General features: G+C 63.5%; 59 protein-coding genes (2 of these 59 cut by a window edge). 37 read left to right on the top strand and 22 right to left on the bottom strand.

The features are described from left to right. Both ACSQ3E_RS21935 and scpA read left to right on the top strand, forming a co-directional pair. Positions 1-159, top strand: partial view of an acetyl-CoA carboxylase biotin carboxylase subunit gene (locus ACSQ3E_RS21935; protein WP_436124312.1) — the 3' portion only. The gene continues 1,845 nt to the left of window position 1, outside the view; the window shows 159 of its 2,004 coding nt (coding positions 1,846-2,004); the start codon falls outside the window, past its left edge; it ends in the stop codon at positions 157-159. 187 nt (positions 160-346) lie between these two features. After that, positions 347-2,488, top strand: coding sequence for a methylmalonyl-CoA mutase (gene scpA, locus ACSQ3E_RS21930; RefSeq protein ID WP_436124311.1), 2,142 nt, complete (start codon positions 347-349; stop codon positions 2,486-2,488). A 49-nt stretch (positions 2,489-2,537) separates the two neighbouring features. On the opposite strand, the gene ACSQ3E_RS21925 is transcribed toward scpA, so the two are convergent. Both ACSQ3E_RS21925 and hemN read right to left on the bottom strand, forming a co-directional pair. Beyond that, positions 2,538-3,869, bottom strand: coding sequence for a UDP-glucose dehydrogenase family protein (locus tag ACSQ3E_RS21925; protein ID WP_436124310.1), 1,332 nt, complete (start codon positions 3,867-3,869; stop codon positions 2,538-2,540). 70 nt (positions 3,870-3,939) lie between these two features. Beyond that, positions 3,940-5,289 (bottom strand): oxygen-independent coproporphyrinogen III oxidase, encoded by a 1,350-nt coding sequence (hemN, locus tag ACSQ3E_RS21920; RefSeq protein WP_436124309.1) that lies wholly within the window; start codon positions 5,287-5,289, stop codon positions 3,940-3,942. Positions 5,290-5,440: 151 nt separating this feature from the next. Here hemN and ACSQ3E_RS21915 point away from each other — a divergent pair, with 151 nt between their 5' ends. Then, positions 5,441-6,166, top strand: coding sequence for a Crp/Fnr family transcriptional regulator (locus ACSQ3E_RS21915; protein WP_310325695.1), 726 nt, complete (start codon positions 5,441-5,443; stop codon positions 6,164-6,166). Between the two features lie 9 nt (positions 6,167-6,175). On the opposite strand, the gene ACSQ3E_RS21910 is transcribed toward ACSQ3E_RS21915, so the two are convergent. Beyond that, complete coding sequence (locus ACSQ3E_RS21910) at positions 6,176-6,646, bottom strand: hemerythrin domain-containing protein (RefSeq protein WP_436124308.1); 471 nt, start codon at positions 6,644-6,646, stop codon at positions 6,176-6,178. Between the two features lie 152 nt (positions 6,647-6,798). On the opposite strand from ACSQ3E_RS21910, the gene ccoN reads away from it, so the two are divergent. From ccoN to holA, 9 genes are all read left to right on the top strand, one after another. After that, the gene (ccoN, locus tag ACSQ3E_RS21905; protein ID WP_436124307.1) at positions 6,799-8,415 is read left to right on the top strand and encodes a cytochrome-c oxidase, cbb3-type subunit I; all 1,617 of its coding nucleotides are present in this window, start codon (positions 6,799-6,801) and stop codon (positions 8,413-8,415) included. 10 nt (positions 8,416-8,425) lie between these two features. Beyond that, the gene (ccoO, locus tag ACSQ3E_RS21900; protein WP_436124306.1) at positions 8,426-9,157 is read left to right on the top strand and encodes a cytochrome-c oxidase, cbb3-type subunit II; all 732 of its coding nucleotides are present in this window, start codon (positions 8,426-8,428) and stop codon (positions 9,155-9,157) included. A gap of 10 nt (positions 9,158-9,167) precedes the next feature. Beyond that, positions 9,168-9,317 carry a CcoQ/FixQ family Cbb3-type cytochrome c oxidase assembly chaperone gene (locus ACSQ3E_RS21895; protein ID WP_067955824.1) on the top strand — a complete coding sequence of 50 codons (150 nt, stop codon included), beginning with the start codon at positions 9,168-9,170 and terminating at the stop codon, positions 9,315-9,317. 3 nt (positions 9,318-9,320) lie between these two features. Beyond that, complete coding sequence (ccoP, locus tag ACSQ3E_RS21890; protein WP_436124305.1) at positions 9,321-10,184, top strand: cytochrome-c oxidase, cbb3-type subunit III; 864 nt, start codon at positions 9,321-9,323, stop codon at positions 10,182-10,184. Positions 10,185-10,354: 170 nt separating this feature from the next. Further along, positions 10,355-11,911, top strand: coding sequence for a cytochrome c oxidase accessory protein CcoG (gene ccoG / locus ACSQ3E_RS21885; RefSeq protein ID WP_436124304.1), 1,557 nt, complete (start codon positions 10,355-10,357; stop codon positions 11,909-11,911). Then, positions 11,908-12,405, top strand: coding sequence for a FixH family protein (locus ACSQ3E_RS21880; RefSeq protein ID WP_436124303.1), 498 nt, complete (start codon positions 11,908-11,910; stop codon positions 12,403-12,405). Before ccoG ends, ACSQ3E_RS21880 begins: the two co-directional genes overlap by 4 nt. Beyond that, positions 12,402-14,672, top strand: a complete 2,271-nt coding sequence (locus ACSQ3E_RS21875) for a cation-translocating P-type ATPase (protein ID WP_436124302.1) — start codon at positions 12,402-12,404, stop codon at positions 14,670-14,672. Before ACSQ3E_RS21880 ends, ACSQ3E_RS21875 begins: the two co-directional genes overlap by 4 nt. Further along, positions 14,669-14,809 (top strand): cbb3-type cytochrome oxidase assembly protein CcoS, encoded by a 141-nt coding sequence (ccoS, locus tag ACSQ3E_RS21870; RefSeq protein WP_436124301.1) that lies wholly within the window; start codon positions 14,669-14,671, stop codon positions 14,807-14,809. Before ACSQ3E_RS21875 ends, ccoS begins: the two co-directional genes overlap by 4 nt. Positions 14,810-14,862: 53 nt before the next feature. Then, complete coding sequence (holA, locus tag ACSQ3E_RS21865) at positions 14,863-15,912, top strand: DNA polymerase III subunit delta (protein ID WP_310325672.1); 1,050 nt, start codon at positions 14,863-14,865, stop codon at positions 15,910-15,912. Between the two features lie 108 nt (positions 15,913-16,020). On the opposite strand, the gene ACSQ3E_RS21860 is transcribed toward holA, so the two are convergent. From ACSQ3E_RS21860 to mnmE, 5 genes are all read right to left on the bottom strand, one after another. Beyond that, on the bottom strand, positions 16,021-16,902 hold the full coding sequence (locus tag ACSQ3E_RS21860; protein ID WP_436124300.1) for a ParB/RepB/Spo0J family partition protein: 882 nt from the start codon (positions 16,900-16,902) through the stop codon (positions 16,021-16,023). Positions 16,903-16,935: 33 nt separating this feature from the next. Further along, the gene (locus tag ACSQ3E_RS21855) at positions 16,936-17,733 is read right to left on the bottom strand and encodes a ParA family protein (protein ID WP_067955810.1); all 798 of its coding nucleotides are present in this window, start codon (positions 17,731-17,733) and stop codon (positions 16,936-16,938) included. Between the two features lie 39 nt (positions 17,734-17,772). Then, a complete protein-coding gene (gene rsmG / locus ACSQ3E_RS21850; protein ID WP_436124299.1) occupies positions 17,773-18,405 on the bottom strand; it encodes a 16S rRNA (guanine(527)-N(7))-methyltransferase RsmG in 633 nt (210 codons plus the stop codon). Next, positions 18,402-20,276, bottom strand: coding sequence for a tRNA uridine-5-carboxymethylaminomethyl(34) synthesis enzyme MnmG (gene mnmG / locus ACSQ3E_RS21845; RefSeq protein WP_436124298.1), 1,875 nt, complete (start codon positions 20,274-20,276; stop codon positions 18,402-18,404). Before mnmG ends, rsmG begins: the two co-directional genes overlap by 4 nt. Positions 20,277-20,445: 169 nt before the next feature. Further along, positions 20,446-21,765: a tRNA uridine-5-carboxymethylaminomethyl(34) synthesis GTPase MnmE gene (gene mnmE / locus ACSQ3E_RS21840; protein WP_436124297.1), complete on the bottom strand. Its 1,320-nt coding sequence runs from the start codon at positions 21,763-21,765 to the stop codon at positions 20,446-20,448. Positions 21,766-21,827: 62 nt separating this feature from the next. On the opposite strand from mnmE, the gene ACSQ3E_RS21835 reads away from it, so the two are divergent. After that, a complete protein-coding gene (locus tag ACSQ3E_RS21835; RefSeq protein ID WP_436124296.1) occupies positions 21,828-23,846 on the top strand; it encodes a thioredoxin domain-containing protein in 2,019 nt (672 codons plus the stop codon). A 10-nt stretch (positions 23,847-23,856) separates the two neighbouring features. Here the strand turns inward: ACSQ3E_RS21835 and rho are convergent, their stop codons facing one another. The 3 genes from rho to hemE all read right to left on the bottom strand — a co-directional run bounded on the left by rho (position 23,857) and on the right by hemE (position 26,856). Then, positions 23,857-25,122 (bottom strand): transcription termination factor Rho, encoded by a 1,266-nt coding sequence (rho, locus tag ACSQ3E_RS21830; protein WP_115730026.1) that lies wholly within the window; start codon positions 25,120-25,122, stop codon positions 23,857-23,859. Positions 25,123-25,285: 163 nt separating this feature from the next. After that, positions 25,286-25,825, bottom strand: coding sequence for a protoporphyrinogen oxidase HemJ (gene hemJ / locus ACSQ3E_RS21825; RefSeq protein WP_436124295.1), 540 nt, complete (start codon positions 25,823-25,825; stop codon positions 25,286-25,288). Then, positions 25,822-26,856 carry a uroporphyrinogen decarboxylase gene (gene hemE, locus ACSQ3E_RS21820; RefSeq protein ID WP_436124294.1) on the bottom strand — a complete coding sequence of 345 codons (1,035 nt, stop codon included), beginning with the start codon at positions 26,854-26,856 and terminating at the stop codon, positions 25,822-25,824. The genes hemJ and hemE overlap by 4 nt, the downstream gene beginning before the upstream one ends. A 400-nt stretch (positions 26,857-27,256) precedes the next feature. Here hemE and ACSQ3E_RS21815 point away from each other — a divergent pair, with 400 nt between their 5' ends. The 5 genes from ACSQ3E_RS21815 to dnaQ all read left to right on the top strand — a co-directional run bounded on the left by ACSQ3E_RS21815 (position 27,257) and on the right by dnaQ (position 30,934). Next, a complete protein-coding gene (locus tag ACSQ3E_RS21815) occupies positions 27,257-28,078 on the top strand; it encodes a pyruvate, water dikinase regulatory protein (RefSeq protein WP_067955797.1) in 822 nt (273 codons plus the stop codon). 53 nt (positions 28,079-28,131) lie between these two features. Then, complete coding sequence (locus ACSQ3E_RS21810; protein WP_310325645.1) at positions 28,132-28,731, top strand: Maf-like protein; 600 nt, start codon at positions 28,132-28,134, stop codon at positions 28,729-28,731. Next, positions 28,724-29,563, top strand: a complete 840-nt coding sequence (locus tag ACSQ3E_RS21805) for a shikimate dehydrogenase (RefSeq protein ID WP_436124293.1) — start codon at positions 28,724-28,726, stop codon at positions 29,561-29,563. Before ACSQ3E_RS21810 ends, ACSQ3E_RS21805 begins: the two co-directional genes overlap by 8 nt. Further along, complete coding sequence (gene coaE / locus ACSQ3E_RS21800) at positions 29,560-30,150, top strand: dephospho-CoA kinase (protein WP_436124292.1); 591 nt, start codon at positions 29,560-29,562, stop codon at positions 30,148-30,150. The genes ACSQ3E_RS21805 and coaE overlap by 4 nt, the downstream gene beginning before the upstream one ends. Before the next feature lie 70 nt (positions 30,151-30,220). Beyond that, positions 30,221-30,934: a DNA polymerase III subunit epsilon gene (dnaQ, locus tag ACSQ3E_RS21795; RefSeq protein WP_436124369.1), complete on the top strand. Its 714-nt coding sequence runs from the start codon at positions 30,221-30,223 to the stop codon at positions 30,932-30,934. Positions 30,935-31,002: 68 nt separating this feature from the next. Here dnaQ and secB read toward each other — a convergent pair whose 3' ends face one another. Next, positions 31,003-31,497 (bottom strand): protein-export chaperone SecB, encoded by a 495-nt coding sequence (gene secB, locus ACSQ3E_RS21790; RefSeq protein ID WP_067955790.1) that lies wholly within the window; start codon positions 31,495-31,497, stop codon positions 31,003-31,005. A 111-nt stretch (positions 31,498-31,608) separates the two neighbouring features. Beyond that, positions 31,609-32,082, bottom strand: coding sequence for an FxsA family protein (locus ACSQ3E_RS21785; RefSeq protein ID WP_310325636.1), 474 nt, complete (start codon positions 32,080-32,082; stop codon positions 31,609-31,611). Positions 32,083-32,299: 217 nt separating this feature from the next. On the opposite strand from ACSQ3E_RS21785, the gene ACSQ3E_RS21780 reads away from it, so the two are divergent. From ACSQ3E_RS21780 to ACSQ3E_RS21765, 4 genes are read left to right on the top strand one after another with little or no spacing between them, the layout of a single operon-like run. Beyond that, complete coding sequence (locus tag ACSQ3E_RS21780) at positions 32,300-33,010, top strand: Tim44/TimA family putative adaptor protein (RefSeq protein ID WP_310325633.1); 711 nt, start codon at positions 32,300-32,302, stop codon at positions 33,008-33,010. A gap of 22 nt (positions 33,011-33,032) precedes the next feature. After that, a complete protein-coding gene (mltA, locus tag ACSQ3E_RS21775; RefSeq protein ID WP_436124291.1) occupies positions 33,033-34,139 on the top strand; it encodes a murein transglycosylase A in 1,107 nt (368 codons plus the stop codon). Continuing rightward, positions 34,136-34,684: a Smr/MutS family protein gene (locus tag ACSQ3E_RS21770; RefSeq protein WP_436124290.1), complete on the top strand. Its 549-nt coding sequence runs from the start codon at positions 34,136-34,138 to the stop codon at positions 34,682-34,684. The genes mltA and ACSQ3E_RS21770 overlap by 4 nt, the downstream gene beginning before the upstream one ends. Further along, positions 34,681-35,055: a helix-turn-helix domain-containing protein gene (locus ACSQ3E_RS21765; protein WP_310325624.1), complete on the top strand. Its 375-nt coding sequence runs from the start codon at positions 34,681-34,683 to the stop codon at positions 35,053-35,055. Before ACSQ3E_RS21770 ends, ACSQ3E_RS21765 begins: the two co-directional genes overlap by 4 nt. 6 nt (positions 35,056-35,061) lie before the next feature. On the opposite strand, the gene ACSQ3E_RS21760 is transcribed toward ACSQ3E_RS21765, so the two are convergent. The 5 genes from ACSQ3E_RS21760 to hslV form a co-directional block, all read right to left on the bottom strand. Continuing rightward, a complete protein-coding gene (locus tag ACSQ3E_RS21760) occupies positions 35,062-36,021 on the bottom strand; it encodes a DUF1402 family protein (RefSeq protein WP_436124289.1) in 960 nt (319 codons plus the stop codon). 175 nt (positions 36,022-36,196) lie between these two features. Continuing rightward, the gene (gene hslU, locus ACSQ3E_RS21755; RefSeq protein WP_310325619.1) at positions 36,197-37,504 is read right to left on the bottom strand and encodes an ATP-dependent protease ATPase subunit HslU; all 1,308 of its coding nucleotides are present in this window, start codon (positions 37,502-37,504) and stop codon (positions 36,197-36,199) included. 29 nt (positions 37,505-37,533) lie between these two features. Next, entirely contained in the window at positions 37,534-38,604 is a 1,071-nt protein-coding gene (locus tag ACSQ3E_RS21750) for a hypothetical protein (RefSeq protein ID WP_436124288.1), read from the bottom strand. Then, entirely contained in the window at positions 38,601-39,122 is a 522-nt protein-coding gene (locus ACSQ3E_RS21745) for a GNAT family N-acetyltransferase (RefSeq protein WP_436124287.1), read from the bottom strand. Before ACSQ3E_RS21745 ends, ACSQ3E_RS21750 begins: the two co-directional genes overlap by 4 nt. Further along, the gene (gene hslV / locus ACSQ3E_RS21740; RefSeq protein WP_310325611.1) at positions 39,112-39,660 is read right to left on the bottom strand and encodes an ATP-dependent protease subunit HslV; all 549 of its coding nucleotides are present in this window, start codon (positions 39,658-39,660) and stop codon (positions 39,112-39,114) included. Before hslV ends, ACSQ3E_RS21745 begins: the two co-directional genes overlap by 11 nt. A gap of 192 nt (positions 39,661-39,852) precedes the next feature. Between hslV and hisB the strand changes: the two genes are divergently transcribed. From hisB to coaA, 8 genes are read left to right on the top strand one after another with little or no spacing between them, the layout of a single operon-like run. After that, entirely contained in the window at positions 39,853-40,452 is a 600-nt protein-coding gene (gene hisB / locus ACSQ3E_RS21735) for an imidazoleglycerol-phosphate dehydratase HisB (RefSeq protein WP_436124286.1), read from the top strand. Positions 40,453-40,454: 2 nt separating this feature from the next. Continuing rightward, on the top strand, positions 40,455-40,937 hold the full coding sequence (locus tag ACSQ3E_RS21730; protein WP_436124285.1) for a DUF2628 domain-containing protein: 483 nt from the start codon (positions 40,455-40,457) through the stop codon (positions 40,935-40,937). A gap of 1 nt (position 40,938) precedes the next feature. Then, positions 40,939-41,589: an imidazole glycerol phosphate synthase subunit HisH gene (gene hisH, locus ACSQ3E_RS21725; RefSeq protein WP_436124284.1), complete on the top strand. Its 651-nt coding sequence runs from the start codon at positions 40,939-40,941 to the stop codon at positions 41,587-41,589. After that, complete coding sequence (locus tag ACSQ3E_RS21720) at positions 41,586-41,879, top strand: DUF1330 domain-containing protein (protein WP_182576156.1); 294 nt, start codon at positions 41,586-41,588, stop codon at positions 41,877-41,879. Before hisH ends, ACSQ3E_RS21720 begins: the two co-directional genes overlap by 4 nt. A 2-nt stretch (positions 41,880-41,881) precedes the next feature. After that, positions 41,882-42,646, top strand: coding sequence for a 1-(5-phosphoribosyl)-5-[(5-phosphoribosylamino)methylideneamino]imidazole-4-carboxamide isomerase (gene hisA / locus ACSQ3E_RS21715; RefSeq protein ID WP_436124283.1), 765 nt, complete (start codon positions 41,882-41,884; stop codon positions 42,644-42,646). Beyond that, positions 42,643-43,428, top strand: a complete 786-nt coding sequence (hisF, locus tag ACSQ3E_RS21710; protein ID WP_436124282.1) for an imidazole glycerol phosphate synthase subunit HisF — start codon at positions 42,643-42,645, stop codon at positions 43,426-43,428. The genes hisA and hisF overlap by 4 nt, the downstream gene beginning before the upstream one ends. 19 nt (positions 43,429-43,447) lie before the next feature. After that, on the top strand, positions 43,448-43,774 hold the full coding sequence (locus tag ACSQ3E_RS21705; protein ID WP_310325594.1) for a phosphoribosyl-ATP diphosphatase: 327 nt from the start codon (positions 43,448-43,450) through the stop codon (positions 43,772-43,774). A 30-nt stretch (positions 43,775-43,804) separates the two neighbouring features. Next, positions 43,805-44,767 (top strand): type I pantothenate kinase, encoded by a 963-nt coding sequence (gene coaA, locus ACSQ3E_RS21700; protein ID WP_310325591.1) that lies wholly within the window; start codon positions 43,805-43,807, stop codon positions 44,765-44,767. Between the two features lie 13 nt (positions 44,768-44,780). Here the strand turns inward: coaA and ACSQ3E_RS21695 are convergent, their stop codons facing one another. The 4 genes from ACSQ3E_RS21695 to ACSQ3E_RS21680 form a co-directional block, all read right to left on the bottom strand. Further along, on the bottom strand, positions 44,781-45,404 hold the full coding sequence (locus ACSQ3E_RS21695; RefSeq protein ID WP_436124281.1) for an alpha-ketoglutarate-dependent dioxygenase AlkB family protein: 624 nt from the start codon (positions 45,402-45,404) through the stop codon (positions 44,781-44,783). 99 nt (positions 45,405-45,503) lie between these two features. Continuing rightward, positions 45,504-46,019: a peptidoglycan-binding protein LysM gene (lysM, locus tag ACSQ3E_RS21690; protein WP_310325585.1), complete on the bottom strand. Its 516-nt coding sequence runs from the start codon at positions 46,017-46,019 to the stop codon at positions 45,504-45,506. Between the two features lie 80 nt (positions 46,020-46,099). After that, entirely contained in the window at positions 46,100-46,537 is a 438-nt protein-coding gene (arfB, locus tag ACSQ3E_RS21685; protein ID WP_192312825.1) for an alternative ribosome rescue aminoacyl-tRNA hydrolase ArfB, read from the bottom strand. A gap of 87 nt (positions 46,538-46,624) precedes the next feature. Further along, a complete protein-coding gene (locus ACSQ3E_RS21680; RefSeq protein WP_436124280.1) occupies positions 46,625-48,235 on the bottom strand; it encodes a phosphoenolpyruvate carboxykinase in 1,611 nt (536 codons plus the stop codon). Positions 48,236-48,592: 357 nt separating this feature from the next. Here ACSQ3E_RS21680 and ACSQ3E_RS21675 point away from each other — a divergent pair, with 357 nt between their 5' ends. From ACSQ3E_RS21675 to ACSQ3E_RS21645, 7 genes are all read left to right on the top strand, one after another. Beyond that, a complete protein-coding gene (locus ACSQ3E_RS21675) occupies positions 48,593-49,294 on the top strand; it encodes a response regulator transcription factor (RefSeq protein WP_109578295.1) in 702 nt (233 codons plus the stop codon). A gap of 22 nt (positions 49,295-49,316) precedes the next feature. Next, positions 49,317-51,083 (top strand): stimulus-sensing domain-containing protein, encoded by a 1,767-nt coding sequence (locus tag ACSQ3E_RS21670; RefSeq protein WP_436124279.1) that lies wholly within the window; start codon positions 49,317-49,319, stop codon positions 51,081-51,083. A gap of 3 nt (positions 51,084-51,086) precedes the next feature. After that, the gene (locus ACSQ3E_RS21665) at positions 51,087-51,533 is read left to right on the top strand and encodes an HPr kinase/phosphorylase (protein ID WP_436124278.1); all 447 of its coding nucleotides are present in this window, start codon (positions 51,087-51,089) and stop codon (positions 51,531-51,533) included. Between the two features lie 163 nt (positions 51,534-51,696). Continuing rightward, positions 51,697-52,098 (top strand): PTS sugar transporter subunit IIA, encoded by a 402-nt coding sequence (locus ACSQ3E_RS21660; protein ID WP_310325571.1) that lies wholly within the window; start codon positions 51,697-51,699, stop codon positions 52,096-52,098. Next, positions 52,095-52,397: an HPr family phosphocarrier protein gene (locus ACSQ3E_RS21655; protein ID WP_115729997.1), complete on the top strand. Its 303-nt coding sequence runs from the start codon at positions 52,095-52,097 to the stop codon at positions 52,395-52,397. The genes ACSQ3E_RS21660 and ACSQ3E_RS21655 overlap by 4 nt, the downstream gene beginning before the upstream one ends. A 151-nt stretch (positions 52,398-52,548) precedes the next feature. Further along, positions 52,549-53,949 (top strand): adenosylhomocysteinase, encoded by a 1,401-nt coding sequence (gene ahcY, locus ACSQ3E_RS21650; RefSeq protein WP_115729996.1) that lies wholly within the window; start codon positions 52,549-52,551, stop codon positions 53,947-53,949. A 196-nt stretch (positions 53,950-54,145) separates the two neighbouring features. Beyond that, a protein-coding gene (locus ACSQ3E_RS21645; protein WP_436124277.1) for an ATP-binding protein crosses the window boundary here: on the top strand, positions 54,146-55,472 show its 5' portion. Its footprint extends 1,223 nt past the window's final position; the window shows 1,327 of its 2,550 coding nt (coding positions 1-1,327); its start codon is at positions 54,146-54,148; its stop codon lies off the right edge, out of view.

The raw sequence follows: 55,472 nt of genomic DNA, 5'->3' as shown, positions 1-55,472 counted from the left end.
GCGGGCGACACGGTCGAGGCAGGTCAGTCGCTGGCGACGGTCGAGGCGATGAAGATGGAAAACGTGCTGCGCGCAGAACGCAAGGGCACGGTCAAGCACGTGGCCGCGACCGCAGGCGAAAGCCTCGCCGTCGACGAGCTGATCATGGAGTTCGAGTGATGGCAAGCGCCTCTTCACCCTCCCCCTTGTGGGGAGGGTCGATCCGCGAAGCGGAGCGGGGTGGGGGTCAAAGAACCCCACCATCCGCTGCACTGGCTAGATTCGCACATCTTACCCCCACCCCGGACCTGCGGTCCGACCCTCCCCACAAGGGGGAGGGTGAGCGCCCGCACCTGAGGAGGCCCCAATGACCGACAAACCAACAATCGATTCCTGGAAAAAGCTCGCCGAGCGCGAGATCAAGGCATCGCCCGACACGCTGACCTGGAACACGCCCGAGGGCATCGACGTCAAGCCGCTCTACACGGCCGACGATCTCGAAGGCGTTGGCCATCTCGGCACGCTGCCGGGCTTTGAGCCGTTCCTGCGTGGTCCCCGGGCCACCATGTACACCGGCCGCCCCTGGACCATCCGGCAATATGCCGGCTTCTCGACGGCGGAGGCCTCCAACAACTTCTACCGCAAGGCGCTCGCCGCCGGACAGCAGGGCGTGTCGGTCGCCTTCGACCTCGCCACCCATCGCGGCTATGACTCGGACCATCCGCGCGTCGAAGGCGATGTCGGCAAGGCCGGCGTTGCGATCGATTCCGTCGAGGACATGAAGATCCTGTTCGACGGCATCCCGCTCGAGCTGATCTCGGTGTCGATGACCATGAACGGCGCGGTGATCCCGATCCTCGCCAATTTCATCGTCGCCGGTGAAGAACAGGGCGTGTCGCGCGACAAGCTGTCGGGGACCATCCAGAACGACATCCTCAAGGAGTTCATGGTCCGCAACACCTACATCTACCCGCCCGAGCCCTCGATGCGCATCGTTGCCGACATCATCGAGTACACGGCCAAGGAGATGCCGAAGTTCAACTCGATCTCGATCTCCGGCTACCACATGCAGGAGGCCGGCTCGACGCTGGTGCAGGAACTGGCCTTCACGCTTGCCGATGGGCGCGAATATGTCCGCGCGGCGCTGAAGAAGGGCCTCAACGTCGACGAATTCGCCGGCCGGCTGTCGTTCTTCTTCGCCATCGGCATGAACTTCTTCATGGAGGCGGCCAAGCTGCGAGCTGCGCGCCTGCTCTGGTCGCGCATCATGACCGAGTTCGAGCCCAAGAAGTCGTCGTCGCTGATGCTGCGCACCCACTGCCAGACCTCAGGCGTGTCGCTGCAGGAGCAGGATCCCTACAACAACATCGTCCGCACCGCCTTCGAGGCGATGTCGGCAGCTTTGGGCGGCACGCAGTCGCTGCACACCAACTCCTTCGACGAGGCGATAGCACTTCCGACCGAGTTTTCGGCGCGCATCGCCCGCAACACCCAGTTGATCCTGCAACATGAGACCGGCGTGACCAAGGTCGTCGACCCGCTCGCCGGCTCCTATTACGTCGAGGCCTTGACCAACGACCTCGCCGAGAAGGCCTGGGCGCTGATCGAGGAGGTCGAGGCGATGGGCGGCATGACCAAGGCTGTCGCGAGTGGCCTGCCCAAGCGCATGATCGAGGAGGCGGCGACCCGGCGTCAGGCCGCCGTCGACAAGGGCGACGAGGTCATCGTCGGCGTCAACAAGTACCGCCTCGAGCAGGAAGACCATCTCGACATCCTCGAGATCGACAACTCCGCTGTCCGCCTGTCACAGATCACCCGTATCGAGCGTACCCGCCGCCAGCGCGACCCGAAGCGCGTCGCCGAAACGCTTGCAGCGCTGGAACAGGTCGCTCGGTCAGGCGAGGGCAACATCCTAGCCGCGGCCGTCGACGCGTCCCGCGCCCGTGCCACCGTCGGCGAGATTTCGGATGCCATGCGCCGCGCCTTTGGCGACCATGCCGCGGTGCCGGAAGTGGTCGAAAACGTCTATGGCAAGGCCTATGACGACGAGCCGGAATTCCAGACGTTGGTCTCGCGGCTCGAACAGTTTGCCGGCTCACTAGGCGAGAAGCCGCGTGTCATGGTGGCCAAGCTCGGCCAGGACGGCCACGATCGTGGTGCCAAGATCATTGCCTCGGCCTTCGGCGATATCGGCTTCGAGGTCATTGCCGGACCGCTGTTCCAGACACCGGGCGAGGCCGCCGACACGGCGATCGCCTCCAGGGTCCACGTCGTTGGCATGTCGTCGCTGGCCGCCGGCCACAAGACGCTCGCCCCGCAGCTTGTCGCGGCACTGAAGGCCAAGGGCGCCGAGGACATCATCGTGGTGGTCGGCGGCGTCATCCCGCGACAGGATTATCAGTACCTGCTCGACCACGGCGTGTCAGCGGTCTTCGGACCGGGTACCAATGTGCTCGACGCCGCACGGGCGGTGCTCGACCTGATGGAAGGCAAGCGCCGCAACCAGTAAGCGCCGCGCCAGACAAAAAAAGGCCCGCTTAAGCGGGCCTTTTTCGTTTTCAGACCGCCATCCGGCCGATTGAGACGTATTGGATGCCATGTCGGGCGACGACCGCCGGGTCATAGAGATTGCGGCCGTCGAAGATAACCGGTTCGGACAGCTGCTGTTTGATCAGCTCGAAGGACGGCGCCCGGAAGTTCTTCCACTCGGTGGCGATCAGCAGTGCATCGGCGCCGCGCAGCGCCGCCTCCTTGGTGCCGCACAGTGTGAGGTCGTCGCGCTGGCCATAGATCTGCTGCGCCTCGTTCATCGCCTCGGGATCGTAGGCCTGCACCTTGGCGCCTGAAGCCCACAGCGCCTCCATCAGGACGCGAGCCGGCGCCTCGCGCATGTCGTCGGTGTTGGGCTTGAAGGCTAGCCCCCACAGCGTGAAGGTCTTGCCCGCGAGGTCACCGTTGAAATGCGCCTTCAGCTTGTCGAACAGCACAGCCTTCTGGGCGTTGTTTCGCGCCTCGACCGAATGCAGCAGCACCGGCTCGAAACCGACATCGCCGGCGGTGCGGATCAGCGCGCGGACGTCCTTGGGGAAACACGAGCCGCCATAACCCAGCCCCGGATAGATGAAGTGATAGCCGATGCGTGGGTCCGAGCCGATACCCTTGCGCACCTCCTCGATGTCGGCGCCGAGCAGCTCGGCCAGGTTCGCCATCTCGTTCATGAAGCTGATCTTGGTCGCCAGCATGCAGTTGGCGGCGTATTTGGTGAACTCCGCCGAGCGCACGTCCATCACGATCATCTTCTCGTGGTTGCGGTTGAACGGCGCATAGAGCTCGCGCATCACCTCCTCGGCGGCCTCGCTGTCGGTGCCTATGATGATGCGATCGGGCTTCATGCAGTCGGCGACCGCCGAACCTTCTTTCAAAAACTCCGGATTGGAGACGACGTCGAAGCCAAGCTCCTCGCGGCCTCGCAGCTTCAGCGCAGCCGCAATCGCCTCGCGCACCTTGTCGGCGGTACCGACCGGCACCGTCGACTTGGTCACCACGATCTTCGGCCCCGCCATCTCGCGGCCGATGGCATCGGCCACCGACAGCACGTATTTGAGGTCGGCCGAGCCATCCTCGCCTTGCGGCGTGCCCACCGCAATCATCTGGATCTCGCCATGGCGCACGGCGAGTGTCGCATCCGTCGTGAACACGATGCGGCCGGCAGCATGGTTCTCACGCACCAGGGCCTCCAGCCCCGGCTCGAAGATCGGAATGAACCCCTGGTTCAGCCGCTCGACCTTGGCTGCGTCGACATCGACGCAGACGACGTCATGCCCGACCTCGGCCAACACAGCCGCCTGAACAAGACCGACATAGCCAATCCCAAATACTGTGAGGTTCATGAAGCCAGATCCTGTTCGCGCCGTGCGCTTCGCACGCGCTTGATACAGGAATTTGACAGCGCGTAGAAGTTCAGACGGCTACGGAATGGCGGGCGGTGCCCTGGCCGAGATAGGTGTCGAAAGCAGCCGCAATCGAACGAACGAAAGGCTTGCCGCGTTCGGTGACGATAAAGCGATTGCCCGCACGCACGAAGACGCCGTCCCGATCATTGGCGGCAAGCAGCTCGGCCTCGGCGATGACGCCGCGGGCGCCGTCGCCGAAACGGCTGAGCAATTCGCAGCGCGAGAAGGAAAAATCGCACATCAGCCGCTCGATCACCCAGGCACGCATGCGGTCGGCATTGGACAGCGCGAAACCGCGCACGGTAGCGAGGCCGCCCGCCAGCACGCGGCGTTCATATTCTCCCGTCGCCGGCATGTTCTGGACGTAGCCATGCGGCAGAAGCCCGATCGACGAAGCGCCGAGGCCGATCAGCGCATCGGCCTGGTCGGTCGTGTAGCCCTGGAAGTTGCGCCGCAGCGTGCCCGCACGTGCTGCCACGGCCAAGCTATCCCTAGGCAGGGCGAAATGGTCCATGCCGACGGCCTCATAGCCGGCTGCGAGGATCAGCCGCGTTGCCGTCTCCGATTGCTCCAGCCGGGCCGCAGCGTCGGGCAGCAACGCATCGTCGATCATCGTCTGATGCTTCTTCAGCCACGGCACATGGGCGTAGCCGAACAGGGCGATGCGGTCAGGTCGCAGCGACAGCAGCTTTTCCGTCGTGGCAGTGATGCTGTCGAGCGTCTGGAGCGGCAGGCCGTAGAGCATGTCGAGATTGACCGAACGCACGCCGCGCGCGCGGACAGCATCGACCACCGCCTTTGTCTGTTCGAAGCTCTGCTCGCGATTGATGGTTTTTTGAACCCGCTCGTCGAAATCCTGCACGCCCAGGCTGGCGCGCGTCAGGCCGATAGCGGCCAGCGCATCGAAGCGCGCCTCATCCATGTCGTTGGGGTCGATCTCGACGCTGATCTCGGCATCATCGGCGAAGCTGAATTCTTCACGCAGCCGGCTCCCGAGCGCCATCATGTCCTTTGGCGTCAGCAATGTCGGCGAGCCGCCGCCGAGATGCAGCCCCCGGATGATTAGCCGGCTTCCGCACAGCTCCGCAACCGTGTCGATCTCGCACTCCAGCGCCTTGAGATAGCGCTCGACGGGATCGTAGCGACGCGTCTGCTTCGTATGGCAGGCGCAGAACCAGCACAGCCGGTCGCAATAGGGGATGTGGACATAGAGCGACGCATTCGCCCCCTTGGGCAACGCGCGCAACCAGCCGCCATACGTCGTCGAAGACACCGCCGCATTGAAATGTGGCGCGGTCGGATAGCTGGTGTAGCGCGGCACCGGTGCTGCGTATTTCTCGACGAGGGTCCTGTCCATGATTGTCTCCATCAACGACAGGAACATGCGGCGGAGGCGCCGGCATCGCCTTGACCTGGATCAACCAACGTCGGGCGATGGACACAATGACACGGTTCCTTTTGGCGGCTGCGGTGCCTAGATTGGGCAAATCAGGGTGCTGGACGAAGAAATGGCCGTTCGCCAGGACATTCACAATTCTGAAATACCGGCGTTGTGCCGCTCCTGCGAGGCGCGGCATCGCGGCGTTTGCGGGGCGCTGACGCCGGAACAGCTCGTCGAACTCAGCCGCCACACCACCAAACGCAAGGTCGAGCCGGGCACGGTGCTGGTGTCGGACTCGGACACGATCGACAGCTACGCCAACGTGCTGGCCGGCGTGGTCAAGCTGGTCAAGACATTGCCCGACGGCCGCCAGCAGATCGTCGGCCTGCAGTTCGCGCCCGATTTCATCGGCCGGCCGTTCAAGCGGGAGAGCTCGATCACCGCGGAAGCCGCCACCGCCGTTCGCGTCTGCGCCTTTCCCAAGACCTCGCTCGACCGCATGATCGACCAGGCGCCGGAACTCGGCCACAGGCTGCACCTCCAGGCGCTCGACGAGCTCGATGAGGCGCGCGACTGGATGCTGACGCTAGGGCGCAAGACCGCTGCCGAGCGTGTCGCCTCGTTCCTTCACCTCATCGCCAGGCACGGCGACCCGGAGGCGGAGAGCGAGGGTGAGATCAGTTTCGACCTTCCGCTGACCCGCGCCGACATCGCCGATTTCCTTGGCCTGACAATCGAAACCGTCAGCCGCCAGCTGACCAAGCTGCGCAAGGACGGGCTGATCGCGGTCGAAAACAACCGCCATGTCACCGTCTTCGGCATCGACAGGCTGGAGCGGCGCGCCAACATCTGAGCAGGCGCGTCAGCCCCCGGGTGCCAGAAGCGCTATGATATGGTCGCGCTCGAAGGCGACGTGCCGACGCACCGCGCCAAAATAGCCGCGCAGCATGAACCCCAGCGTTTCCGGACTGTCGGCCTCGCCATGCCGCGCGGCAAAGCGCAAAGCGTCGCGCAGCTCGGCGGCGTAGCCTTCATCCTCGAGATGTTCGTTCTTAAGGCGCTCGATCGTCTTGCCCGACTCGACGCTGTGGGCCAGGCGCATGCAAAAATGCGGAAAGATCCGCTGCTCTTCGAAACGGTGGATCTTTGCCATTGTCGGGCCAAGCGCCCGCGCCGCCAGAATGCATTTGCGCCTGTCGAGCCCGTTGGGCAGCGAATCGGCGATCTCCTCGAGCCGGTCGCACAGCGCGAGTTCGGCCATATGGGCGCGCTGCATCACCTCGACGGCGTCGCGCGCAGCGCCATCGGCTTGCCTGTCGTTGAGCGCGGTCATGATCCCAGCAGTTCCCCTTTTGACGCTAAGGCTGGGCTGACACGGCCGGATTGACCTTGATCCAGATCAAGGCGCGAGCCGCCGATGTCATGGATGTGTCCGGTCAGGCGTCGGGCGAACCACCGACGCGCGACCATCGTCGGGGATCGCTCATGAAATACGGAAACGAAATCGTCCTGCTGGCACTGGCGGCCTTTGCCGCCTTGCTGGGCGCCGCCTTCGCGCAGGACAGCCAGTTCGGCGCCCATATGTGGGTGCTGTTCTTCGCCCTTGCCGGCGGCGCAGCCGTCCTGCTGCGCACCGGCAACTACGCAGCGGCCGCTGCCGCGCCCGCGGACACGTCGCCCTACATGGACGGGCCGATACGCTACGGCGTCATCGCCACCGTGTTCTGGGGCGTCACAGGCTTTCTGGTCGGCGTCGTCGTGGCGGCCCAGCTGGCATTCCCCGATCTCAATGTCGAGCCCTGGCTGAATTTCGGCCGCCTGCGTCCGCTGCACACCTCGGCTGTGGTCTTCGCCTTTGGCGGCAACGCGCTGATCGCCACCTCGTTCTACGTCGTCCAGCGCACCTCGCGGGCGCGCCTCTTCGGCGGCAATCTCGCCTGGTACGTGTTCTGGGGCTACCAGCTGTTCATCGTCATGGCGGCGACCGGCTATCTGCTCGGCATCACCCAGAGCCGCGAATATGCCGAGCCCGAATGGTATGTCGACATCTTCCTGACCATCGTCTGGGTCGCCTATCTCGTCGTCTTCCTCGGCACCATCCTGAACCGCAAGGAGCCGCATATCTATGTGGCCAACTGGTTCTATCTCGCCTTCATCATCACCATCGCCATGTTGCACATCGTCAACAACCTGGCGGTGCCGGCATCCTTCCTCGGCTCGAAGAGCTACTCGCTGTTCTCCGGCGTGCAGGATGCCCTGACGCAATGGTGGTACGGCCACAACGCCGTCGGCTTCTTCCTCACCGCCGGCTTCCTCGGCATGATGTATTATTTCGTGCCCAAGCAGGTCGAACGCCCTGTCTATTCCTACCGGCTCTCGATCATCCACTTCTGGTCGCTGATCTTCCTCTACATCTGGGCCGGCCCGCACCACCTCCACTACACCGCTTTGCCCGACTGGGCGCAGACGCTCGGCATGGTGTTCTCGATCATGCTGTGGATGCCGTCTTGGGGCGGCATGATCAACGGCCTGATGACGCTGTCGGGTGCCTGGGACAAGATCCGCACCGATCCGATCGTCCGCATGATGGTGGTGGCCATCGCCTTCTACGGCATGTCGACCTTCGAAGGCCCCATGATGTCGATCAAGGCGGTCAACTCGCTCAGCCACTACACCGAATGGACGATCGGCCACGTCCACTCCGGCGCGCTTGGCTGGAACGGCATGATCACCTTCGGCGCCATCTACTTCCTGGTGCCGCGCCTGTGGGGCCGTGAGCGGCTTTATTCGCTGCGCATGGTGACCTGGCACTTCTGGCTCGCCACCCTCGGCATCGTCGTCTACGCCGCCGTCATGTGGGTCGCCGGCATCAGCCAGGGCCTGATGTGGCGCGAGTACGACGAGCAGGGCTTCCTGGTCTACTCCTTCGCCGAAAGCGTCGCGGCCATGGTGCCCTACTACGTCGTCCGCACCATTGGTGGCCTGATGTATCTCGCCGGCGCGCTGGTCATGGCCTGGAACGTCTTCATGACGATCCGCGGCCACCAGCGCCAGGAAGAGCCGATGCCCGTCGCAGCCCCCGCCCTCCAGCCTGCGCAGTAAGGAGCCCGACATGGCACTGCTCGACAAACACAAGACAATCGAGAAGAACGCGACGCTGCTTCTGGTCGGCACGCTGCTGGTCGTCAGCATCGGCGGCCTCGTCCAGATCACGCCGCTGTTTTATCTCGAGAACACGATCGAGAAGGTCGAGGGTATGCGGCCCTATTCGCCGCTGGAGCTCGCCGGCCGCAACATCTACATCCGCGAGGGCTGCTACACCTGCCACAGCCAGATGATCCGGCCGTTCCGCGACGAGGTCGAGCGCTACGGCCACTACAGCCTGGCAGCCGAGTCGATGTACGACCATCCCTTCCAGTGGGGATCGAAGCGCACTGGCCCCGACCTCGCCCGTGTCGGTAACCGCTACTCCAACGAATGGCACGTCCAGCATCTGGTCGAGCCACGTTCGGTGGTGCCGGAATCGGTCATGCCGAGCTACGCCTTCCTCAAGGAAACGCCCTTGGCGGTGAAGACCATCAGCTACGACCTGATCGCCAACCGCCGCGTCGGCGTGCCCTATAGCGACGAGATGATCGCCAGCGCCGAGGCCGACATCAAGGCGCAGGCCGACCCAAATGCCGACACCTCAGGGGTGCTGGCGCGCTATCCCAAGGCCAAGCTCGGCGATTTCGACGGCGATCCAGCGGCGCTGACCGAGATGGATGCGCTCGTCGCCTATCTGCAGATGCTCGGCACGCTGGTCGACTTCTCGACCTACGACCCGGCCACCGGCTACCGCTAGGAGATTTGTCATGGACTACACGACATTGCGGCATTTCGCCGACAGCTGGGGGCTGCTGGCGATGACCGTCTTCTTCATCGGCGCGGTTCTCTTCGCCCTTCGCCCCGGCGGCAAGCAGGCTGCCGAGCGCGCCGCGCAAATCCCGCTCAAGGAGGACTGATCTGTGGGCGACAAGCATATCGACGAACTGTCCGGCGTCGAGACGACCGGACATGAATGGGACGGCATTACCGAGCTCAACAACCCTATGCCGCGCTGGTGGCTGTGGACCTTCTACGCCACCGTGGTCTGGGCGTTGGCCTACACCATCGCCTACCCGGCCTGGCCGATGATCAGCTCTGCGACGACAGGCGTGCTCGGCTACTCCAGCCGCGCCGACGTCAAGAACGAACTCGCCGCAGCCGAACAGGCCAAGAGCGCCTATGTCGAGGCGGTGAAAGCGAAGGGTGTCAGTGAGATCCTGGCCGACGACAAGCTGCGCCAGTTCGCCACTGCCGCCGGCTCGGCCGCCTTCAAGGTCAACTGCATCCAGTGCCACGCCTCCGGTGCGCAAGGGTCGCCCGGCTTCCCCAACCTCAATGACGACGAGTGGCTGTGGGGCGGCAGCATCGACCAGATCTACAACACCATCGCGCATGGCGTCCGCTTCGACGGCGACGAGAACACCCATGCGTCCGAAATGCCGGCTTTCGCCGACATTCTCGAGCCGAAGCAGGTCAACGAGGTCGCGGCCTATGTCGCAAGCCTGTCGGGCACGGCCGATACGCCCGAGTTTGTTCCGGCCGGCGCCAAGGTCTTTGCCGACAATTGTGCCGCCTGCCACGGCGACAATGCCAAGGGCAACAAGGAGCTGGGTGCGCCCGACCTGTCCGATGCCATCGCACTTTACGCCTCCGGCCAGGCGGCCATTGCCAGCCAGGTGCGCCATCCCAAGCATGGCGTGATGCCGGCCTGGGGCGCCCGGCTCGGCGACGTAAACGTCAAGGAACTTGCGATCTTCGTCCATTCGCTCGGCGGCGGCGAATAACCCTCCATCGTCGACGGGGGATGGACGAGGGCGGGGGGAGGCCCGGCAGTGATGCCGGGCCTCTTTTTTCGTTCGGCTTGACCTGAATCAAGGCTCGCCGGTCGCGCTCACGGCAAAAGCGGAATGAGACGCTGACGAACCAATGGCCAGGCGTCCAGCAGGAGACGAGAATGCTCGACGAGAGGCAGGTGGAGAGGCTCGAGGTCACGGCGGTCAACTCCGCCAAAACCCGCCAACCGCTCTACACCGCGCGCCAGAAGGTGTTTCCCAAGCGGGCTTCGGGCCGGTTCCGCCAGTTCAAGTGGCTGGTCATGCTGGTCACGCTCGGCATCTATTATCTGACGCCGTGGCTGCGCTGGGATCGTGGACCCTACGCGCCCGACCAGGCCGTGCTGCTCGACATCGCCAACCGCCGCTTCTACTTCTTCGCCATCGAAATCTGGCCGCAGGAATTCTTCTACGTCGCCGGCCTGCTCGTCATGGCCGGCATCGGGCTGTTCCTCGTCACCTCCACCGTCGGCCGCGCCTGGTGCGGCTACACCTGCCCGCAGACCGTCTGGGTCGACCTCTTCCTCGTAGTCGAGCGCGGCATCGAGGGCGACCGCAATGCCCGCATCAAGCTCGACAGCGCGCCATGGTCGTTTGCCAAGCTGTGGAAGCGTACAGCCAAGCACACCATCTGGCTGGTCATCGCGGTGGCCACAGGCGGCGCCTGGATTTTCTATTTCGCCGACGCGCCCACCTTGCTCGGCCAATTCGTCACCGGCCAGGCTGAACCGGTCGCCTACATCACCGTCGCCATCCTGACCGCCACGACCTACGCCTTCGGCGGGCTCATGCGCGAGCAGGTCTGCACCTACATGTGCCCATGGCCGCGCATCCAGGCGGCGATGCTCGACGAGAACTCGCTGACCGTCACCTACAATGACTGGCGCGGCGAGCCGCGCTCGCGCCACGCCAAGAAGGCCGCGGCCGAGGGGCTTTCGGTCGGCGACTGTGTCGACTGCAACGCCTGTGTCGCCGTCTGCCCGATGGGCATCGACATCCGCGACGGCCAGCAACTCGAATGCATCACCTGCGCGCTCTGCATCGATGCCTGCGACAGCGTCATGGACAAGATCGGCAAGGAGCGCGGCCTGATCTCCTACGCCACCCTCGCCGACTACCAGTCGAACATGGCCATCGCCACCGATCCCGCCACGAGGGCCATCGATCCCGGGCGTGTGCGGGATGCCGACGGCAAGCTCGATAAGCGCATTTCGCATTTCCACATCCGTCGGCTCTTCCGCCCGCGCACCTTCGTTTATGCCGGCGCGTGGAGCCTTGTCGGTGTTGGCCTGCTCATAGCGCTGCTCAGCCGCGACCGGCTCGACATCAACGTCCTGCAGGACCGCAACCCGCAATATGTCGTCCTGTCCGACGGCTCGATCCGCAACGGCTACACCGTCAAGCTGCTCAACATGGTGCCCGAACCGCGAAGCTTCGAACTCAGCATCGAGGGTCTGCCCGGTGCGGTCATGAGTGTCGTCGGCATCGACCAGCTGGAGACGCGCTCGATCACCATCGACGCCGAGCCTGACAAGCTCAAAACCGTCAGGGTCTATGTCCGCCAGCCGCGCGAGCAGCTCAGCCAGGGGCAAGGCTTCTCCTTCGTCGTCGCCGACAAAGCGGGCGCCGAGCGCGACACCTACGCCGCAAAGTTCAACGTTCCGGAGGCAACAAGATGAGCACGCGCGCCATTCAGCCGAAAGCATTCACCGGGCGGCACATGCTGGCCATCATGGTCGCCTTCTTCGGCGTCATCATATCGGTCAACCTGCTCATGGCGACTTTTGCCAGGACGAGCTGGACCGGCCTCGTCGTACAGAACACCTATGTCGCCAGCCAGCAGTTCAACGAGCGCGTCGCCGAGCAGCGTGCCCAGGCGGCACTGGGCTGGAAGGGCAAGCTCACCATCGCCAATGGCGAGATCCGCTACAGCCTGACCGATCCCGCCGGCGCCCCGGTCGCTATTGACAGCGTGGCCGCCTCCTTCCGCCGCCCGGCCTATGAAGCCGAAGACTGGCAAGTGGCCTTGCAGCGTGGCGCCGACGGCACTTTTTCGATCGCAACCCCGCTGCGCGACGGCATCTGGATCGTCAGCACTGAAGCCTCGGTGGCAAACCGCGAACCATATCGCGAAGCGCGTCGGATCGTCATTTTCGGTGGAGCGGAGAAATGAACTGCTGCGGTCCCGAGGCCGATGTCGCGCTGGGCTTCAACCCTGTTGCCGCAAGCGGGCCGTCGCGCGAAGAAGTGATGCTTGCCAGTCGCCCCCTGCCCGGTGGTGTCAGGCAGGTCGAGCTTTCCGTCCCCGGCGTGCATTGCGGCGCCTGCATCGCCAACATCGAGGCGACCCTGGGCAAACTCGACGGCGTCGGGCATGCGCGTGTCAACCTGTCGACGAAGCGCGTTTCCGTGCGCTGGCGCGACGAAACCGGCGTGCCACCCGTTTCAGACACCTTGGCGCGGCTCGGCTACGAAAGCCATTTGTTCGAGCAAGGCGCCGACGACAAGGACGAGACGCTGGCCGAACTGATCCGCGGGCTCGGTATCGCCGGCTTCGCTGCCGGCAACATCATGCTACTTTCGGTCTCGGTCTGGTCCGGGGCGACGGATGCCACGCGCGACCTGTTTCACTGGATCTCGGCGCTGATAGCCCTGCCCGCGCTTGCCTTTTCCGGCCGTATCTTCTTTCGCTCGGCATGGGGTGCGCTGCACAACGGCCACACCAACATGGATGTGCCTATCTCCATCGGCATCCTGCTCGCCTTCGGCATGAGCCTCTACGACACCGCCAACAGCGGCCCGCACGCCTATTTCGACGCCTCGGCTTCGCTGCTGTTCTTCCTGTTGATCGGCCGAACGCTCGACCATGTCATGCGCGAACGCGCCCGCGTCGCCGTCAAGGGCCTCGCCCGGCTCGCCGCCCGTGGCGCGACCGTGCTTCAGGCCGATGGTACCAATGCCTACGTGCCGGTGCAGGAGATCGAGCCCGGCATGCAAATCCTGCTCGCCGCCGGCGAGCGCGTGCCCGTCGATGCCCGAGTGGTCAAGGGTCGCTCCGAACTCGACTGCGCCATCGTTTCGGGTGAAAGCGCGCCTGTTGCCGTCGAGTCAGGTGCCGTCTTGCGTGCCGGCACGCTCAACCTCACCGGTCCGCTGACCATCGAGGCGACGGCCAAGGCCCAGGATTCATTCCTCGCCGAGATGACGCGGCTGATGGAAGCGGCCGAAAGCGGCCGCGGCGGCTATCGCCGCATCGCCGATCGCGCCGCCGCACTCTATGCGCCCGTCCTGCACCTGACCGCCTTCCTGACCTTCGTCGCCTGGATGATCGCCGACGGCAACTGGCATCGGGCTATCACCATCGCCATTGCCGTGCTGATCATCACCTGCCCCTGCGCACTGGGTCTCGCCGTGCCGATCGTGCAGGTCGCCGCCGCCCGACGCCTGTTCGAGAACGGCATCATGGTCAAGGACGGCGCCGCCATGGAGCGGCTGGCCGAGATCGATACCGTCGTCTTCGACAAGACCGGCACGCTGACGCTTGGCACGCCCAGACTGACGAATGCCCACGAAATCTCGGCCGACGCCTTGTCCGTCGCGGCCGCCATCGCACGCCATTCGCGCCATCCGATCTCACGCGCCCTCGCCGAGACCCAGGCCGGAATGCCAACCAAGGATTGGAGCTTCGACAGCGTCGAGGAAATTCCAGGCTTCGGCCTGGAGGCACGGCTCGGCGCGGACACCTATCGCCTGGGCCGTGCCGCCTGGGCCTTCGATGACGCCACTTCGGCAAAGGGCACTGTACTGTCGAAGAACGGCACCGAACTCGCCACCTTCGCCTTCGAGGACAGGTTGCGGGCCGGTGCGATGGAAACGGTCGCAAATCTGCATACCAAGGGACTTGCCGTCGAAATCCTCTCCGGCGACCGGCCCGAAACCGTGAACGCGGTGGCCAAGGCTCTCGGCATCGAAACCTTCTCCGCCGGCGTGCTGCCGAGCGGCAAGGTCGAGCGTCTCGAGGCGCTGAAGGCCGAGGGCCGCAAGGTGCTGATGGTCGGCGACGGGCTCAACGACGCGCCGGCGCTGGCCGCGGCACATGTCTCGATCGCGCCTGCCAGTGCCGCCGACATCGGCCGCAGCGCTGCCGACTTCGTCTTCCTTCGCGAGAGCCTTTCCGCTGTCCCGTTGGCGCTCGATGCCTCGCGCGAAGCCAACAGGCTGATCCGCCAGAACCTGGTGCTTGCCATCATCTACAACGCCGTTGCCGTGCCGATCGCGCTGTTCGGCTACGTCACCCCGCTGGTCGCTGCGCTGGCGATGTCCGGCTCCTCGGTCATCGTGATCGCCAACGGCCTGCGGCTCGGCGCCGGCAAAAGCACCGCCAAGTCTGCCAGCAGACGAGAAAAAGCCTTCCCGGCCAAGGAGGCCATGGCATCATGAGCGGTCTTCTCGTTCTCCTGCCCGTCGCGCTGTTTCTCGGCGGCCTTGGCCTGGCTGCGTTCCTGTGGTCGCTGCGCAGCGGCCAGTACGAAGACATGGATGGCGCTGCCGAGCGCATCCTTGTCGACGACGACTAAGCCTGATGACAAAAGGGCTGCGACCGGACCAAGGCCTGTGCTAACAGGACGACATGGCGCAGAAGAAAGCTCACGAAGTCGATTCCTGGCTGGCCCGGCCCGCAGCCGAGGCCGTTATCGTGCTGATCTACGGCCCCGATCGGGGTCTTGTTTCCGAGCGCGCCACCGCTTTTGCCACCAAGACCGGCCTGCCGCTCGATGACCCCTTCTCCGTCGTCAAGATCGACGCCGCCGATATCGAGCGCGACAGCGGCCGCCTCGTCGACGAGGCACGCACAGTGCCGATGTTTTCGCCGCGACGCCTGATCTGGGTGCGCAATGCCGCGGCCCAGAAGAGCCTCGCCGACGACGTCAAGGCGTTGGCCGGCGACCCGCCGCGCGACGCCATCGTCCTGATCGAGGCGCAGGATCTCAAGAAGGGCGCGCCCTTGCGCACCATCGTCGAGGGCGCCTTTGCCGGCATGGCCCTGCCCTGTTACGGCGACGAGGCGCGCGACGTCGAAAGCGTCATCGATGAGGAGCTGCGCGCCGCCGGCCTGAACATGGCGATGGATGCCCGCAACGCACTGCGCCGTAGCCTCGGCGGCGACCGCCTGGCGACGCGTGGCGAAATCCAGAAGCTGACGCTCTATGCCATGGGCAAGGGCGAAATCTCGCTCGAAGACGTCAAGGACATGACCGGCGACGTCTCGGCCCTGTCGCTGGACGACGCCATCGACGCAGCGCTCGGCGGCAACATCGCCGAGTTCGACGCCGCTTTCACCAAACAATGCCAGACCGGCAGCCAGGCGGCACAGCTTCTCGCGACGGCCACCCGACACCTCCAAAACATCCATCTGATGCGCGGCGAGATGGAAAACGGTGGCCGCAACGCCTCGGCAGTCGTCGCGGCAGCGCGTCCGCCGGTGTTTTTCTCCCGCCGCCGCGCGGTAGAGCGGACCTTGTCGAGCTGGAGTGCGGCTGCGCTGACGCGCGCGCTGACGCGGCTGCAGTCGACGACGCTGCAGACACGCCGCCGGCCCGATCTCGCGGTTGCGCTGGCACGCCAGGCGATGCTCGGCATCGCCGTCGAAGGCGCGCGCCTCTCCTCGGGAAGGCGCTAGAGCGCTTTCGCAGACGGAAACCCGCTGTACAGTTTCCCTGGAATTGGCTCTGAACACAAAAACGCCGGCACAAGGCCGGCGTTTTCATTCAAGAGTCAATAGAATCAATTACATATGTTCGCTTTTCAGGCGACGACACAGGTCGTCGAGCTGTTCCAGCGAGCGGTAGCTGATGCGCAGCTCACCACCCTTTTCCTTATGCGCGATGGAAATCTTCATGCCGACGACATCGGTCAGAAGCTTTTCCAGCGCGATCGTATCCGGGTCCTTCTCGACAGGCCGCGACGGCTGCTTTTCCAGCAGCGCATCGGCGGGAAGTTGCGCCAGCGCCTCGGCCTGGCGCACCGACAACCCCTCTTCGACAATACGTTTTGCAAGCCCGGCCGGATCGGCGGCGGTGATCAGCGCGCGGGCATGGCCGGCGGACAGCTCGCCATTGACCAGCATGTCGCGGACCACGTCGGGCAGCTTCAGCAGCCGCAGCGTGTTGGCGACATGGCTGCGGCTCTTGCCGATGACTTGGCCAAGATCGGCCTGGGTATAATTGTGGTCGTCGATCAGCTGCTGGTAGCCCATCGCCTCTTCGATGGCGTTGAGATCGGAGCGCTGGACGTTCTCGATGATGGCGAGCTCAAGCGCTGTGCGATCATTGACGTCGCGAACGATGACCGGAATCTCGTTGACGCCGGCCCGTTGCGCCGCACGCCAGCGGCGCTCGCCGGCGATGATCTCATAGCGCCCGGCCTGGGCTGCTGGCCTGACGACAACCGGCTGCACCAGCCCATGCTCGCGAATCGACTGCGCCAGATCGGCAAGCTCGGCTTCGCCAAAATGGCGACGCGGATTGCGCGGATTGGGGCTGACGAACTCGATCGGCACCCGGCCGTCGGCCGGCGCCGCCGGCTTTTCCGGGGCCGCGGGCTTGTCCATTTCGCCGATGAGAGCGGCAAGTCCCCGGCCAAGGCGCTTTCTGGAAAGGTCTTCGTTCATGTCTAGTCCAGCTTGTTTCGAGTCCGAATCGATTTATGCGGCCCGGAGTTTACGTTCGCGCCTGATGACTTCCGAGGCGAGCTGCAGATAAGCCTGGCTGCCGGAGCATTTCAGGTCGTAGAGGATCGCCGGCTTGCCGTAGGACGGCGCTTCCGAGATGCGCACGTTGCGCGGGATCACCGTATCGTAGACCTTCTCGCCCATATGGGCGCGTACGTCCTCGACGACCTGGTTGGCCAGATTGTTACGGCCGTCGAACATCGTCAGCACGATCCCTTGGATCGTCAATTCAGGATTGATCGACCGGCGCACCTGATCCACCGTCTCAAGCAACTGGCTCAAGCCTTCGAGTGCGAAAAACTCGCACTGCAACGGCACCAGGACTGAATCCGCCGCGGCCATCGAATTCAGCGTCAACAGGTTGAGCGAAGGCGGGCAGTCGATCAGCACGTAGCTGTAGCCAGCCGCACGCTCCGCCGATGCCCGCAGCGCATTGCGCAGCTTCAGCACGCGATCCGGTGCCGAGGCGATTTCCATTTCGATTCCAAGCAGATCGAGGGTCGACGGGATGATCGACAGGCCCGGCACTGCCGTTTCCATCGCCGCCTGCTCGATCTCCAACTCGCCGGTCAGCACGTCATACGACGACACGCTGCGGTCCTTGCGATCGATGCCGAGACCCGTGCTGGCGTTGCCCTGCGGGTCGAGGTCGATGATGAGCACGCGCTCGCCGATGGCGGCAAGGGCGGTCGCCAGATTGATCGCGGTCGTCGTCTTGCCGACGCCGCCCTTCTGGTTGGCGACTGTGATGATTCTAGGTGTGGTTTTCATGGCTCGACTGCTGTTTTCCGTCTCGTCACAGCGCTGCAGCTAGGCGCGGCGCAGGTTCCGAATCTCGAGGATGACTCCCTGGGCGTCGGTCAGGCTCTGGTGTTCTACCAGATCGAATCTCCACTGGTGAGCGCTATCTTCGATTTCCTGGCGGTAATCCCGACCTTTGTGGAAAAGCGCCACCGTACCCGTCTCCAGCCATGGCGCCGACAGCTCCAGGAGCAGGGGTAGTGGTGCCAACGCTCGCGCACTCAATATCTCGGGGGCCTTGATGACCGCATGAACATCCTCGATTCGCTTGGAATGCACCTTGGCCGGCAGCGCAAGTTCGCCGATGACGGCCTGCAGAAACCCGGTTTTCTTCCGGTTGCTTTCCACCAGATCAATGGTTGCGCCCGATCGCTCGGCGACCATCGAACCGATGATCAGGCCGGGAAAACCGCCGCCCGAACCGATATCGAGCCACTTCTTGGCGTCGCCACCAAGCTTTACGACCTGGGCGCTGTCGAGGATGTGGCGCTCCCAGACTTCATTCAGCGTCGAAGGCGCAACGAGATTGATGCGCTGCGCCCACTTGCGGAACACAGTCTCGAAGGCTTTCAGTTTTTCAAATGTTTCACGTGAAACGGGACCGGCGACTTCTTGCAACCGGGCATAGGCGTCATTGTTCAAGCGGCGCCCCTACGTGACTGAGCTTCTGAATTGCGGACATGGGCTAGAATGATGGCCAGCGCCGCCGGTGTCATGCCGTCGATTCGCTGCGCCTCGGCCAGCGAACGCGGCCGACGGACGCGCATCTTCTGCCGAAGTTCGTTGGAAAGGCCAGGAACCGACTCAAAATCAAGCACTTCCGGGATCACCCTCTCCTCTTCCTTCAGCATCAGCGCCACATCGGCCTTTTGGCGGTCAAGGTAGACCGCATATTTCGCTTCAGTTTCAATGGCTTCCGCCGTCTTGGCATCAACCGAGGCTAGCTCTGGCAAGAACTTAACAAGTTGCGTGAACTCGATATTGGGGTACGCGAGGAGCTCGTAGAGCGATCGTTTGACGCCATCGAGGTTGACCTCGATGCCGTGCCGACGCGCCTCGTTGGGCGACAGCTTGAGTGATTGCGTCAATTCTCGCGCGGCTTCGACTCGCGCTGTCATCTCACCGAAGCGCTTCTCGCGCTCGGCCGAGGCAATGCCCAGCTCAGTGGCTAGTGGTGTCAGCCGCTCATCGGCGTTGTCGGCGCGCAGCGAAAGCCGGAATTCCGCACGCGACGTGAACATGCGATACGGCTCGCTGATGCCGCGGCTGGTCAGGTCGTCGACCATGACCCCGATGTAAGCCTGGGTACGGCTCAGGATCAGCTGTTCGCTGTTACCAGCCAGGCGCGCAGCATTGAGTCCTGCAAGCAGACCTTGCGCACCCGCCTCTTCATAGCCGGTCGTGCCATTGATCTGCCCGGCAAGGAAAAGGCCGCGAATGCGCTTGGTCTCAAGCGTCGGCTCCAGTTCGCGCGGGTCAATATGGTCATACTCGATCGCATATCCGGGTTGCAGCATGACCGCCCGTTCCAGGCCGGGGATCGACTTCAGAATGTCGAGCTGCACGTCCTCGGGCAACGAGGTCGAAATCCCGTTGGGATAGACGGTGGGATCGTCCAGCCCCTCCGGCTCAAGGAAGATCTGGTGGCCTTCGCGATCACCGAACTTGACGATCTTGTCCTCGATCGACGGGCAATAGCGAGGGCCAACGCCCTCGATCGACCCGGAATACATCGCCGATCGTCCGAGATTTTCACGGATGATGGCGTGGGTGGCGTCCGTCGTCCGAGTGATGCCGCATTCGATCTGCGGGTTGCTGATCCTGTCGGTCAGCAGCGAGAAAGGAACCGGATCCTCGTCGGCCGCCTGCGTCTCGAGCGATGCCCAGTCGATTGTGCGGCCATCGAGCCGCGGCGGCGTGCCAGTCTTCAATCGGCCGAGACGCAAGCCTGCGCGCTTCAGCGTCTCGGACAAACCCATCGAAGCCTGTTCGTTCATCCGGCCCGCCGGGAACTTGCGTTCGCCGATATGGATCAGCCCACGCAGGAACGTGCCTGTAGTCAGAACCACCGCGGCACAGGAAAGCCGCTGGCCATCGCCAAGCACAACACCGGTCAAACGGCCATTATCTATAATGAAATCAGGGACTTCTGCCTCAACGACACTGAGGTTCGGCTGTTCGGCAATCGCCTGCTGCATGGCCAGGCGATAGAGCTTGCGATCGGCCTGGGTACGCGGTCCGCGCACTGCTGGGCCCTTGCGACGGTTGAGCAGGCGGAACTGGATGCCGGCCGCATCGGCGACACGACCCATAAGGCCGTCCATGGCGTCGATCTCGCGAACCAGATGGCCCTTGCCCAGGCCACCGATGGCCGGGTTGCACGACATGACGCCGATCGTATCGCGCCGAAGGGTAACGAGCGCGGTCTTGGCGCCGGCTCGCGCGGCAGCCGAGGCCGCTTCGCAGCCAGCATGGCCTCCGCCCACCACGACGACGTCGTAGCTTTCACTCATCACAGTCTCCAGGAAACATTTGGCGAGACAGATGTCCCCATCTCCGTCTCATGTCAAGAGAATCGCTGCGGTGGTGGTTTCACGTGAAACAACTTGGCCGCGCGACGGCGAGTCAATGCCGATGTTTCACGTGAATCCTCACATTCCACCACTTAATGTTTCACGTGAATCACTTGCCAATGCAGAACTGCGAGAAGATGACGTCGAGCAAATCCTCAACATCGACCGCACCCGATAGCTTACCGATTCGGTCGCTCGCCAGGCGCAAATTCTCCGCCTTCAGTTCCAACAGGGCGTCCGGCGCGGAAAGTGCGGCATCCAGATACTCGCGAGCATTGTTCAGCAGCTCCACATGGCGCAGACGCGACGGCAGCACATCGCCACGCTGGCCAATCGCCGCAGCTGCGCGCTCGCCAATGATCTCGATTAGTCGGTCAATGCCTTCGCCATCCAAAGTCGAGATGGTGAGGGCGTAGAGCTGATCGGCGTCCTCACTTTTCATGCGGTCAAGCTTGGTGCCGATCATGATAACCGAAGCATCGGCGGGTATCGGTAGGTCGTCAGGAGCCGACATATCCTGCAGGAACAGCACGAGATCAGCGACCTTTGCACGCTCCTTGGCACGCTCGATCCCAATCGCTTCGACTTTGCCAGCCGGTTCACGCAGCCCAGCCGTGTCGGTGATCCGCACCTTCAGGCCGTCGATATCGAGAATGGCCTCAACAAGATCGCGCGTCGTGCCCGGCTCATCGGTGACGATTGCCGCTTCGCGTCGCACCAGCGCATTCAGAAGGCTCGACTTGCCAGCATTCGGCGCGCCGAGGATGACCACATCGAAACCGTCGCGGATCATCTCAGCTTTGCTGTAGCCATCGACATGACGCCCGATCTCGGTGATCAGCAAGCGAACATCGTCCCACACCTGGGTCGACACCGAACCTGGCACGTCGGACTCGTCAGCAAAGTCCATCTCCGCTTCAATCATCGCCCGCGCGTGGATAAGCCGCTTGCGCCATGCGAGATAGAGTTCGCTTTGCGCGCCGGCCGAGTTCATGACAGCGAACTGGCGTTGGGCTTCGGTCTCGGAGTTGATGAGATCGGCAAGCGCTTCGGCCTCCAGCAGGTCCATCTTGCCATTGAGGAACGCGCGCCGGGTGAATTCGCCAGCTTCGGCCTGCCTGAAGCCAGGCAATTTGCCAATTTCAGCGAGCAACGTTGCGACCACGGCGCGGCCGCCATGAACGTGGAACTCGCCGCAATCCTCACCGGTAAAGCTCTGTGGTCCGGGAAAGAACAAGGTCAACGCCTGATCGATCTTTCGTGCATCTGGCGCCGTCAGCGGCCCGTAATGTGCACGGCGCGGCTGTGGTAGCGCGCCGGCAATCGTTTCGAGAGCGAATCGAACATGTGGGCCGGAAATCCGGACGATCGCGACACCTGACGGGAGGTGTCCGCTGGACAATGCGGCGATCGAATCGGTGAATAGCATTTGCCGGTCTCTTGGAAGCGCCCTAGGTTGACGCCTCATTATCACTGTTTTGGGCTCGCCACATGCTTCCGCATGAAAACCTGCTTCGAGACGAAGGTAGCCCATATCTTCGCCAGCATGGCGACAACCCGGTGCATTGGCGCCCGTGGTCTCCGGCGGCATTGGCCGAAGCCGTGCGACTCGACCGGCCGATCCTGCTTTCGGTCGGCTACGCCGCCTGTCATTGGTGCCATGTCATGGCCCATGAAAGCTTCGAGAACGCCGAAGTCGCCGAGGTCATGAACCGGCTCTTCGTCAACATCAAGGTCGACCGCGAGGAACGACCCGATATCGACCAGATCTATATGGCGGCGCTCGCCAGCATGGGCGAACAAGGTGGTTGGCCGCTGACGATGTTCCTGACCCCCGGCGCCAAGCCGTTCTGGGGCGGAACCTATTTTCCGCGCGAGGCGCGTTATGGACGGCCAGGCTTTATCCAGGTGCTCAATGCCGTCGACTCCGCCTGGCGCGGCAAGCGCGCCAGCATCCTTCAAAGCGCCAGCGAGCTTGCCCAGCATGTCGGCAAACGGCTCGGTGGCAGCAGCCCGCGCTCGGAAATCTCGACAGAGACCGCCAGAACGTTGGCGTCCGGCATCTACGACATGATCGACGGTGATCTGGGCGGGCTTCGTGGCGCTCCAAAATTCCCGAACGCGCCCTTCATGCAGACCTTGTGGCTGTCCTGGCTGCGCTCCGGCAACGAACAACATCGCGATGCTGTCACGGAGAGCATGGCGCTTATGCTCGCTGGCGGTATCTACGACCATGTCGGCGGTGGCCTGGCCCGCTATTCGACCGACGCGCAATGGCTGGTGCCGCATTTTGAGAAGATGCTCTACGACAACGCCCAGCTGATACGCCAGGCGAACTGGGCTTATGCCGCCACGGGCAATGAACTGTTTCGGATACGAATCGAAGACACGATCGACTGGCTGCTGCGCGAGATGCGCCTGGCCGACGGAACCTTCGCCTCCAGCCTCGATGCCGACAGCGAAGGTGACGAAGGGCTGTTCTACACCTGGACGGCGCAGCACATAACCGACGTGCTCAGTGATGATTCGTCTATATTTTTCAAGCACTTCACGATCACCAAGCCAGATGCATGGGAAGGCGCCCCGATCATCCACCAGAGCGCGGTCCAAAGGGCGCGGGCCGTCGAAGATCGCGCGCTGGTTTCCAGCCTGACGACGCGCCTGCTGACAGCACGGGAAGAGCGCATTCGCCCTGGCCGCGATGACAAGGCGCTCACGGACTGGAACGGTTTGGTTATCGTGGCCCTGGCAGAAACCGGGAGAAGCCTCGGAAGAAGCGACTGGGTGGCTGCCGCGGCAACTGCTTTCGCTGCAATTTTGGCTTCAGCAACGCTTGAGGGCCGATTGCCCCATTCAAGTCTGGGTGAAAAGCGGCTCTATCCCGCCCTGTCGAGCGACTACGCGGCGATGATCAATGCAGCCATCTCCCTCTTCGAGGCGACACGGGATGCGCAATATCTCGTACACGGCGCGCATTTCCTGAAAATGCTCGAAGACTGGCACGCGGATGCGGACAAGACAGGCCATTACCTGACCGCTTCCGACAGCGCCGACGTGCCGATGCGCATCCGCGGCGATATCGACGAAGCGATCCCTTCGGCAACCAGCCAGATCATCGAAGCTGTGGTGCGGTTGGCCAACATCACCGGCGACATCGAGCTGCAGCAGCGCGCCTGGACAATCGCCGAACACGCCGCTGGCCGTATCCAGAGCCAGCAATACGGCCAGGCCGGGATCGTTAACGCCTGTGTGCTCGCGCTGGAGCCGTCAAAGCTGATTATCGTCGAAGATCCAGAGCAGCCGATGCTTGTTTCGGTAGCGAATCGGAACCCGGATCCACGCCGCGTCAACATCTTCCTGGCGCTTGGCGAAGACACGGCTCGGGCGAAGTTGCCCGGCGACATCCTGCCCGATACGAAAAAGGCCGGCGCATATCTCTGCACCGGCCTCATCTGTCTGCCCGTAATCAGCGATCCGGCGAAGCTTGAAGAAGCGCTTCGCCGCCGCTGATGCGACTTGGTCAGGTATTCATCGAGTCGAAGAAATCTGCGTTGGTCTTGGTCTGCTTGAGCTTGTCGATGAGGAACTCGATCGCATCGGTCGTTCCCATCGGCGCCAGGATGCGGCGCAGCACGAAGATCTTCTGTAGGTCCTGACGCGCAACAAGCAGGTCTTCCTTGCGGGTGCCGGACTTGAGGATGTCCATCGCCGGGTAGATGCGCTTGTCGGCGACCTTGCGGTCGAGCACGATTTCCGAGTTACCGGTGCCCTTGAACTCTTCGAAGATGACTTCGTCCATACGGCTGCCGGTATCGATCAACGCAGTGGCGATGATGGTCAGCGAACCGCCCTCTTCAATGTTACGCGCGGCACCGAAGAAACGCTTCGGGCGCTGCAGGGCGTTGGCGTCGACACCACCGGTCAGCACCTTGCCGGATGACGGCACGACCGTGTTGTAGGCGCGGCCGAGACGGGTGATCGAATCGAGCAGGATGACGACGTCGCGGCCATGTTCGACAAGGCGCTTGGCCTTCTCGATGACCATTTCGGCGACCTGGACGTGGCGAACGGCCGGTTCGTCGAAGGTCGAGGACACGACCTCGCCCTTCACCGAACGCTGCATGTCGGTCACTTCTTCCGGACGCTCGTCGATCAGAAGCACGATCAGGTAGCATTCGGGGTGATTGGTGGTGATCGAGTGCGCGATATTCTGCAGCAGCACGGTCTTACCGGTACGCGGCTGCGCCACGATCAGGGCGCGCTGGCCCTTGCCGAGCGGTGCCACCAGGTCGATGACGCGGGGCGAAATGTCCTTGGTGGTCGGGTTTTCGACTTCCATCTTGAGCCGCGAGGTCGGGTATAGCGGCGTCAGATTGTCGAAGTGGATTTTGTGACGGATCTTTTCGGGATCGTCGAAATTGATCGTGTTGACCTTCAGCAGCGCGAAATAGCGCTCGCCTTCCTTCGGGCTGCGGATCGGCCCTTCCACCGTGTCGCCGGTCTTCAGCGAGAAGCGGCGGATCTGCGACGGCGAAATGTAGATATCGTCCGGACCCGGAAGGTAGTTGGCGTTGGCCGAGCGCAGGAAGCCAAAGCCGTCCTGAAGCACTTCTACGACACCATCGCCGATGATCTCGATATCCTGGCCGGCCAGCTTCTTGAGGATCGCGAACATCAGTTCCTGCTTGCGCATGACGCTGGCGTTCTCGACCTCGAGCGATTCGGCGTAAGCGATCAGCTCCGGCGGCTTCTTGTTCTTGAATTCGGCGAGTTTAGTTTCCTGCATAGACGGACTCTGAGCGTGGGGAAGGATTGGCTATCGGCATTTTGCGATAAGCGCCGGGCGCGGCCAGGGAATGAAAATGGGGCGGCGCATGGCGGGAAGGAAGAACAGCCTTTTAGCTCTCCCGAAACGAAAGAGCAAGGCGCAGTCCAGCAAATTTAGGAACTCAAAACGGCTTTACAACCACCAGTATGACAATGACGATCATCAGCAACGTCGGGATTTCGTTGACGATGCGCCAATGCCGCGATGGCTTTTCGTTACGGTCCTCGGCAAAGCGCCGGACCGATGCCGAGAGATAACCATGCACGCCTGAAAGCAGCAGCACCGCGGCCAATTTTGCGTGCAGCCAGCCGCCGGCGAAGTCAAAACCCTTCCAGGCAAGCCACAGCCCGAACACCCAGGTAACGATCATCGCCGGGTTGATGATGGCGCGCAGCAGCCGGCGTTCCATCACCTTGAAGGTTTCGGACTGCACCGACCCCTTCTCGGCGTCGACATGATAGACGAACAGCCGCGGCAGATAGAGCATGCCGGCCATCCACGAAATCACGGCAATGACATGGATCGCCTTGGCCCAGGGGTAGAAGCCATCAGGCGCGGCGAGGAACAGCAAAGCCGTCAGCGCAACCAGGACGATGATGGCAACGACGGCACGTTTGGCCGCCGTCGCACCGCTTGATGATCCGACGCCCTGGCTGCTCATTGCCCTGTTGCCTTTCGCACCTGCCGCACCATCGCCTCGACATGCGCCACCGGCGTCTCGGGCGTGATGCCGTGGCCGAGATTGAAGATCAGGGGACCAGCGCCCAGAGCCTTCAGGATGGCATCCACGCCCTCCTCCAGAGCCTTGCCGCCAACCACCAGCCTGAGCGGGTCGAGATTGCCTTGTACGGCCCCTCCAGCCTGCAGGCGCTGTGCCTGGCTCAAAGGCACCGTCCAGTCGAGGCCGAGGCCGGTGATGCCGGTGCGCTGCCTGTAACTGTCGAGTTGGGCGCCTGCGCCCTTCGGAAAGCCGATGATCGGAACGTCAGGATAGACGGCGCGCACCTTGCGCACGATCTCGGCGACCGGCTTGACGCAGCAGGCCTCGAAGGTCGCCTCGTCGAGCACGCCCGACCAGGAATCGAATATCTGCACGACATCGGCACCGGCTTCGATCTGTCGGATGAGGTAGGCGGCCGAATGGTCGGCGAGGATCTGCAGCAGCCGTGCCATGGCTTCCGGCTCGCGATAGGCAAACAGTCGCGCCGGTGCTTGGTCCGGCGTGCCGTGCCCGGCGATCATGTAGGTGGCGACAGTCCAGGGCGCACCGCAGAAACCGATCAGCGTCGTCTTCTCGGGCAACTCACGACGCAGCCGACGCACAGTTTCGTAGACTGGTTCGAGATTCACGTGAAACTTTTCGCCGTCGAGCGCTGCGACGCCTTCCGCGGTGATCGGCGTCATCAGCGGCCCCCGGCCCTCCTCAAAGCGAAGGTCGCGCCCGAGCGCGTGCGGAACGACGAGAATGTCCGAGAACAGGATCGAGGCATCGAAGTCGAAGCGGCGGATCGGCTGCAGGGTCACTTCAACGGCGAAGTCGGGGTTGTAGCAGAGGTCAAGGAAGCTCCCGGCCTTCTTCCGGCTCTCCCGATACTCCGCGAGATAGCGGCCTGCCTGGCGCATCATCCAGAGCGGCGGAACCTCTAGGCTCTCGCCTTTCAGGACTTGGAGCAGGGCGCGTTTCACGGCCATCAGGTCTGCCTTTCCTTGAACCTTCTATAAACAAAAATTTATTCTGAAGGATTCTTCTAATTCTTAGAGTCTGTTGGAATCGAGAATTCCGACCTGTCCATAGGCGGCCTGAGATATCCACTTGTCATAGTGACGCGCGGCCGTTTTCGCCAGTGGGGAAAACTCTGGGCAGCAAGCGGATTCGTCGATTTGAATCAGGAATCTAGCTGGAGGCATCGCAGGTGCTGATTCTGTGGACAGCCGGGGACTAAGAAACTATCCCCACAATACTCCCCGCCGCTGAATCGAAACAGACAGCGACGCGAATTGTGGACAAGTCGGCATCTGATACAGTCGCGCCGACCGCTTCGGGCCAAACCGCCCGTTTATCCACATTTGACCACAGACCCAGGCGCCCGCTGTGAACAAACCCCAAAGCTTCTTCCATCTGCACCTGATTTCCGACGCTACTGGCGAGACGCTTCTGGCGGCCGGGCGCGCGGCTTCGGCGCAATACAAGGATGCGCGGGCGATCGAGCACATCTACCCGCTGATCCGCACCGAAAAGCAGCTGATGAAGGTGTTCGACGACATCGAGGAAGAGCCGGGAATCGTACTTTACACCGTCGTCGACCAGCACCTCGCCGGCATCATCGACAGCCGCTGCGCGTCGATGGGCCTGCCTTGCGTGTCCGTGCTCGAGCCGGTGCTGTCGGTGTTCCAGTCCTATCTCGGCGCGCCGGCCGGCCGCCGCGTCGGTGCCCAGCATGTTCTCGACGCGGAATATTTCCGCCGCATCGACGCGCTCAATTTCACTATGGAGCATGACGACGGCCAGCTGCCTGCCGACATGGAGCAGGCGGATGTCGTGCTGATCGGCATCTCGAGGACGTCGAAGACGCCGACGAGCATCTATCTTGCCAACCGCGGCATCAAGACCGCCAACATCCCGATCGTGCTTGGCGTTCCGGTGCCCGACAGCCTAGTCAAGGCAGAGAAGCCGCTGGTCGTTGGCCTCATCGCCACCGCCGAACGCATTTCGCATGTGCGCCAGAACCGTATCCTCGGCACGACGATGGCCTTCGACGCTCAGGAATACATCGACCGCGCCTCGATCACCGAGGAACTGGCCTATGCGCGCAAGATCTGCACCAAGCACAATTGGCCGATGATCGATGTCAGCCGCCGCTCGATCGAGGAAACGGCCGCCGCGATCGTTGCCCTGCGCAACAAGAGCCGCTAGGACCGAAAGCACCCAGCAACGCCGCCTGCGCGGTTCGTTTTCAGGCAAAGCCAGTGACCGAAAAACTCATCCTTGCTTCCGGAAGTCCCTTCCGCAAAGCCATGCTCGAAAATGCCGGCGTTCCAGTCGATGCGATCCCGGCTGATCTCGACGAAAGGGCGCTGGAAGCGCCGTTGGCCGAAAGCGGCGCGACGCCCGAGGAGGTCGCCCTGGTGCTGGCCGAGGCCAAGGCGGTTGCCGTCAGCGAGGAACATCCCGGCCGGCTGGTGCTAGGTTGCGACCAGACGCTGTCGCTCGGCGACGAAGTGTTCCACAAGCCGGATGACATGGAAGGCGCCCGCCGCCACCTGCTCAAGCTGTCCGGCAAGACCCATCAGCTCAACAGCGCTGTGGTGCTGGTGCGCGACGGCGAAACCTTGTGGCGCCACGTGGCGATTGCCTCGCTGACGATGCGCGAACTCGATCCGGCCTTCATCGGCCGCCACCTTGCCCGTGTTGGCAAGAAGGCACTGTCGAGCGTCGGCGCCTACCAGATCGAAGGCGAAGGCATCCAGCTGTTCGAAAAGGTCGAAGGCGACCATTTCACCATCGTCGGCCTGCCGCTGCTGCCCGTGCTCAAGGAACTGCGCCAGCTCGGGGCCATCGATGGCTGAGTTGAAGGCGTTCGTCTGCGGCCATCCCATCGCGCATTCGCGCTCGCCGAAAATCCATGGCCATTGGCTTAACAGCTACGGCATCGACGGCAGCTACACGGCGATCGATGTCGCGCCCGCGGATTTCGGAGCTTTCCTCGCCGGGCTTTCTGCGGCGGGCTTGCGCGGCGGCAATGTCACCATCCCGCACAAGGAAGCCGCCTTCGCCACCGTCCAGCGCCGTGACGAGGAGGCCGAGCAGATCGGCGCGGTCAATACCGTGTGGCTCGACGACGGGATCCTGTGGGGTGGCAACACCGACGCCTATGGTTTTGCCGCCAATCTCGACCATCTCGCGCCAGGCTGGGCCTCGAACGGCGACGTCGCCGTGGTTCTGGGCGCCGGCGGCGCCTCGCGGGCAATCGTCCACGCGCTCAAGCAGCGCGGGTTCACCGACATTCGCATCGTTAACCGCACTGTTACGCGCGCCGAAGAGCTTGCCGACCAGTTCGGAGACGGTGTCAGGGCGCATCCGCAGGCGGCAACCGCCGAACTGCTTGAGGATGCGTCGCTGCTGGTCAACACGACGGCACTTGGCATGCACGGCAACGAAGGCCTGCCCGCCGATCCATCCACCCTGCCCGACCATGCCATCGTCACCGACATTGTCTATGTGCCGCTCGAAACGCCGCTGCTCGCTGCAGCCAGGGCGCGCGGGCTGAAGACGGTCGACGGGCTCGGCATGCTGCTGCATCAGGCCGTGCCCGGTTTCGAACGCTGGTTCGGCCGCCGGCCCGAGGTCACCGCAGATTTGCGCAACATGATCGTCGCCGACCTGGGCGCCAAGAAATGATCGTTCTCGGGCTGACCGGCTCCATCGGCATGGGCAAGTCGACGACAGCGAAGATGTTCACCGACGCCGGCGTTCCGGTTCACGATTCCGACGAGGCGGTGCATCGCCTCTATGCCGGCCAGGCTGCCCCTTTGATCGAGGCCGCTTTCCCGGGCACGGTGAAGGACGGTGTCGTCGACCGCACCGAGCTTTCCCGCCACGTGCTGGGCGATGCCGCAGCGCTGAAGAAGCTCGAAGGCATCATCCATCCGTTGGTCCGCGCCGATGCCAACGCCTTCCTCGAACGCAACCGCGCTGCCGGCGCGCCGATTGCGGTGCTCGATATCCCGCTTTTGTTCGAGACCAATGGCCGTGGCCGTGTCGACAGGGTGGTGGTTGTCACGGCACCTGCCGATGTCCAGCGCCAACGTGTGCTGGCGCGCCCTGGAATGACCGAGCAGAAATTCGAGGCGATCCTCGCCAAGCAGGTTCCCGACGCTGAAAAGCGCAAGCTTGCCGACTACATCGTCGACACGGGCAACGGCCTGGAGCCGGCGCGGGCAGCAGTTCAGGCCATCATTGCCGAATTGACGGTGGGAAAGCCCTAAGCAGGCGAATCGCCGCACTTGTTCGCCGGCTGCCCGGGAGGGCATGCTGTCGGCCAAGGAGAATCAGCTTTTGCGCGAGATCATTTTCGATACCGAAACCACGGGCCTCGACAACCGCGAGGACCGCGTGATCGAAATCGGCGCGATCGAGATGATCAATCGCTTCCCGACCGGCAACACCTTCCACAAATACATCAACCCGCAGGGACGGCAGGTTCACCCGGACGCGCAGGACGTGCACGGCATCTCCAACGCCGACCTCGAGGGCAAGCCGACCTTCCCCGAGATCATCGACGAGTTCATCGAGTTCATCGATGGCGCCAAGCTCGTCGCGCATAACGGCACCTTCGACCTTGGCTTCATCAATGCCGAGTTCGCCCGGCTCGACCAGCCGGCGATCGAAGCCGATCGCCTGATCGACACGCTGGCGCTTGCCCGCCGCAAGCATCCGATGGGCCCGAATTCGCTCGATGCTTTGTGCCGGCGCTACGGCATCGACAACAGCCGCCGCACCAAGCACGGAGCATTGCTCGACTCCGAGCTTCTGGCCGAGGTCTATATCGAGCTGATCGGTGGCAAGCAGTCGGCGCTGGTGCTGGAGAGCTTTTCGTCGGCCAATGGCGGCGGCAACACGAGGCAGATCGAGATCGTCGTCGCCGTGCGGCCTGAGCCGTTGCCGCCTCGCCTGACCGAGGCCGAACTCGCCGCCCACGACAAGCTTGTCGGCGGCCTCGGAGAAAAGGCCCTTTGGACCAAGCTGCTTTCGCCCGCCGAACCGAACTGAACCCCTACAACGAAAAAGCCCGGCGCTGAGGCCGGGCTTTTGATTGATGACGCTTGAAGGCGCGGGTCTTAGCTGACCTTGACCTTGGAAGCGGCCTGTTCCTCGGCGATCTTCTGCTGGAACATCTGCGCGAAATCGATCGGGTCGAGCATCAGCGGCGGGAAGCCGCCGTTGCGGGTCGCTTCGGCGATGATCTGGCGAGCGAACGGGAACAGCAGGCGCGGGCACTCGATGAAGAGCAGCGGCAGCATGTGCTCCTGCGGGAAGCCGTCGATGCGGAACACGCCGCCATAAACCAACTCGACGTTGAACAGCACGTCCTTGTCGAAGGCAGCCTTCGCGCTCAACGTCAGGTTGACGTCGAACTGCTTGTCCGTCATCGGGTTGGCGTTGACGTTGACGTTGATGTTGATGCCGGGAGCCTTGTCGCGGCCGCGCAGCGAATTCGGAGCGCCGGGGCTTTCGAAGGAGAGATCCTTCACATACTGCGCCAGCACGTTGAGCGTGGGCTGCTGTGCATTACCGTTGCCGTTGGCGCCTTCCGGCGCTTCATTCGTGGCCATTAGCCCATGTCCTCTTGGCTTGGCCGCGACGCGGCCCGGATTGGAATCCGCGGTTCGCTAGCACGCTCGACATGCCAAGACAAGGTTTTGCCGGCGTTGGAAGCCCGCCGGCTACTCGTCGCGGATCGAGCGCCACGGTGAATTCTGGTTGGGCTGGCGGGTGAAGTCGTCCTCGTCGAGGTCGATGGTCTTGCCGCCTGCCGGGCCGCCACGGCGGGCAAAACCGCCGAAATCGGTACTGAAGCGCACCCGCTTGCTGAGAAAGCGCCAGGCCAGCGCCCGCACCGGCGGCAGAAACAGCAGGATGCCAACGATGTCGCTGATGAAACCGGGGATCAAAAGCAGGATGCCGGCGAGCACGATCATCGCGCCGTTGGCGAGTTCCTTCGACGGATCGCGGCCAGCGTCCATCTCCTTGCGGATCCTGGTCATGACGCCGAAACCCTGGACCCGCAGCAGGATCGAGCCGACGATGCCGCTCAGCAGGATAAGACCAATGGTCGCAAGCACGCCGATTTCGCTGCCAACCACCACAAAGCCGGCAATCTCGAGCAAAGGCAGGGCAAGAAGCAGGAGGGGCAGCATGAAGAGCGTCGATCCGTCCGGTTTGAGTTGACGTGACAGCCAGATGCGGTCACAGGCATAGTGCATACATCTTTAGATAGGGTGCTGCGCCTTTAATTTGAATGATCGGTGCATGCGTTCTATATGCAAAGGCTAACGGGCGCGGCACAGATGCGGCGCCGGCGAATGGCACATAAGCTGGCTTCGGCCGCGAACAAGGGACGGATCGGCGGAAGATATGGAATTCTTCGATTTCGGCACGATTTTCTTTCTGATCGCAGCGGTGGTGATCTTTTTCCAGCTGCGCAACGTGCTTGGACGCCGCACAGGCAACGAACGTCCACCCTTCGATCCCTACACTGCAGCCCGCAACAAGCCGCAGGACGCCAATGGCAAGCCCGAGAACGTGGTGTCGCTGCCGCAGCGCAAGCGCGCTCCAGGCGAGGCCGCCGATGATGCCTATGTCGCCATCGACGCCTTTGCCAAGCCGGGCACCGACCTGAACAAGGGCCTGCGCGCCATCAAGGACGCCGACGCCTCCTTCGAACCCAAGGGTTTCGTCGAAGGCGCCAAGATGGCCTACGAGATGATCGTCATGGCCTATGCCGACGGCGACCGCAAAACGCTCAAGAACCTTCTGTCGCGTGAAGTCTTCGACGGCTTCGTCGCCGCCATCGCCGACCGTGAAGGCCGTTCGGAAAAGATCCAGTCCTCCTTCGTCGGCATCGACAAGGCCGACATCGTCTCGGCCGAGATGAAGGGCGGCGAGGCCCATGTCACGCTGCGCATCGTCTCGGAGCTGATTTCGGCAACCCGCGACAAGGCCGGCGAGGTCATCGACGGCGATCCGGAGACAGTGGCCGAGGTCAAGGACGTCTGGACCTTCGCCCGCGACACCCGTTCGCGTGACCCTAACTGGAAGCTCGTCGCCACCGAGGAAGAAGACTGATCGCGCGTGGCGGGCGAAGCCCGTGTTGCTCTCGCCCGCATTCACTCCGGTCGGTTTTGCCGACCTGCCCGGCTGGCATGAAGATGACCAGTTGGCTGCCTTCGAGGCCTTCCGCCGCTCTGCCCTTCACGTCCTGACCAAACCCTATCGCAGCGGCGCCCTTGGCGTCGCTTTCGATGCCTTTGGCCCAGCCTATGCCGAGGCCCGCGAGCGGCCGGCGGACAATGGCGCCGAAGCCCGCGCGTTCTTCGAACGCCACTTCCAGCCTGCCCTCGTCGCGCCTGAAGGCCGCGACCATGGCCTCGTTACCGGCTTTTACGAGCCTGACGTCGAGGCATCTCCTGAACGCACCGACACGTTTGCGGTGCCGCTTCTATCGCGCCCCGCCGATCTCGTCGATGTCGACGACGGCAACCGCCCCCCCGGCATAGACCCTTACCTCGCCTTTGCCAGGCAGTCTCCGGACGGGCTGGTCGAGTATTTCGACCGCCCCGCGATCGAACAGGGTGCGCTTGCCGGCCAGGGTCTGGAGATCGCCTGGGTCGCCGACCGTGTTGATGCGTTCTTCGTCCATGTGCAGGGCGCCGCCCGGCTGAACATGACCGACGGGTCGCTGCGCCGCGTGACCTATGCCGCCAAATCCGGCCAGCGTTTCACTGGCCCAGGCGGAATTCTTGCCAAAATCGGCGAAATCCCACTCGAAAAAGTCACGATGCAGTCCATCCGGGCCTGGTTCAAAGCCAATCCTGACCGTGTCGATGAGATTCTCTGGCAGAACCAGTCCTATATCTTCTTCCGGCACGCCGCGGTCGAGGATCCGGCACTTGGGCCCATCGCCGCGGCCAAGGTTCCCCTCACCCCGGGGCGCTCCGTTGCCGTCGATCGTCTACTGCACACCTTCGGTACGCCGTTCTACATCGCCGCCCCCGGCCTGACCGCGTTCGATGGCAAACCGTTTGCTCGGCTGATGATCGCCCAGGACACCGGTTCAGCGATCACCGGCCCGGCGCGTGGCGACCTATTCGCGGGATCGGGGTTCGAAGCGGGCGAAATCGCCGGCGTTGTCCGCAATGACGCCGATTTCTTCGCGCTTCTGCCGAAACCCCTGCTCGCGGATGGCCAGCCATGAGTACGCGCCGAGAGCGGAAGCTGAGCGACGACGAACGCGTGCTGTGGAACGTCATCGCCCGCACCACCTCGCCGCTCAAGGGCAAGAGGGCGGTTGAAATCCCCGAGGTTGCCAAGGTCGAGGCACCGAAGGCCGAGGCCATGCCGGCAAAAATCGCCGCCGAGCAGCCGGCGCCGGCCCCCGCCAAACAGCCGAAGCGGCAGTATGTCGCCCACACGCTCGACGTTCCGACCCGCGACAAGCTCTCCAAGGGTCGCCTGCCAATCGAAGGCCGCGTCGACCTCCACGGCATGACCCAAGACGAGGCCTATTCGCTGCTTTATGGCTTCCTGAGCCGGGCGCATGCCGGCGGGCTGCGCTACGTGCTGGTCATCACCGGCAAGGGCAATTCGAAGGGTGGCGACGGCGTTCTCAAGCGCATGGTGCCGGCTTGGCTGGACACCGCGCCCTTCCGCATGCTGATTTCGAGCCAGGACCATGCCGAGCGCCACCATGGCGGTTCCGGCGCGCTCTACATCAGGATCAGGCGGAGGCTCGGCGCATGACCCCGCTCGGCGAGCGCATCCGCGAACTCCGGCGCGAGCGCGGCGTCAGCCAGAAGGACATGGCGGCCAGCATCGGCGTTAGTGCCGCCTATCTCTCGGCGCTCGAGCATGGCCATCGCGGTGTGCCGACCTGGGCGATGATCCAGAAGATCATCGGCTACTTCAACGTCATCTGGGACGACGCCGAGGAGCTGCAGAAGCTGGCAGAGGGTTCGCATCCGCGGGTGGTAGTCGACACGGCGGGATTGTCTCCGGCGGCAACGGAGCTCGCCAACCTCATGGCCGAAGCGATCGACGAGCTGAACGATGTCGAATTGGCAGTGCTGAATGCGCAGGTCCGCGAGGCGATCGCGCGCAAGAAGCGCAGGTAGTTCCGCCTAGAACAGCGCCTTGAGCTCGGTCAGGCGGTCATTGACCAGCCAGCCGTAATAATTCTCCTCGGGCAGCTTTGCCGGTTCGCCGGCGGCCTGGCGCCGCTCGTTCTCGGCTTTCAGCGCATAGGCACGGGCTTCCGGGCTGCCGACATTGTAGAGGGTCGCCGTCAGCCCCGGGTTCTGTGAAATGTCGAAGCCGGCGATATCCCTGTAGGCGTCGATCGACGTCTTGAGCGTCGCGGCGACGTAAGGCAGCGTCAGGTCGGGATCCATGATCGTCTTGTAGACGGCGTTCGGATCGCGCTCGTCGAGTTTGGGCAGGCCGGACACCTTGTGGACCTCGTCGCTCATCTGCAGCGCGGTCAGCGGGTTGAGCTGGCCGATGCCGAAAGTCTGGCCGGCATAGAAGGGCTGGAAGAAGGTGGCGCTGAAGCGATCGTTGGGGAAGCTGGTGTCGCCGACGGTCTTGCCGCGGAAATGCTGGTTCCAGACGCGCTCGCGGCATTCCCAGAGATCGTAGCTGCCCGACTTGCCGGCACAATCGGCGAACTCCGGCCGCTTGATGAAATCGGAGATATCCTCGCCCTCATAGGCGAAGCGCAGCTTGCTGGAGAGGTAGGAGACAGCCTTGACGTAATAGGTCTGCAGCCGGTCGTAGGCGTCGACATTGTAGGTATGCTCGCCGACGATGGCGCCGACGATGTGCATCGGGTCGATGCCGTAGGCGCGGGCCACCGTCTTGATCTTGCCGCGCAGCTCGGCGTCGTTCTGCAGCAGCGCATAGACCTTGCGGTACTTGGCGTCGAAGGTCGTCTTGCCGGCCTTGGTGCGCTTGGACGAGGCGCCCGGCACGTCGGGCTGTTCGGCATGGACGTTGCCGGCCGCAACCACGGTCGCCGCCGATGCCTGCGGAACGGTAAAAGCCGCCGCCAGAAGAAATGCCGAGAAAAATACGCGTTTCATGTGCTGCTGTTTGCCCAAGCTTTGTCAGGGCAAACTAGGAAATGCCCTCGGCTTAGTCGAGGATATTGTCTCCGCCCGGCGGCGAAAGCTGGCCGGATGGAACCATTCGGCAACATGTTCCGCTGCTGCCGCAAGGCATGGCCGGCCCGTTTCCGGAGCCGGCCAGTGCTTGCGTCTAGAGGATGAAACGCGACAGGTCGGTGTTCCTCGACAGGTCGCCGACATGCTTCTGCACATAGGCGGCGTCGATTTTCACCGTCGTGCCGTTGCGGTCCGGCGCGTCGTAGGAGATCTCGTCGAGCACGCGTTCCATCACCGTCTGCAGGCGCCGCGCGCCAATGTTCTCGACGCTGGCGTTGAGGTCGACGGCGATGCCGGCGAGCGCATCGATGGCGTCGTCGGTGAACTCCAAATTCACGCCTTCGGTCAGCATCAAGGCTATGTACTGCTTGATCAGGCTGGCTTCCGTCTCCGTCAGGATGCGGCGGAAGTCGTCCTTCTCCAGCGCACGCAGCTCGACGCGGATCGGCAGGCGGCCCTGCAGCTCCGGAAGAAGATCCGACGGCTTGGAGACGTGGAAGGCGCCCGAGGCGATGAACAGGATGTGGTCGGTCTTCACCTGGCCGTACTTGGTCGCAACCGTCGTGCCTTCGACGAGCGGCAGCAGGTCACGCTGCACGCCTTCACGCGAGGGGCCGCCATGGACGTCGCCACGGGCGATCTTGTCGATCTCGTCGAGGAAGACGATGCCTTCGTTTTCGGTCACTTCAAGCGCGCGGCGCACAACCTCGTCCTGGTCGAGCAGCTTGTCAGACTCGTCGCCGATCAAGAGCGCGTAGGATTCCTTGACGGTGGTCTTGCGCGACTTGGTGCGCTGGCCGCCCATTGCCTTCTGCAGCATGTCGTTGATGTTGAGCACGCCGATATTGCCGCCGGGCATGCCGGGAATGTCGAAACCGGGCATGCCACCATTGCCGGTGTCGGCGACCTGGACCTCGATTTCCTTGTCGTCGAGCTCACCGTCGCGCAGCTTCTTGCGGAACGAGTCGCGGGTCGCCGGGCTCGCCGTCTTGCCAACGAGTGCCTCGAGCACGCGTTCCTCGGCATTGACGTGGGCACGCGCCTTGACGTCCTCGCGCATCTTTTCGCGCACCAGGCCGATGGCGATCTCGACCAGATCGCGGATGATCTGCTCGACGTCGCGGCCGACATAACCGACCTCGGTGAACTTGGTCGCCTCGACCTTGACGAAGGGCGCGCCGGCCAGCTTGGCGAGGCGGCGCGAGATCTCGGTCTTGCCGACGCCGGTGGGTCCGATCATCAGGATGTTCTTGGGCATGACCTCTTCGCGCATCTGGCCTTCCAGCTGCTGGCGGCGCCAGCGGTTGCGCAGGGCAATCGCCACGGCGCGCTTGGCGTCCTTCTGGCCGATGATGAAGCGGTCGAGTTCTGAAACGATCTCACGGGGGGAGAATGTGGACATGTCGATACTCTCGAATACTCAGTTGGGGCTTATGTATGGGCTGGAAGCCGGCGCGCAAGGGCGCCAGGCAGCAGTGACAGAAGGGTCCGCCGCAGCGTATGCCAGCCGGCGCTGAGCAGCAGCACCAGCGCGCCGAGCACCAGCATGGTCAGCGGCACGACGCTGTCCGACAGCCCTGCTTTTACGACCAGGGCGCCAAAGGCGAAGCCGGCATAGGACAGGCCCGAAACAAGGATCGCGCGCCTGTCGACGACGAGCGCGACAAGCGCCAGGCCGACGAAGATCGCAAGAATGCTCCAGGCCGAGACGACGTCGGAACCGCCATCGCCAACCAGGCCGCTGATCAGCGGGTGCACGATCAGTGGTGCCGCCAGCATGTGCAGCCAGAACGCGATGTCGGTGCGCCGGGTCTGGCGCTGCGGATCGCTCAGGTCGAAGCGCATGGCGAGCGTGAATACGGCCAGGCCGCAGGCCAGCAGCAATGGCTTGGCCGCCTGCTCGGCGAAATCGGGCGCCAGCATGAACAACAGGCCAACGGCCGAGGCGACAAGGGCGGCTACGCCGGCTGCTATCGTTACCGGCACGCGGAAGCGCCGGTAGTGCAATGCGGTTGCCGCAGCCGTCACAAGCCCGGCGACAACGATCGGAAAGCCGCCGTGGTTGCCGAGACCTATGCCGAAGTTGAGGCTGGGGTTGAAGGCTTCCGCGACCGTCAGAAAGACCGCCCCGGCAAAGACCAGAAGCAATACGATGCTGGGCAGCGCCATGCGCTGTCGGCGAGTGAAATACTCGGCCAGAAGCCAGCTCGCCACGGCGATGACGGCTAACATGCCGGTATTGCCGATCATGTCGCCGGAGAAATAGCCCAGGGCGCCGAGAAACAGTCCAAGGCCAATGGTGACAAAGATGTCGCTGAAGCCGCTGATGAAGCGGAACTTCTCGTCGTCATGCGGTTCCGCCTCCCTTACCGGCATCCTGGCCTGTTCCAGGTTGCGCAGGCCTTGCGCCTGTTCGGCCGTCAACAGGCCGCTTTCGACCGCGGCTCGCAGCGCGTCTGGCGATATGGCGAGCATTTCCTGCGCTGCCTGAGGCCTGCTCATGCGTCGAAATCCTCTTCGTCGGCGTCACGCGCCATCATCAGGGCCGGACCGTATTCGGAGGTCCTTGTATCGAATGCTACGAAGCCAGCCTTCTCATAGGCCCGGATCGCCCGCTTGTTGTCGGGATGCGGGTCGATGATCACGCGTGGCACGCCCTCCTCGAACAGCTCCTCGACGAACTGGGCGAGGATCGCCGAGCCATGGCCCTTGCCGACAAGTCCCGGCACGCCGATCGTCAGGTCGACGCCGAGCGTGCCGAAGGGCTGGTCCTGGTAGGGATGGTCGTCCTCCATATGCGGATCGTAGCTCTGGAGGTAGCCAATCGGCTTGCCGTCCAGCTCGATGATCAGTGGCTCGACCGAGATGCTGTCGATGTGCTCCTTGATCTCAGCGATCTCGGTTTCGGGATCGTCCCACCATTCGGCGACATGCGGCTCTGCCAGCCATGCCTTGATGACAGGCAGGTCGGCCTTGGTGACCGGGCGGAAGTCGTACTGCGCGGGGGCCTTATTCGGCATCGAGCGTCTCAACCACGAAGCTGTGGTTGGTGTAGACGCAGATGTCGGCGGCGATCTGCATCGCCTTGCGGGCGATCTCCTCGGCGTCCTTGTCAGTGTCCATCAACGCGCGGGCCGCTGCGAGCGCATAATTGCCGCCCGAGCCGATGGCCATCACGCCGAATTCCGGCTCCAGCACGTCGCCGGTGCCGGTCAGCGCCAGCGACACGTTCTTGTCGGCCACCAGCATCATCGCTTCGAGGCGGCGCAAATAGCGGTCGGTGCGCCAGTCCTTGGCGAGCTCGACGCAGGCGCGCGTCAGCTGGTCGGGATATTGCTCGAGCTTGGCTTCAAGCCTTTCGAGAAGGGTGAAGGCATCTGCGGTGGCGCCGGCAAATCCGGCGATGACGTTGCCCTTGCCGAGGCGGCGGACCTTGCGGGCGTTGCCCTTCATGATGGTCTGGCCGAGGCTGACCTGGCCGTCGCCGGCGATGACCACCTTGTTGCCCTTGCGCACGGTCACGATCGTCGTGGCGTGCATGCTCTGTTCATTGGACATATGTTGCTCCGATGGCGCGCGGCCCCTCTTTGGCGGCTTGCGCGTTACGAGTGGAAGTTGGCGTCTTATGTATGACGCGGCGCAAGGATTGCAAATCGTCACGCCGCATCACGAAATGCCCTTTCGCGGCGATTGGCAACCGGCCGAACATGCTGTTATTAGCATCTCGTTTTTGAGGACAAGGATCCGCCAATGGCCCCCCGTTCCGCCGAAGTCAGCCGCAAGACCAAGGAAACCGAGATTTCGGTTTCGGTCCACGTCGATGGCACCGGCCGTTCGGAGATGGCAACCGGCGTCGGCTTCTTCGACCATATGCTCGACCAGCTCTCCAGGCATTCGCTGATCGACATGAAAGTCGCGGCCAAGGGCGACCTGCACATCGACGATCACCACACCGTCGAAGATTGCGGCATCGCCATCGGCCAGGCTTTGTCCAAGGCGCTCGGTGACCGCCGTGGCATCATGCGTTACGCCTCGATCGACCTCGCCATGGACGAGACGCTGACGCGCGCTGCCATCGACGTGTCTGGCCGTCCGTTCCTGGTCTGGAACGTCAATTTCTCGGCGCCCAAGATCGGCACTTTCGACACCGAGCTGGTGCGCGAGTTCTTCCAGGCGCTGGCCCAGAACGCCGGCATCACGCTGCACGTCACCAATCATTACGGCGCCAACAACCATCACATCGCCGAAACCTGCTTCAAGGCCGTGGCGCGCGCGCTGCGCATGGCCCTTGAAAGCGATCCGCGCCAGCCTGACGCAGTACCCTCGACCAAGGGCAGCCTGAAGGGATAGCCATGGCCATCCATGTCGTCATGGAGCCGCCTGCCTCGGCAGGAAAATATGCTTCGGAAGGTGCCGTCTTCGTCCGCGACGGCTTCTACCTCTTCGGCTTCATCGCCCCGCTGCTGTGGATGCTCTGGCACCGTCTCTGGGTCCTGGCGGCGCTGACCTTCGCGGTCACGCTTGCACTGGGTGCGGTCGGCGAATGGACCGAGCTGATAGCCGCCGTTCCGCTGCTTTCGCTGCTCATCTCGCTTTATGTCGGGCTCGAAGGCGGCGCGCTCAGGGTTGCCGCCCTTCGCCGCGCCGGCTGGCATCAGTGGGGCGTGATCGAGGCTGACACCATCGAGGACGCCGAGATGCGCTACCTCTATGCCGCTGACGATGTGGCCGAGGAAACGCAGCCGGCGCCCGTCACCATCGCCGCCACCGCCGCACCGCGCCCGCAGCCGTCGGGCGCAGCGCTTGGCCTCCTGCACTATCCCGGAAGACACTGACATGCGCGTCGCCATCATCGACTACGGTTCGGGCAATCTGCGCTCGGCAACCAAGGCCTTCGAACGCGCCGCCCGCGAGGCCGGCCTTGCGGCCGAGATCGAGCTGACCGCCGATGCCGATCGCGTATTGACCGCCGACCGCATCGTCCTGCCCGGCGTCGGCGCCTATGCCGATTGCGCCCGCGGCCTGCGCGCCGTCGACGGCATGTGGGAGGCGGTCGAGGAGGTCGCCATCCGCAAGGCGCATCCCTTCCTCGGCATCTGCGTCGGCATGCAACTGATGTCCGAGCGCGGGCTCGAAAAGACCGTCACCGAAGGCTTCGGCTGGATATCGGGTGACGTGAAAGAGATCACGCCGACCGATCCGACTCTCAAGATTCCGCAGATCGGCTGGAACACGATTCACGTGAAACATGACCACCCGGTCTTCAACGGCATCGCCACCGGACCGCAGGGCCTGCACGCCTATTTCGTACATTCCTACCATCTCGACGCTACCAGCGAGAAGGAAGTGCTGGCGACCGCTGATTATGGCGGCCGGGTTACCGCGGCAGTCGCGCGCGACAACCTTGTCGGCACCCAGTTTCATCCTGAAAAGAGCCAGGCGCTTGGCCTCGGCCTGATTGCCAATTTCCTGAGGTGGAAGCCATGACGACGAAGAAGGCCTACTGGATGGCGATGATCGAGATCACCGACCCCGAGGCTTATCCGGCCTATATCGCGGCCAACCTTGCGGCGATCGCCCCTTATGGCGCCAAGCTTCTGGTGCGCGGCGGCCAGTACGACCAGCCCGAAGGCCCGACCGGCAACCGCCATGTCCTGGTCGAATTCGAATCCTACGAACAGGCGATCGCCTGCTACCACTCGCCCGCTTACCAGGAGGTGGTGAAGCTTCGCCACGCCGCCTCCGTCGGCAAGTTCGTCATCGTCGAAGGCGTCTGAGCATGATCCTTTTCCCCGCCATCGACCTCAAGGATGGCCAGTGCGTTCGCCTCAAGCTCGGCGACATGGACCAGGCCACCGTCTACAACAATGATCCCGGCGCCCAGGCTAAGGCCTTCGAGGACCAGGGCTTCGAGTGGCTGCACGTGGTCGACCTCAACGGCGCCTTCGCCGGCGAGAGCGTCAACGGAGCTGCTGTCGAGGCGATCCTCAAGGCGACGAAGAACCCGGTCCAGCTCGGCGGCGGCATTCGTTCGCTTGCCCATATCGAGAGCTGGCTGGACAAAGGGCTTGCCCGCGTCATCCTCGGCACTGTCGCCGTGCGTGACCCCGAACTGGTCAAGGAAGCGTGCCGGAAATTCCCTGGCAAGGTCGCCGTCGGCATCGATGCCAAGGGCGGCAAGGTTGCCGTCGAGGGCTGGGCCGAAGCATCGAGCCTCGGTGTCGTCGAGCTGGCCAAGAAGTTCGAGGGCGCTGGCGTCGCCGCCATCGTCTACACCGACATCGACCGCGACGGCGTTCTGGCCGGCATCAACTGGGATTCGACAATCGACCTCGCCGAGGCCGTCTCGATCCCGGTCATCGCCTCGGGCGGCCTCGCCTCGCTCGCCGACATCGTGCGCATGACCATGCCAGATGCGAAGAAGCTGGAAGGTGCCATTTCCGGCCGTGCGCTTTATGACGGCCGCATCGACCCGGCTGAGGCGCTGGCGATCTTGCGCGGCACGCTCAAGCCCGAGCCGGGCCTTTTCGAGGAACGGAAATGACCCTCAAAGCCCGCGTCATTCCCTGTCTCGACGTCAAGGACGGCCGCGTCGTCAAGGGCGTCAACTTCGTCGATCTCATCGATGCGGGCGATCCAGTCGAGGCCGCCAAGGCCTATGACGCCGCCGGTGCCGATGAGCTCTGCTTCCTCGACATCACCGCTTCGTCCGACAATCGCGAGACCATCTTCGACGTCATCGCCCGCACCGCCGAGCAGTGCTTCATGCCGCTGACCGTCGGCGGCGGCGTGCGCCAGGTCGCAGACATTCGCAAGCTGCTGCTCGCCGGCGCCGACAAGGTGTCGATCAACACAGCGGCGGTGAAGAACCCGTCCTTTGTGGCAGAAGCGGCCGACAAGTTCGGCAACCAGTGCATCGTCGTCGCCATCGACGCCAAGAAAGTGTCCGAGGCCAACGAAGCCGACCGCTGGGAGATTTTCACCCATGGCGGCCGCGAGCGCACCGGCATCGACGCCGTCGAGTTCGCCCGCAAGGTCGTCGACCTCGGCGCCGGCGAAATCCTGCTCACCTCGATGGACCGAGACGGCACCAAGATCGGCTACGACATCGCGCTTACCCGCGCGGTGGCTGACGCGGTGCGCGCCCCGGTCATCGCCTCGGGCGGCGTCGGCAACCTCGACCACATGGTCGCTGGCATCCGCGACGGCCATGCCACGGCCGTTCTCGCCGCCTCGATCTTCCATTTTGGCACCTACACCATTGCCGAGGCCAAGGCCCACATGGCAAAAGCGGGCTTGCCGATGCGGCTCGACCCCATTGGCTGACCTTAGTGCCGAGGCCCAGATGAGCGCATTCTCCCTTTCCGACCTGGAAAAGATCGTTTCCGAGCGGGCCCGCTCGGGCGATGCCAGCTCCTGGACCGCCAAACTCTACCAGTCGGGCATGGAGCGGGCGGCCAAGAAGCTAGGCGAAGAGGCGGTCGAAACCGTTATCGCCGCGGTCAAGGGCGACGACAGTGCCCTCGTTTCGGAAAGTGCTGATCTCCTTTATCATTGGCTCGTCGTGCTGGCCGTTGCCGGCATTCCGATGGCGGACGTGCTGGCCGAACTGGAGCGGCGCACCTCGCAATCCGGGATTGCCGAAAAGGCCTCGCGCAAGAACGACGGCTGACCCCCAGTCAGGACCTGCAGGGAAGATTCGATGGATCAGCTCGCCCCAACGGACAAATACTCCCCATACTGGTTCTTCACCGCCGAGCACTGGGCGGGTTTCGGCGCCGACATGTCGATGACGCTGACCCAGGACGAGGTCGCGCGGCTGAGCTCCATGTACGAGCCGATCGACCTCGAGGAAGTCCGCCGCATCTATCTGTCGCTGTCGCGTTTGCTCTCCGCCCACGTCGAGACCAGCCAGCAGCTGTTCCGCCAGCGCCAGCGCTTCTTCAACTCGGAGAAGAAGGGCACCAAGACGCCTTTCATCATCGGCATGGCCGGCTCGGTCGCGGTCGGCAAGTCGACCACGGCGCGTATCCTGAAGGAACTGCTGACCCGCTGGCCGTCCAGCCCGAAGGTCGACCTCGTCACGACCGATGGCTTCCTCCACCCCAACGAGGTCCTGCGCCGCGACAATCTGATGGAGCGCAAGGGTTTTCCCGACAGCTATGACGTCGGCGCGCTGCTGCGTTTCCTCTCGGCCATCAAGTCAGGACAGCCCAATGTCCGCGCGCCCGTCTATTCACACCTGACCTATGACGTTATGCCCGGCGAGTTCGTCACCGTCGACCGGCCCGACATCCTGATCTTCGAGGGCATCAACGTGCTGCAGCCGCGCGAACTGCCCAAGGATGGCAAGTTCGTGCCGTTCGTCTCCGATTTCTTCGATTTCTCGATCTACATCGACGCCGACGAGCAGATCATCCACGAGTGGTACATCGACCGCTTCATGCGCCTGAGGGAGACCGCGTTCCGCAATCCACAGTCCTTCTTCCATCGCTATTCGCAGCTGTCGGAAGATGCGGCGCGTGCCATCGCCGAGGGGCTCTGGGCCAACATCAACCTGAAAAATCTGCGCGAGAACATCCTGCCGACGCGTCCGCGCGCCGACCTGATCCTCAAGAAGGGCGCCGGCCACCTCGTCGAGGAAGTGGCGATCCGCAAGCTCTGAGGGTTCGGCCCGGCTACGCCGCAGCCGGTTTAGTCACCCGCCGCAGCGTCAGGTTGATCCGCCCGCCCTGCTTCAGCAGCGCCGACGTCATCGGATAGATGCGGTCGACGCCGTGGAAAGCGAGCCGCCCCTCTCCGCCGAGAACCACCACATCGCCGCTTTCCAGCCGGAACGACACAGTGCGGTCGTCGCGCCTGTTACCGCCGACCCGGAACAGGCAGGCGTCACCCAGCGACACCGAAACGACGGGTGCGTCGAACTCACGCTCGTCGCGATCTTGGTGCAGCCCCATCTTGGCCGCGTCGGTGTAGAAATTGACGAGGCAGGCTTCCGGCGGATGCGGGTAGCCTGAGACTTCGCGCCACAACGCAAGCAGCGCCTCAGGGATCGGCGGCCATGGTTCGCCCGTCACCGGATGCTCGGCCTGGTAGCGATAGCCGCGATCCTTGTCGGTGACCCAGCCGAGCGAGCCGCAGTTGGTCATGCGCACGCTCATTTCCTTGCCTGTCTTGGGCATGGCGGGTGTGTAGAGCGGCGCTGCCTTCACCACCTCGCGTATGCTTTCGACCAAGCCCTCCTGCACCTCGCGGGTGAGAAAGCCGGGCATGTGGCGGACGCCTTTGGGCAATACGAGCACGTTTCAGCTGCCTTGTTCGATCTGGCCGTCCAGAATGCCACCTGAAACGCAGAACGGCGACCCGAAAGCCGCCGTTCGCAAGAATTGGGTGTGCCGGGATCAGGCCGTCGCGATATCCGGGATACGCAGCACCTGGCCGGGATAGATCTTGTCTGGGTGCGTCAGCATCGGCTTGTTGGCTTCGAAGATGACGGTGTATTTCGACGCCTTGCCCTTGCCGTACTGAGCCTCGGCGATCTTCGACAGGTTGTCACCCTTCTTGACCGTGTAGAACACCGGCGCCTTGGCCGGCGTCGCCGCCTTGACCAGCTCGGTCATGTCGACATTGCCGTCGAGCTTGAGGCCGGAGTCAGGCGCCACGACCTTGAGCTCGTCGGCCTGGACCTTGGAAACACCAAGCGTGTTGCCGACGGCGATGACCGCTTTTTCGAAGATCGATTGATCCTTGACCACGCCGGTCAGTACCGCCGTGTCGCCCTTGACCACGACCTGCACGTTGTCGGTGCCGAGCTTGTGCGAATCGAGCTCTTTCTTCAGCGTGTCGGCGCTCGGCGCCTCATCGTCCCCGAAACCAAGCTTCTTGCCGACATTCTTGACGAAATCGAACATACCCATTCGTGGTCTCCCTTGCTGTGGCAGTCGCCGGAGATTGGCACCTGCAAAATCAAATTGGAAGCAGGATCAGTACTTGGGGGTTAATCGCCGTCGACCCGCCCGCGCAGCTTCTTGACTGTCGAGCGCCCGGACTTGGTCTTCAGCCTGCGCTCGACCGAACCTTTTGTCGGTTTGGTCTTCTTGCGCGGCGGCGGCGGCGGCTCGGCTGCCTTGGCGACCAGCGCTGTGAGCCTGGCGCGCGCATCGGCCCGGTTTTGCTCCTGCGTTCGGTAGCGTCCGGCTTCGATGACGATAACGCCATCCTTGGTCGCCTTCTGGCCGGCGAGCTTGATCGTGCGTTCGCGCACGCGCTCCGGCAGCCCCGGCGCGTTGGCGGCGTCGAAGCGCAGCTGCACGGCTGTCGCCACCTTGTTGACGTTCTGGCCGCCCGGCCCGGAGGAGCGGATAAAGTTCTCCTCGAGGTCATCAGGATGGATGACCACGTCATTGGCGATGAAAATCTTGTCGTCGGCGCTCATGCGTGAAGTCATGCCGTGCCGGCGCGCAAAAGAAAAGGCCCGGCGCTTGGCCGGGCCTTTCGATGTTTGCTGCGGGCGCTGGCCTGGTTACTCGGCGGCCTCGCGCACCTGCGGGGCCGCGCCCAGCACTGCCGCGTCGACATGGCTTTCGAACTTGCCGAAATTGTCGACGAACATCGACACCAGCTTCTTGGCCTGGCGGTCATAGGCGGCGCCGTCGGCCCAGGTCGAACGCGGGTCGAGGATCTTGCTGTCGACGCCGGGCACCGAGACCGGAACGGCGAAGCCGAAGTTTGCATCGGTGCGGAACTCGACCGAATTCAGCGAGCCGTCGAGCGCTGCCGACAGCAGTGCGCGCGTCGCCTTGATCGGCATGCGCGAGCCCGTGCCATAGGCGCCGCCGGTCCAGCCGGTGTTGACCAGCCAGCAGTCGACATTGTGCTCGGCAATCAGCTGGCGCAGCAGGTTACCGTACTCCGAGGGGTGGCGAGGCATGAACGGCGCGCCGAAGCAGGTCGAGAAGGTCGCTTCCGGCTCGGTCACGCCGCGCTCGGTGCCGGCGACCTTGGCCGTGTAGCCTGACAGGAAGTGATACATCGCCTGCGCCGGGGTCAGCTTGGCGATGGGCGGCATCACGCCGAAGGCATCGGCCGTCAGCATGATGATGTTCTTCGGGTGGCTGGCCTGGCCGGTGGCGCTGGCATTCGGGATGAAGTCGAGCGGATAGGCGCAGCGGGTGTTTTCGGTGCGCGAGCCGTCGTCGAAGTCGGGAACGCGGTTCTCGTCGAGCACGACGTTTTCGAGCACGGTGCCGAAACGCTGGGTAGTAGCGAAGATTTCCGGTTCGGCTTCGGCCGACAGGCGGATCGTCTTGGCGTAGCAGCCGCCCTCGAAGTTGAAGATGCCGTCCGGGCCCCAGCCGTGCTCGTCGTCGCCGATCAGCGTGCGCTTGGGGTCGGCCGACAGCGTCGTCTTGCCGGTTCCCGACAGGCCGAAGAACACGGCGGCGTCGCCGTCGGGGCCTTCATTGGCCGAGCAGTGCATCGGCATCACGCCCTTGGTCGGCAGCAGGTAGTTGAGTGCGGTGAACACCGACTTCTTCATCTCGCCGGCATAGGCGGTGCCACCGATCAGCACGATCATGCGGGTCAGGTCGACGGCGATCACCGTCTCGGTGCGGGTGCCGTGACGGGCCGGGTCGGCGCGGAAGGACGGCAGGTCGATGATAGTCATCTCGGGCACGAAGCTCGCGAGCTCGGCCGCCGTCGGACGGATCAGCAGGTTGCGGATGAACATCGAGTGCCAGGCGAATTCGGTGACGACGCGCGTCGGCAGGCACAGCGAGCGGTCGGCGCCGCCGATCAGGTCCTGGACATAGAGGTCCTTGTCGGCTGCCTGGGCCAGGAAATCGGCGTGCAGCGCGTCGAACTGGGCGCGGCTGATCGGCTTGTTGTTGTCCCACCAGACATGGGCTTCGGTGTTTTCGTCGCGCACGACGAACTTGTCCTTGGGCGAACGGCCGGTGTGCTGGCCGGTCTCGGCGACGAGCGCGCCATGCGCCGTCAGCTTCGCCTCGCCGCGGCGGATCGCTTCTTCGGTGAGAAATGCAGCGCCAAAATTGTAACGGACGGTGCCCGACGTTTTGAGCCCTGCCGTTTCGATCCCGCAGGCGGGATTTCGCTTACCGGTTTCGGTCATTTAGTGAAGCCTCGTAGCCATGACGCTGTGTCCGGTCTGCGGGCCGGACGCCGCTGTCCCAACGGGACTGAGGCAGGCTGAAACAGAAAAGGTCAGCGATATCAAATCATTAATCGATTTAAAAATTTTGAAATTTGTCTAAATCGTTTAAAAGGTGTGCAAGCACCCGTCGGTCCACACAAGATCGGCAGTTTTTTGTTCGAGCTTTGGCGCCGCCGCCCCATATAAGGCAAGCACAAGGCATGGCGGTTGCGCTCCCCTCGAACGGAGGCTATGCCACATTTTGTACCTAATTTGTCCTGCACAAGCCCTGCTCTAAGCAGGAAGGGACACCCGCTCATGAGGGAGCCGCTGGAAATGGCAACGATCGCGCTTGTCGACGACGACCGCAACATTTTGACATCGGTTTCGATCGCACTCGAGTCCGAGGGCTATCGCGTCGAGACCTATACGGATGGTGCGTCGGCGCTCGAAGGGCTGGCCGCGCGTCCGCCGAACCTCGCCATCCTCGACATCAAGATGCCGCGCATGGATGGCATGGAGCTGTTGCGCCGGCTGCGCCAGAAGACCGACCTGCCGGTGATCTTCCTGACCTCCAAGGATGACGAGATCGACGAGCTCTTCGGCCTCAAAATGGGCGCCGACGATTTCATCCGCAAGCCGTTCTCGCAGCGCCTGCTCGTCGAACGCGTCCGCGCCGTGTTGCGCCGGGCAAGCGCCCGCGAGGCAGCGACCAAGGCGCCGACGCAGCAGGCTCGTTCGCTGGAACGCGGCCAGCTGGTGATGGACCAGGAGCGCCACACCTGCACCTGGAAAGGGGAACCGGTCGTGCTCACCGTCACCGAATTCCTGATCCTGCACTCGCTGGCGCAGCGCCCGGGCGTGGTCAAGAGTCGCGACGCCCTGATGGATTCGGCTTATGATGAACAGGTCTATGTCGACGACCGCACCATCGACAGCCACATCAAGCGCCTGCGCAAGAAGTTCAAGGCTGTCGACGATGACTTCGAGATGATCGAAACCCTCTACGGTGTCGGCTACAGATTCCGCGAAGCGTGATATCGGCGAGGGCTGAGATCACATGGCGATGGACGCAGAGATCAGGAAGCCAGCGGCCGCCCCCAGGCGGCCGCGCGGGCGTCTGCTGTTTCTCGACCGTGCCCGGATCCGCCTGAGCCGCCTGCTCGGCCATTATTTCTTCTCGAGCCTGACCCGCCGCATCCTGTTTCTCAACCTTGCCGGCCTGGCCGTGCTGGTCGCGGGTATCTTCTATCTCAACGCGTTTCGCGGCGCGCTGATCGAGGCGCGCGTCGAAAGCCTGATGACGCAAGGCGGCATCATCGCCGGCGCCATCGCCTCTTCGGCGACGGTTGAAACCGACGCCATCAGGATCGATCCGGAAAAGCTGCTCGAGCTGCAGGCCGGCGAGAGCCTCGGTCCTGGCACCGACCAACTCGACAGCCTCGACTTCCCGATCAACCCGGAGCGCGTCGCGCCGCTGCTGCGCCGGGTCATCTCGCCCACCCGCACCCGCGCCCGCATCTACGATCGCGACGCCAACCTTCTGCTCGACTCGCGCCACCAGATCCTGCGCTACGACCTGCCGCCGGTGGAAGAAGAAGAGCCGACGCTGATCGAGCGGGCCCAAAAATTCATCTTCGACTTCTTCGTTGACAGCTCCCTGCCGGTCTACAAGGAACAACCTGGCGGCAATGGTGCTGCCTTCCCCGAGGTCGTGCAGGCTCTGACTGGTGGACCGGCGACCATCGTGCGCGTCAGCGAGCAGGGCGAGCAGATCGTCTCCGTCGCAGTTCCGATCCAGCGTTTCCGCGCCGTCCTTGGCGTGCTGATGTTGTCGACCGAAGGCGGCGACATCGACAAGATCGTGGCTGCCGAGCAAAAGGCCATTCTGCGCGTCTTTGGCGTCGCGGCACTGGTCACTGCCATCTTGTCGATGGTGCTGGCATCGACGATCGCAACGCCCCTGCGCCGCCTGTCGGCCGCCGCCAACCGCGTCCGCCGCGGTGGCAAGAACCGCGAGGAGATCCCTGATTTCTCCGACCGCCAGGATGAGATCGGCAATCTGTCGGTCGCCGTGCGCGACATGACCAACGCGCTTTATGCCCGCATCGAGGCGATCGAGAGTTTCGCCGCCGACGTCAGCCACGAGCTCAAGAACCCGCTGACCTCGCTACGTAGCGCCGTCGAGACCTTGCCGCTGGCCAAGAACGAAAGCTCGCGGGCGCGCCTGATGGAGGTCATCCAGCACGACGTGCGCCGGCTCGACCGGCTGATCACCGACATTTCCGACGCTTCGCGCCTCGATGCCGAACTGGCCCGCGAAGACGCGAGCAAGGTCGACCTCAAGAAGTTCATCGGCGATCTGGTTTCGGTGTCACGTGAGACCGGTCGCCACAAGAAGCCGGTCGAGATCGAGTTCTCCCCCGCCAAGCTGCCGGCCGGCGTGAAGAACTACAATGTCGCCGGCCATGACCTGCGTATCGGCCAGGTCATCACCAACCTGATCGAGAACGCGCGTTCCTTCGTGCCCGACGAGCATGGCCACATCGCCATTTCGCTGGCGCGGGTCGGCAAGTTCAACGTCATCACCGTCGAGGACAACGGTCCCGGCATCCGTGCCGAGAACATCGATCGCATCTTCGAGCGCTTCTACACCGACAGGCCCGCCGGCGAAGCCTTCGGCCAGAATTCCGGCCTCGGCCTGTCGATCAGCCGCCAGATCGTCGAAGCCCATGGCGGCACGTTGACGGCAGAGAACATCACCGGCACCAAGCCGGGCGAGCTCAAGGGCGCCCGTTTCATCGTCGCCTTCCCGGCCGAAAGCTGATCCGTGACGCCGGCCAACATGCATGCGACGGCGGTTGTGCTCGGCGATCGCGGCGTGCTGATTGCCGGAGCGTCGGGTTCGGGCAAATCGTCGCTGGCCTTGGAGCTGGTCGACAGGTTCCGCGGCGCTGGTCGTTTCGCCCGTCTGGTTTCCGACGACCAGGTGTTCCTTTCGGCGCATCAGGGCCGGCTCGTCTGCCATGCGCCGTCAACGATTGCCGGTCTCGTCGAAATCAGGGGCTTGGGCCCCGTTCCCGCAAAATATGAGGCCGCGACGGCTGTCGACCTGCTTGTCAGGCTGGTTCCGGCCAATGAGGTCGAGCGATTGCCAGAGGAAGCAAGCGAGCCTCTCTTGGGTTGCAGTGTGCCTAGGCTGATGCTCGCGGAGCGCGAAATCGTTGTGGCCACACCCGCGCTGCTCGCCGCGCTCGGCGCCCGGTTTGTGGCCTGAGGCTGCCCAACATTTTTGCTGCATTGCGTCAAAATGGCATGTCGTGCCGTAAATTGGGGCTTGTAAACGCCCTCGCCGTCGACAACATAGCGCTCCCGCCCTCCGCGAAGGCGGCAAAAATACTGCGCGGCTGTGAAAGTGCCATGACGGGAGCCATGACAGAATGATCGGACTCGTGCTTGTAACGCACGGTCAACTGGCTGAAGAGTTCCGCCACGCGGTGGAGCACGTCGTCGGACCGCAGGATAATTTCGAGACCGTTTCAATCGGCGCCGACGATGATATGGCGCAGCGCCGCAGCGACATCATCAATGCGGTTGCCCGCGCCGACACCGGTACCGGCGTCGTCGTCTTGACCGACATGTTCGGCGGCACGCCGTCGAATCTCGCCATCTCGGTGATGGAAGCCGGTCGTGTCGAGGTCATCGCCGGCATGAACCTGCCGATGCTGATCAAGCTGACCAGCGTGCGCAAGGCCGACAACATGCCGGGCGCCCTCGACGAAGCGCAGGCGGCAGGGCGCAAATACATCAATGTTGCAAGTCAGGTGCTGAGCGGCAAATGAGCGGCATGCCCTACTCGCCCGAGAAGGGCCACGTCATCCGGGATCTCGCCATCGTCAACCAGCGCGGTCTGCATGCGCGCGCTTCGGCGAAGTTCGTCCAGATCGCCGGCGAGTTCCAGGCCTCGATCAGCGTCGAAAAGGACGGCATTTCGGTCGGCGGTACCTCGATCATGGGCCTGATGATGCTGGCTGCCAGCCCCGGCTGCACGATTCGCGTGACCGCGAGCGGACCCGAGGCCGACCAGGCGATGGAAGCACTTGCGACACTCGTCGCCGCCCGCTTCGGCGAGGAGTGCTGATCGCCGGGCATCTGCCTAGTGACATGCACGAATAAAGATTTCTTTATGTCCCATTGTCGATGACGGCCTGATCTGGTAGTCAGGCCGATCTTTCGCGCGCCCTTTCAAGCCTCCCGCTTTGGCGCGCAGCAAACAGGAATCGGAGCAAGCCATGACGGGTAGCAAGGATTATCTGGTCGCCGACATTTCGCTCGCCGGCTGGGGTCGCAAGGAAATCGAGATCGCCGAAACCGAAATGCCGGGCCTGATGGCCTGCCGCGAGGAATTCGGTGAAGCCAAGCCGCTCAAGGGCGCGCGCATTTCCGGCTCGCTGCACATGACCATTCAGACCGCTGTGCTGATCGAGACGCTGAAGGAACTTGGCGCCGACATCCGCTGGGCCTCGTGCAACATCTTCTCGACGCAGGACCACGCGGCCGCGGCGATTGCCGAAGCTGGCATCCCGGTCTTCGCCGTCAAGGGCGAGACGCTCGAGGAATACTGGCAGTACACCGACCAGATCTTCCAGTGGACCGACGGCGGCGCCACCAACATGATCCTCGACGATGGCGGCGACGCCACCATGTACATCCTGATCGGCGCCCGCGCCGAAGCCGGCGAGAATGTGCTGTCCAACCCGGGCAGCGAAGAGGAAGAAATCCTGTTCGCCCAGATCAAGAAGCGCATGGCTGAAACGCCGGGCTTCTTCGCCAAGCACAAGGCCGCCATCCGTGGCGTCACCGAAGAGACCACGACCGGCGTCAACCGTCTCTACCAGCTGCAGAAGAAGGGCCTGCTGCCCTTCCCGGCGATCAACGTCAACGACTCCGTCACCAAGTCGAAATTCGACAACAAGTACGGCTGCAAGGAATCGCTGGTCGATGGTATCCGCCGTGGCACCGACGTCATGATGGCCGGCAAGGTCGCCGTCGTCTGCGGTTACGGCGACGTCGGCAAGGGCTCGGCTGCCTCGCTCCAGGGCGCTGGCGCCCGCGTCAAGGTCACCGAAGTCGACCCGATCTGCGCGCTGCAGGCCGCAATGGACGGCTTTGAAGTCGTCACGCTTGAGGATGCTGCTCCGACCGCCGATATTGTCATCACCACGACCGGCAACAAGGACGTCATCACCCTCGATCACATGCGCCTGATGAAGGACATGGTCATCGTCGGCAACATCGGCCACTTCGACAACGAGATCCAGGTCGCCGCTCTGCGCAACCTGAAGTGGACCAACGTCAAGCCGCAGGTCGACATGATCACCTTCCCGGGTGGCAAGCGCATGATCCTGCTGTCGGAAGGCCGTCTGCTCAACCTCGGCAACGCGACCGGCCATCCGAGCTTCGTCATGTCGGCGTCGTTCACCAACCAGACGCTGGCCCAGATCGAACTCTGGACCAAGCCCGGCCAGTACAAGAACGAGGTCTACGTGCTGCCCAAGCACCTCGACGAGAAGGTTGCCCGCCTGCATCTCGACAAGCTCGGCGCCAAGCTGACCACGCTGAGCGATGAGCAGGCTACCTATATCGGCGTCACGCCGAAGGGTCCGTTCAAGCCGGAACACTACCGCTATTAACCATAGCGAATAAACATACCACATATTGAAGCCGGGCGATTGACTTTCGCCCGGCTTCTCTTTTTGGGCAATCGCCTTCTTCACGGCGATTCGCCTACCGGGTATTGTGACGTGATTCGTCACGCGCCCGTCCTCGGCGGGACTTTGGGGGCGCTTCAGGGCGGTCTTGCATTCAGGCGGCGGAGAGGAACAAGACATGCCGGGGGAATACCCGCTTCCAGCGGGACAGGCCGTTTCCGGCGGCCACCAGGATTCGCAGATGGCCCGTTCCAGCGGCAGGTGGCAGACCATGCGTCGGCTCGGCGGCCGCGCAGCTGTCGTCCTGCTTGGCGCTACCGCTCTTTGCACGCCTTTCGGCTTTGCCCATGCCCAGCAGGCATCTGTTGCCGGCCTGCCCGTGAGCACCGCTGAAGTCATCCAGCTTGCCATGTTCGTCGGCGTGATGGGTGCTGCCCTGATCTCCGCCATCGCGCTGATCCGCGAAAAGGGCCGCATCAGCGCCGAGAACGTCGAGCTGCGCGGCCGCGTCGCCGACCTCAATGCTTCGCTGCAGCGTTCCGAGGCTTTGCTCAATCTGCGCGACCAGCGCGTCATCGTCTGGGCCAACGAAAACAAGAAGCCCGAGCTTGTCGGCTCGCTGCCGATCGAGACCGGGGCGCCTGATGACCGCGCCGCCTTCCTCGGCTTCGGCCGCTGGCTGATGCCGCGTTCGGCTGCGGCACTTGAAAACGCCATCGCTGCCTTGCGCGACAAGGGCACGGCGTTCGAATTGATTGCCGAGACCCATGCCAATGCCGCGCTTGAGGTCCATGGCCGCAAGAGTGGCGCGCATGTCATCGTCCGCTTTGTCTCGATTTCCGAGGCGCAGCGCGGCCAGGCGCGGCTGAAGCTCGAAAACCAGCGCCTCGGCGCCGAATACGAGACGCTGATCGGCCTGATGGACGCCATCGACATGCCGTTCTGGATGCGCGATGCCGATAACCGCCTGAAATGGGTCAACAAGGCCTTCGCCAAGGCCGTCGAGGCGGTGGATTCGTCCGCCGCCATCCGCGACGGCAAGGAATTCCTCGGCACGCAGTCGCGCGAGGCGATCGCCCAGCAGCACCAGACGCGGCCCCTGTTCCAGCAGACGCTTTCGACCGTCATCGACGGCGACCGCAAGATGTTTGCCGTTACCGACCTCGTCGGCAAGGAAGGCTCGGCCGGCATCGCCGCCGACATGAGCGCGGCCGACGCCATTCGCGAGGAATACAGCCAGGTCGTGCGAAGCCACGCCGACACGCTCGACCAGGTTGCCACCGCCGTCGCCACCTTCGACGCCGGACAGAAGCTGCGCTTCTACAACAACGCCTTCCAGAAGCTATGGGATCTCGACGCCGGCTACATCTCGAGCGCGCCCGACAATGCGCTGCTGCTCGACCGCCTGCGCAGCGAGCGCAAGCTGCCCGAGCAGCAGGAATGGCGCCGCTGGAAGGAGAACCTGCTGTCGGCCTATCGTGCCGTCGATCCGCAGGAGCATCTCT

The organism is Aminobacter sp. LjRoot7 (assembly GCF_964252895.1).
GTDB classification, from domain to species: Bacteria; Pseudomonadota; Alphaproteobacteria; order Rhizobiales; family Rhizobiaceae; genus Aminobacter; species Aminobacter aminovorans_B.
The sequence above is the reverse complement of the archived record's forward strand: the minus strand, read 5'-3'. Positions and strand labels throughout refer to the sequence as shown.

Coding starts and splice junctions, on each gene's coding strand:
- ACSQ3E_RS21745 (WP_436124287.1), bottom strand. CDS start 39,122: ATGCCGAATAAGGCCCCCGCGCAGTACGACTTCCGCCCGGTCACCAAG.
- ACSQ3E_RS21925 (WP_436124310.1), bottom strand. CDS start 3,869: ATGAACCTCACAGTATTTGGGATTGGCTATGTCGGTCTTGTTCAGGCG.
- ACSQ3E_RS21720 (WP_182576156.1), top strand. CDS start 41,586: ATGACGACGAAGAAGGCCTACTGGATGGCGATGATCGAGATCACCGAC.
- ACSQ3E_RS21780 (WP_310325633.1), top strand. CDS start 32,300: ATGGAATTCTTCGATTTCGGCACGATTTTCTTTCTGATCGCAGCGGTG.
- arfB (WP_192312825.1), bottom strand. CDS start 46,537: ATGAGCGCCGACGACAAGATTTTCATCGCCAATGACGTGGTCATCCAT.
- lysM (WP_310325585.1), bottom strand. CDS start 46,019: ATGGGTATGTTCGATTTCGTCAAGAATGTCGGCAAGAAGCTTGGTTTC.
- coaE (WP_436124292.1), top strand. CDS start 29,560: ATGATCGTTCTCGGGCTGACCGGCTCCATCGGCATGGGCAAGTCGACG.
- hslV (WP_310325611.1), bottom strand. CDS start 39,660: ATGTCCAATGAACAGAGCATGCACGCCACGACGATCGTGACCGTGCGC.
- ccoS (WP_436124301.1), top strand. CDS start 14,669: ATGAGCGGTCTTCTCGTTCTCCTGCCCGTCGCGCTGTTTCTCGGCGGC.
- ACSQ3E_RS21675 (WP_109578295.1), top strand. CDS start 48,593: ATGGCAACGATCGCGCTTGTCGACGACGACCGCAACATTTTGACATCG.
- hemJ (WP_436124295.1), bottom strand. CDS start 25,825: ATGAGCAGCCAGGGCGTCGGATCATCAAGCGGTGCGACGGCGGCCAAA.
- hemE (WP_436124294.1), bottom strand. CDS start 26,856: ATGGCCGTGAAACGCGCCCTGCTCCAAGTCCTGAAAGGCGAGAGCCTA.
- hisB (WP_436124286.1), top strand. CDS start 39,853: ATGGCCCCCCGTTCCGCCGAAGTCAGCCGCAAGACCAAGGAAACCGAG.
- hisH (WP_436124284.1), top strand. CDS start 40,939: ATGCGCGTCGCCATCATCGACTACGGTTCGGGCAATCTGCGCTCGGCA.
- ahcY (WP_115729996.1), top strand. CDS start 52,549: ATGACGGGTAGCAAGGATTATCTGGTCGCCGACATTTCGCTCGCCGGC.
- mnmG (WP_436124298.1), bottom strand. CDS start 20,276: ATGAGTGAAAGCTACGACGTCGTCGTGGTGGGCGGAGGCCATGCTGGC.
- ACSQ3E_RS21765 (WP_310325624.1), top strand. CDS start 34,681: ATGACCCCGCTCGGCGAGCGCATCCGCGAACTCCGGCGCGAGCGCGGC.
- hemN (WP_436124309.1), bottom strand. CDS start 5,289: ATGGACAGGACCCTCGTCGAGAAATACGCAGCACCGGTGCCGCGCTAC.
- ACSQ3E_RS21760 (WP_436124289.1), bottom strand. CDS start 36,021: ATGAAACGCGTATTTTTCTCGGCATTTCTTCTGGCGGCGGCTTTTACC.
- ACSQ3E_RS21855 (WP_067955810.1), bottom strand. CDS start 17,733: ATGAAAACCACACCTAGAATCATCACAGTCGCCAACCAGAAGGGCGGC.
- ACSQ3E_RS21705 (WP_310325594.1), top strand. CDS start 43,448: ATGAGCGCATTCTCCCTTTCCGACCTGGAAAAGATCGTTTCCGAGCGG.
- ccoO (WP_436124306.1), top strand. CDS start 8,426: ATGGCACTGCTCGACAAACACAAGACAATCGAGAAGAACGCGACGCTG.
- hslU (WP_310325619.1), bottom strand. CDS start 37,504: ATGTCCACATTCTCCCCCCGTGAGATCGTTTCAGAACTCGACCGCTTC.
- ACSQ3E_RS21785 (WP_310325636.1), bottom strand. CDS start 32,082: ATGCTGCCCCTCCTGCTTCTTGCCCTGCCTTTGCTCGAGATTGCCGGC.
- ACSQ3E_RS21835 (WP_436124296.1), top strand. CDS start 21,828: ATGCTTCCGCATGAAAACCTGCTTCGAGACGAAGGTAGCCCATATCTT.
- ACSQ3E_RS21805 (WP_436124293.1), top strand. CDS start 28,724: ATGGCTGAGTTGAAGGCGTTCGTCTGCGGCCATCCCATCGCGCATTCG.
- rho (WP_115730026.1), bottom strand. CDS start 25,122: ATGCAGGAAACTAAACTCGCCGAATTCAAGAACAAGAAGCCGCCGGAG.
- ACSQ3E_RS21730 (WP_436124285.1), top strand. CDS start 40,455: ATGGCCATCCATGTCGTCATGGAGCCGCCTGCCTCGGCAGGAAAATAT.
- coaA (WP_310325591.1), top strand. CDS start 43,805: ATGGATCAGCTCGCCCCAACGGACAAATACTCCCCATACTGGTTCTTC.
- scpA (WP_436124311.1), top strand. CDS start 347: ATGACCGACAAACCAACAATCGATTCCTGGAAAAAGCTCGCCGAGCGC.
- ACSQ3E_RS21680 (WP_436124280.1), bottom strand. CDS start 48,235: ATGACCGAAACCGGTAAGCGAAATCCCGCCTGCGGGATCGAAACGGCA.
- secB (WP_067955790.1), bottom strand. CDS start 31,497: ATGGCCACGAATGAAGCGCCGGAAGGCGCCAACGGCAACGGTAATGCA.
- ACSQ3E_RS21670 (WP_436124279.1), top strand. CDS start 49,317: ATGGCGATGGACGCAGAGATCAGGAAGCCAGCGGCCGCCCCCAGGCGG.
- ACSQ3E_RS21770 (WP_436124290.1), top strand. CDS start 34,136: ATGAGTACGCGCCGAGAGCGGAAGCTGAGCGACGACGAACGCGTGCTG.
- ACSQ3E_RS21655 (WP_115729997.1), top strand. CDS start 52,095: ATGAGCGGCATGCCCTACTCGCCCGAGAAGGGCCACGTCATCCGGGAT.
- mnmE (WP_436124297.1), bottom strand. CDS start 21,765: ATGCTATTCACCGATTCGATCGCCGCATTGTCCAGCGGACACCTCCCG.
- ACSQ3E_RS21915 (WP_310325695.1), top strand. CDS start 5,441: ATGGCCGTTCGCCAGGACATTCACAATTCTGAAATACCGGCGTTGTGC.
- ACSQ3E_RS21895 (WP_067955824.1), top strand. CDS start 9,168: ATGGACTACACGACATTGCGGCATTTCGCCGACAGCTGGGGGCTGCTG.
- ACSQ3E_RS21660 (WP_310325571.1), top strand. CDS start 51,697: ATGATCGGACTCGTGCTTGTAACGCACGGTCAACTGGCTGAAGAGTTC.
- ccoG (WP_436124304.1), top strand. CDS start 10,355: ATGCTCGACGAGAGGCAGGTGGAGAGGCTCGAGGTCACGGCGGTCAAC.
- ACSQ3E_RS21860 (WP_436124300.1), bottom strand. CDS start 16,902: ATGAACGAAGACCTTTCCAGAAAGCGCCTTGGCCGGGGACTTGCCGCT.
- hisF (WP_436124282.1), top strand. CDS start 42,643: ATGACCCTCAAAGCCCGCGTCATTCCCTGTCTCGACGTCAAGGACGGC.
- ACSQ3E_RS21880 (WP_436124303.1), top strand. CDS start 11,908: ATGAGCACGCGCGCCATTCAGCCGAAAGCATTCACCGGGCGGCACATG.
- ACSQ3E_RS21875 (WP_436124302.1), top strand. CDS start 12,402: ATGAACTGCTGCGGTCCCGAGGCCGATGTCGCGCTGGGCTTCAACCCT.
- holA (WP_310325672.1), top strand. CDS start 14,863: ATGGCGCAGAAGAAAGCTCACGAAGTCGATTCCTGGCTGGCCCGGCCC.
- hisA (WP_436124283.1), top strand. CDS start 41,882: ATGATCCTTTTCCCCGCCATCGACCTCAAGGATGGCCAGTGCGTTCGC.
- ccoN (WP_436124307.1), top strand. CDS start 6,799: ATGAAATACGGAAACGAAATCGTCCTGCTGGCACTGGCGGCCTTTGCC.
- ACSQ3E_RS21750 (WP_436124288.1), bottom strand. CDS start 38,604: ATGAGCAGGCCTCAGGCAGCGCAGGAAATGCTCGCCATATCGCCAGAC.
- ACSQ3E_RS21910 (WP_436124308.1), bottom strand. CDS start 6,646: ATGACCGCGCTCAACGACAGGCAAGCCGATGGCGCTGCGCGCGACGCC.